At 66.5% G+C, this 55626-nt stretch carries 54 protein-coding genes (2 of these 54 running past the window's edge); 33 read left to right on the top strand and 21 right to left on the bottom strand.

Features of this window, described 5'->3' with window-relative positions; genetic code table 11:
- The 3 genes from PS060_RS05200 to PS060_RS05190 form a co-directional block, all read right to left on the bottom strand.
- A protein-coding gene (locus PS060_RS05200; protein ID WP_273985979.1) for a hypothetical protein crosses the window boundary here: on the bottom strand, positions 1-688 show its 5' portion. Its footprint begins 227 nt before the window's first position; only the first 688 of its 915 coding nucleotides appear in the window; the start codon lies at positions 686-688; its stop codon lies beyond the left edge, outside the window.
- Complete coding sequence (locus PS060_RS05195) at positions 685-1719, bottom strand: diacylglycerol/lipid kinase family protein (protein WP_273985978.1); 1035 nt, start codon at positions 1717-1719, stop codon at positions 685-687. Before PS060_RS05195 ends, PS060_RS05200 begins: the two co-directional genes overlap by 4 nt.
- 193 nt (positions 1720-1912) lie before the next feature.
- A complete protein-coding gene (locus PS060_RS05190; RefSeq protein ID WP_273985976.1) occupies positions 1913-2353 on the bottom strand; it encodes an Lrp/AsnC family transcriptional regulator in 441 nt (146 codons plus the stop codon).
- A gap of 139 nt (positions 2354-2492) precedes the next feature.
- On the opposite strand from PS060_RS05190, the gene ald reads away from it, so the two are divergent.
- The 4 genes from ald to prfH all read left to right on the top strand — a co-directional run bounded on the left by ald (position 2493) and on the right by prfH (position 6059).
- Entirely contained in the window at positions 2493-3587 is a 1095-nt protein-coding gene (ald, locus tag PS060_RS05185) for an alanine dehydrogenase (protein WP_273985974.1), read from the top strand.
- 275 nt (positions 3588-3862) lie between these two features.
- Positions 3863-4339: a hypothetical protein gene (locus tag PS060_RS05180; protein ID WP_273985972.1), complete on the top strand. Its 477-nt coding sequence runs from the start codon at positions 3863-3865 to the stop codon at positions 4337-4339.
- Complete coding sequence (locus PS060_RS05175) at positions 4336-5439, top strand: RNA ligase RtcB family protein (protein WP_273985970.1); 1104 nt, start codon at positions 4336-4338, stop codon at positions 5437-5439. The genes PS060_RS05180 and PS060_RS05175 overlap by 4 nt, the downstream gene beginning before the upstream one ends.
- Positions 5436-6059: a peptide chain release factor H gene (gene prfH / locus PS060_RS05170; RefSeq protein ID WP_273985967.1), complete on the top strand. Its 624-nt coding sequence runs from the start codon at positions 5436-5438 to the stop codon at positions 6057-6059. Before PS060_RS05175 ends, prfH begins: the two co-directional genes overlap by 4 nt.
- 19 nt (positions 6060-6078) lie before the next feature.
- Here prfH and rtcA read toward each other — a convergent pair whose 3' ends face one another.
- Both rtcA and PS060_RS05160 read right to left on the bottom strand, forming a co-directional pair.
- Complete coding sequence (rtcA, locus tag PS060_RS05165) at positions 6079-7095, bottom strand: RNA 3'-terminal phosphate cyclase (RefSeq protein WP_273985964.1); 1017 nt, start codon at positions 7093-7095, stop codon at positions 6079-6081.
- A 43-nt stretch (positions 7096-7138) separates the two neighbouring features.
- Complete coding sequence (locus PS060_RS05160) at positions 7139-8365, bottom strand: RtcB family protein (protein WP_273985962.1); 1227 nt, start codon at positions 8363-8365, stop codon at positions 7139-7141.
- A gap of 258 nt (positions 8366-8623) precedes the next feature.
- On the opposite strand from PS060_RS05160, the gene rtcR reads away from it, so the two are divergent.
- Entirely contained in the window at positions 8624-10228 is a 1605-nt protein-coding gene (gene rtcR / locus PS060_RS05155; RefSeq protein WP_273985961.1) for an RNA repair transcriptional activator RtcR, read from the top strand.
- 66 nt (positions 10229-10294) lie between these two features.
- Here rtcR and PS060_RS05150 read toward each other — a convergent pair whose 3' ends face one another.
- The 4 genes from PS060_RS05150 to PS060_RS05135 are packed head-to-tail and all read right to left on the bottom strand — an operon-like array spanning position 10295 to position 15388.
- Entirely contained in the window at positions 10295-11200 is a 906-nt protein-coding gene (locus tag PS060_RS05150) for an MliC family protein (protein WP_273985960.1), read from the bottom strand.
- Between the two features lie 27 nt (positions 11201-11227).
- Positions 11228-12040 (bottom strand): hypothetical protein, encoded by an 813-nt coding sequence (locus PS060_RS05145; protein WP_273985958.1) that lies wholly within the window; start codon positions 12038-12040, stop codon positions 11228-11230.
- 42 nt (positions 12041-12082) lie between these two features.
- Entirely contained in the window at positions 12083-12826 is a 744-nt protein-coding gene (locus tag PS060_RS05140) for a LamG-like jellyroll fold domain-containing protein (RefSeq protein ID WP_273985957.1), read from the bottom strand.
- 12 nt (positions 12827-12838) lie between these two features.
- Positions 12839-15388 carry an MAC/perforin domain-containing protein gene (locus PS060_RS05135; RefSeq protein ID WP_273986850.1) on the bottom strand — a complete coding sequence of 850 codons (2550 nt, stop codon included), beginning with the start codon at positions 15386-15388 and terminating at the stop codon, positions 12839-12841.
- A 99-nt stretch (positions 15389-15487) separates the two neighbouring features.
- On the opposite strand from PS060_RS05135, the gene PS060_RS05130 reads away from it, so the two are divergent.
- The 4 genes from PS060_RS05130 to PS060_RS05115 all read left to right on the top strand — a co-directional run bounded on the left by PS060_RS05130 (position 15488) and on the right by PS060_RS05115 (position 19707).
- On the top strand, positions 15488-16135 hold the full coding sequence (locus PS060_RS05130) for a response regulator (protein ID WP_273985955.1): 648 nt from the start codon (positions 15488-15490) through the stop codon (positions 16133-16135).
- Positions 16136-16153: 18 nt separating this feature from the next.
- Positions 16154-18013: a sensor histidine kinase gene (locus tag PS060_RS05125; protein WP_273985954.1), complete on the top strand. Its 1860-nt coding sequence runs from the start codon at positions 16154-16156 to the stop codon at positions 18011-18013.
- A 114-nt stretch (positions 18014-18127) separates the two neighbouring features.
- A complete protein-coding gene (locus PS060_RS05120; RefSeq protein ID WP_273985953.1) occupies positions 18128-18853 on the top strand; it encodes a M50 family metallopeptidase in 726 nt (241 codons plus the stop codon).
- 68 nt (positions 18854-18921) lie between these two features.
- The gene (locus tag PS060_RS05115; protein ID WP_273985951.1) at positions 18922-19707 is read left to right on the top strand and encodes a DUF1353 domain-containing protein; all 786 of its coding nucleotides are present in this window, start codon (positions 18922-18924) and stop codon (positions 19705-19707) included.
- On the opposite strand, the gene PS060_RS05110 is transcribed toward PS060_RS05115, so the two are convergent.
- Positions 19704-20102, bottom strand: coding sequence for a hypothetical protein (locus PS060_RS05110; RefSeq protein WP_273985950.1), 399 nt, complete (start codon positions 20100-20102; stop codon positions 19704-19706). The genes PS060_RS05115 and PS060_RS05110 overlap by 4 nt on opposite strands.
- A gap of 2 nt (positions 20103-20104) precedes the next feature.
- Positions 20105-22378 carry an NADP-dependent malic enzyme gene (locus tag PS060_RS05105; protein WP_273985949.1) on the bottom strand — a complete coding sequence of 758 codons (2274 nt, stop codon included), beginning with the start codon at positions 22376-22378 and terminating at the stop codon, positions 20105-20107.
- A 153-nt stretch (positions 22379-22531) separates the two neighbouring features.
- On the opposite strand from PS060_RS05105, the gene mutS reads away from it, so the two are divergent.
- A complete protein-coding gene (mutS, locus tag PS060_RS05100; protein WP_443112404.1) occupies positions 22532-25177 on the top strand; it encodes a DNA mismatch repair protein MutS in 2646 nt (881 codons plus the stop codon).
- A 41-nt stretch (positions 25178-25218) separates the two neighbouring features.
- On the top strand, positions 25219-25653 hold the full coding sequence (locus tag PS060_RS05095; RefSeq protein WP_273985947.1) for a hypothetical protein: 435 nt from the start codon (positions 25219-25221) through the stop codon (positions 25651-25653).
- Between the two features lie 9 nt (positions 25654-25662).
- Here PS060_RS05095 and PS060_RS05090 read toward each other — a convergent pair whose 3' ends face one another.
- From PS060_RS05090 to gluQRS, 4 genes are all read right to left on the bottom strand, one after another.
- Positions 25663-26532 (bottom strand): 3-hydroxyacyl-CoA dehydrogenase NAD-binding domain-containing protein, encoded by an 870-nt coding sequence (locus tag PS060_RS05090; RefSeq protein ID WP_273985945.1) that lies wholly within the window; start codon positions 26530-26532, stop codon positions 25663-25665.
- Positions 26533-26608: 76 nt separating this feature from the next.
- Positions 26609-27184: a cob(I)yrinic acid a,c-diamide adenosyltransferase gene (locus PS060_RS05085; protein WP_273985943.1), complete on the bottom strand. Its 576-nt coding sequence runs from the start codon at positions 27182-27184 to the stop codon at positions 26609-26611.
- A gap of 10 nt (positions 27185-27194) precedes the next feature.
- Positions 27195-27434 carry a hypothetical protein gene (locus tag PS060_RS05080; protein WP_273985942.1) on the bottom strand — a complete coding sequence of 80 codons (240 nt, stop codon included), beginning with the start codon at positions 27432-27434 and terminating at the stop codon, positions 27195-27197.
- Positions 27435-27458: 24 nt separating this feature from the next.
- Entirely contained in the window at positions 27459-28289 is an 831-nt protein-coding gene (gene gluQRS / locus PS060_RS05075) for a tRNA glutamyl-Q(34) synthetase GluQRS (RefSeq protein ID WP_273985941.1), read from the bottom strand.
- 141 nt (positions 28290-28430) lie between these two features.
- Between gluQRS and PS060_RS05070 the strand changes: the two genes are divergently transcribed.
- The 6 genes from PS060_RS05070 to PS060_RS05045 all read left to right on the top strand — a co-directional run bounded on the left by PS060_RS05070 (position 28431) and on the right by PS060_RS05045 (position 32707).
- Positions 28431-29039, top strand: coding sequence for an HNH endonuclease (locus PS060_RS05070; protein WP_273985940.1), 609 nt, complete (start codon positions 28431-28433; stop codon positions 29037-29039).
- 507 nt (positions 29040-29546) lie between these two features.
- Entirely contained in the window at positions 29547-30338 is a 792-nt protein-coding gene (locus tag PS060_RS05065) for a hypothetical protein (RefSeq protein WP_273985939.1), read from the top strand.
- Between the two features lie 98 nt (positions 30339-30436).
- Positions 30437-30661, top strand: coding sequence for a hypothetical protein (locus PS060_RS05060; RefSeq protein WP_273985938.1), 225 nt, complete (start codon positions 30437-30439; stop codon positions 30659-30661).
- Positions 30662-31006: 345 nt separating this feature from the next.
- On the top strand, positions 31007-31210 hold the full coding sequence (rpmI, locus tag PS060_RS05055; protein WP_026092007.1) for a 50S ribosomal protein L35: 204 nt from the start codon (positions 31007-31009) through the stop codon (positions 31208-31210).
- Positions 31211-31260: 50 nt separating this feature from the next.
- Complete coding sequence (gene rplT, locus PS060_RS05050) at positions 31261-31620, top strand: 50S ribosomal protein L20 (RefSeq protein ID WP_066531814.1); 360 nt, start codon at positions 31261-31263, stop codon at positions 31618-31620.
- 178 nt (positions 31621-31798) lie between these two features.
- Entirely contained in the window at positions 31799-32707 is a 909-nt protein-coding gene (locus PS060_RS05045; protein WP_273985936.1) for a helix-turn-helix domain-containing protein, read from the top strand.
- 5 nt (positions 32708-32712) lie between these two features.
- Here PS060_RS05045 and PS060_RS05040 read toward each other — a convergent pair whose 3' ends face one another.
- A complete protein-coding gene (locus PS060_RS05040; protein ID WP_273985935.1) occupies positions 32713-33594 on the bottom strand; it encodes an SH3 domain-containing protein in 882 nt (293 codons plus the stop codon).
- 118 nt (positions 33595-33712) lie between these two features.
- Here PS060_RS05040 and PS060_RS05035 point away from each other — a divergent pair, with 118 nt between their 5' ends.
- The 9 genes from PS060_RS05035 to PS060_RS04995 all read left to right on the top strand — a co-directional run bounded on the left by PS060_RS05035 (position 33713) and on the right by PS060_RS04995 (position 43931).
- Positions 33713-34630 carry a helix-turn-helix domain-containing protein gene (locus PS060_RS05035; RefSeq protein WP_273985933.1) on the top strand — a complete coding sequence of 306 codons (918 nt, stop codon included), beginning with the start codon at positions 33713-33715 and terminating at the stop codon, positions 34628-34630.
- An 81-nt stretch (positions 34631-34711) separates the two neighbouring features.
- Positions 34712-35812, top strand: coding sequence for a phenylalanine--tRNA ligase subunit alpha (pheS, locus tag PS060_RS05030; protein ID WP_273985931.1), 1101 nt, complete (start codon positions 34712-34714; stop codon positions 35810-35812).
- Complete coding sequence (gene pheT / locus PS060_RS05025; RefSeq protein ID WP_273985928.1) at positions 35809-38196, top strand: phenylalanine--tRNA ligase subunit beta; 2388 nt, start codon at positions 35809-35811, stop codon at positions 38194-38196. Before pheS ends, pheT begins: the two co-directional genes overlap by 4 nt.
- Entirely contained in the window at positions 38193-38945 is a 753-nt protein-coding gene (locus tag PS060_RS05020; RefSeq protein WP_273985926.1) for an SDR family NAD(P)-dependent oxidoreductase, read from the top strand. Before pheT ends, PS060_RS05020 begins: the two co-directional genes overlap by 4 nt.
- Positions 38942-40462 (top strand): peptide chain release factor 3, encoded by a 1521-nt coding sequence (locus PS060_RS05015; protein ID WP_273985924.1) that lies wholly within the window; start codon positions 38942-38944, stop codon positions 40460-40462. The genes PS060_RS05020 and PS060_RS05015 overlap by 4 nt, the downstream gene beginning before the upstream one ends.
- A 38-nt stretch (positions 40463-40500) precedes the next feature.
- Complete coding sequence (locus PS060_RS05010) at positions 40501-41370, top strand: alpha/beta fold hydrolase (RefSeq protein WP_273985923.1); 870 nt, start codon at positions 40501-40503, stop codon at positions 41368-41370.
- Between the two features lie 20 nt (positions 41371-41390).
- Positions 41391-41960 carry a pyridoxamine 5'-phosphate oxidase family protein gene (locus PS060_RS05005; RefSeq protein WP_273985922.1) on the top strand — a complete coding sequence of 190 codons (570 nt, stop codon included), beginning with the start codon at positions 41391-41393 and terminating at the stop codon, positions 41958-41960.
- Between the two features lie 182 nt (positions 41961-42142).
- Entirely contained in the window at positions 42143-42481 is a 339-nt protein-coding gene (locus tag PS060_RS05000; RefSeq protein WP_066531788.1) for a P-II family nitrogen regulator, read from the top strand.
- 13 nt (positions 42482-42494) lie between these two features.
- A complete protein-coding gene (locus tag PS060_RS04995; RefSeq protein ID WP_273985920.1) occupies positions 42495-43931 on the top strand; it encodes an ammonium transporter in 1437 nt (478 codons plus the stop codon).
- 275 nt (positions 43932-44206) lie between these two features.
- On the opposite strand, the gene PS060_RS04990 is transcribed toward PS060_RS04995, so the two are convergent.
- From PS060_RS04990 to PS060_RS04975, 4 genes are read right to left on the bottom strand one after another with little or no spacing between them, the layout of a single operon-like run.
- Positions 44207-45796, bottom strand: coding sequence for a GMC family oxidoreductase (locus tag PS060_RS04990; protein WP_273985919.1), 1590 nt, complete (start codon positions 45794-45796; stop codon positions 44207-44209).
- Positions 45797-45819: 23 nt separating this feature from the next.
- A complete protein-coding gene (locus tag PS060_RS04985; protein WP_273985918.1) occupies positions 45820-46779 on the bottom strand; it encodes a sterol desaturase family protein in 960 nt (319 codons plus the stop codon).
- Positions 46772-47185, bottom strand: a complete 414-nt coding sequence (locus PS060_RS04980) for a hypothetical protein (RefSeq protein ID WP_273985916.1) — start codon at positions 47183-47185, stop codon at positions 46772-46774. The genes PS060_RS04985 and PS060_RS04980 overlap by 8 nt, the downstream gene beginning before the upstream one ends.
- A 13-nt stretch (positions 47186-47198) precedes the next feature.
- Positions 47199-47630 (bottom strand): TIGR01244 family sulfur transferase, encoded by a 432-nt coding sequence (locus PS060_RS04975; protein ID WP_273986846.1) that lies wholly within the window; start codon positions 47628-47630, stop codon positions 47199-47201.
- 261 nt (positions 47631-47891) lie between these two features.
- Here PS060_RS04975 and PS060_RS04970 point away from each other — a divergent pair, with 261 nt between their 5' ends.
- From PS060_RS04970 to PS060_RS04940, 7 genes are all read left to right on the top strand, one after another.
- Positions 47892-48683 carry a cold-shock protein gene (locus PS060_RS04970; RefSeq protein WP_273985915.1) on the top strand — a complete coding sequence of 264 codons (792 nt, stop codon included), beginning with the start codon at positions 47892-47894 and terminating at the stop codon, positions 48681-48683.
- Between the two features lie 138 nt (positions 48684-48821).
- Positions 48822-50021 carry an aspartate aminotransferase family protein gene (locus PS060_RS04965; RefSeq protein ID WP_273985914.1) on the top strand — a complete coding sequence of 400 codons (1200 nt, stop codon included), beginning with the start codon at positions 48822-48824 and terminating at the stop codon, positions 50019-50021.
- Positions 50018-50953: an ornithine carbamoyltransferase gene (gene argF / locus PS060_RS04960; protein ID WP_273985913.1), complete on the top strand. Its 936-nt coding sequence runs from the start codon at positions 50018-50020 to the stop codon at positions 50951-50953. Before PS060_RS04965 ends, argF begins: the two co-directional genes overlap by 4 nt.
- Positions 50954-50996: 43 nt before the next feature.
- On the top strand, positions 50997-51896 hold the full coding sequence (gene hslO, locus PS060_RS04955) for an Hsp33 family molecular chaperone HslO (RefSeq protein ID WP_273985912.1): 900 nt from the start codon (positions 50997-50999) through the stop codon (positions 51894-51896).
- A 75-nt stretch (positions 51897-51971) separates the two neighbouring features.
- Positions 51972-52391, top strand: coding sequence for a DUF3617 domain-containing protein (locus tag PS060_RS04950; protein ID WP_273985911.1), 420 nt, complete (start codon positions 51972-51974; stop codon positions 52389-52391).
- A gap of 50 nt (positions 52392-52441) precedes the next feature.
- The gene (gene queC, locus PS060_RS04945) at positions 52442-53134 is read left to right on the top strand and encodes a 7-cyano-7-deazaguanine synthase QueC (RefSeq protein WP_273985910.1); all 693 of its coding nucleotides are present in this window, start codon (positions 52442-52444) and stop codon (positions 53132-53134) included.
- Positions 53135-53182: 48 nt separating this feature from the next.
- Positions 53183-54760: a spinster family MFS transporter gene (locus tag PS060_RS04940; RefSeq protein WP_273985909.1), complete on the top strand. Its 1578-nt coding sequence runs from the start codon at positions 53183-53185 to the stop codon at positions 54758-54760.
- A gap of 332 nt (positions 54761-55092) precedes the next feature.
- On the opposite strand, the gene PS060_RS04935 is transcribed toward PS060_RS04940, so the two are convergent.
- Positions 55093-55626: the final stretch of an OmpA family protein gene (locus PS060_RS04935; protein ID WP_273985908.1), read on the bottom strand. 618 nt of this gene lie beyond the right edge of the window; only the last 534 of its 1152 coding nucleotides appear in the window; the start codon falls outside the window, past its right edge — the gene reads right to left on this strand; the stop codon is at positions 55093-55095.

Raw genomic sequence — 55626 nt, 5'->3', positions numbered from 1 at the left:
GCAGGGTCTGATCGCGCTCGGCCGAGGAGAGGCGCGGGTTGAGGGTTGCGTCCGCAAGGCCGGGATCAATCCCTGCCGCGTCCAGTGCCAGCGGCAGCAGCCCCGCAAAGTGATCGGCGTTGACGCTGAGAATGTCATTCTCCCGTCCCGCTTTCTCAACCCGGAATTCGGCGCTGTAGGTGGCGCGGAACAAGGCGCGCCAATAATCCTCCGCCGTGCCGCGCGCCGGGCCGAGGGCGGCGGCGAGGCGGGCAGCGGTGGTGGCAGCAGCAGCGATAGCCGCGATCACTTCGGCGCGCGCGGCCTCGTCTTCGGCCCAGATGAGGGCGGAGGGCTGGACGAAGCGCGCCCAGATGGTGGTGTCGGTCAGATCGCCGCTCGCCGCCTTGGCAAAGGTCGCCAGCCGCATGGTCGCGACCTTGGCGCGCAGGGTCACGCCCTCGTGATCGCGTTCGTGATAGCTGACTGTCGGCCAGATCGCGCTTTCATCGGTGCCGGGCAGCAGGATGTAGAAATCGAGCACCCCGTCCAGCGATCCGGTGCGCAGGTTCGAGCCATAGAACAACACCGCCCGCGCGCCCGCCGCTGCGGCAAGTGCACGCGCGAAGGCTTCCACGGCAGGCATGACGGGAACGGCAAGGCGCGCGGCGATCCGGTCGGCCAGCGCCCCGGTGGGCGCCCCGGTCATGGCGCGACGAAGGCGAGCTCCGGCCCCTGCTCGATCCGGTAATCGCCCGCAGGGAAGGCCTCGCCATCGAGGATGAACTGATCGTCGATGCTGAGGCTGAACTGGCTCGCCGCAAGCTGGTGGATGCCGCGTTGACGCAGCCCGCCCTTGATCTTGCCGAGCAGCACCAGCGGGATCAGCGCGGTGGTGCGGCGCGAAATCTGGTCGAGCGCGACCAGCTTCAGCCCGTTCTTGAGCGGGCCGAACGGCTTGATCCCGGCGGGCAGACGTTCGAGCGTCGAGGCGAACAGCAGCTGGCGCATCGCGGGGTCGCCGTGGCCGCTATGCGCCATCGGCGCGTCCGAGGAACCGAGGCCGATCGCCATCTTCGCGCCCTTGCGCCAGGGATTGCCGCGCGTGGCGAACAGCGATTGCAGCAGCGCCCACAGCCCGGTGACGGCCACCACCATGCTATCGAAGGCGCCCAGCTTGTGCGCGCTCTGCCCGGCCTGCGTCGCCTTGGTGAAGGCGCCTGCGCCGAGGATGAAGCCCGCCACGCGCTTGCCCGGCTCGGCTGCGGTCGCCACCGTCATCGGCCGGCGCCAGACGCGGCTGCCGTGATCGAGCGCGTCGATCGCGTCCTGCAGCGTCCAGTCATCCGGCACGCCGAGATCGACAGTCAGCGCATTGGTCTTGCCCTTGGGCAGCACTGCGATGGCCGGCCAATCGTCGCCGAAGATCGCCTGTCCGGTGGTCAGCACATCGCGCACGGTGCCATCGCCGCCATTGATGACGAGCAGGTCGATGCCCTTGTCGGCAAACTCGGCGAGCGCCTGCGGCAGCTGCCCGCGCTCTCGCGGCTGGGCGATGTGGACGTGCGGGCACACGCCGCAATCGAAATCCGCGCCAAGGTTGCGGTGGCTGCGGGGATTGTAGATCACGCCGACCGTGGGCGCCTGCCCCGCATCGCGCACACGCCGCGCGCGGCCACGCGCCTTCAGCGCCGGGTCCACCCGCGGGATTTGCGCAAATTCGTAGATCGGGGTGGCCATGGCAGTCCTATACGTGTCGGAAAACTAACTTTCTACCGCAATCTTGTCCCGCAATTGTAACAGGAAAGGTTCGCCAGATCGTGATTCCTGTCGGAAAAACAAGAGGCAGGCGATCAGCGGCAAGGCTGATCGGACAAGCGACTGTCATCCGGCTGTCACGCTTGTGGCGCGTTTGCGACGAATTGCGGCGCGCCTATTCGCCGCCTTCCAATGTACGGATCGTGAACTGGCTCACCAACCGCTGCACGCCGGGCAGGGCCGAGAGGATTTCGCGGTGGATGCGTTCGTAACTGTCATCGTCGCGCACCAGCACCTTGACGAGATAATCAGACTGGCCGCTCATCAGATAGGCCTCGGCCACCTGTTCGGTGCGGGCAAGGGCGGCCTCGAAGGCGAGCATGGTCGCCTGCCGCTGATCGGTCAGGGTCACCTGCACGAACACGGTCGAAGGGTTCCCCCGCGCCGCCCGCGACAGCCGCGCGCGGTAGCCGAGGATCGCGCCGGCCTCCTCCAGCGCCTTGACGCGGCGATGCGCCGCTGAAGGGCTGAGGCCGACCCGCTCGCCCAGTTGCTCCCCGGTGAGGCGCGAGTCTGCGGCGAGCAGTTCAAGAATTTTCCGGTCGATGCGGTCCATGCGGGAAATTCATGCGCTCTTGGCCGCTCTGTTGCAAGATTTTCGCATCAATGCCCCGGTGTGTGCCGAACATTGCGAAGAACGCGCAAGGGCGCTGTGGTAATTCTGCGCCCGAGAGAGAACCCCCAGGAGAGCACCCATGCGCGTCGGCGTCCCCACCGAGATCAAGAACAATGAATACCGCGTCGGCCTGACCCCGGCGGCGGTGGCCGAGCTGACCCGCGCGGGCCACGAGGTGGTGGTGCAAAGCGGCGCCGGGCTTGGGGTCGACTTTCCCGACAGCGCCTATCTCGCCGCTGGCGCAACGATCCTGCCCGATGCGGCGAGCGTGTTCGAAGCCGCACAGATGATCGTCAAGGTCAAGGAACCGCAGCCGAACGAAGTCGCGATGTTGCGGCCGCACCACGTGCTGTTCACCTACCTCCATCTCGCCGCCGACAAGCCGCAGGCCGAGGGGCTGATGGCGAGCGGGGCCACGGCAATCGCCTATGAAACCGTCACCGCCCCCGATGGTTCGCTGCCGCTGCTCAAGCCGATGTCCGAAGTGGCCGGGCGGATGAGCGTGCAGTGCGGCGCGCATTATCTCGAAAAGCATCAGGGTGGGCGCGGGGTGCTGCTCGGCGGCGTGCCGGGCGTGGAGCCGGGCAAGGTCGTGATCCTTGGCGGCGGGGTTGCGGGCGTCAATGCGGCGCAGATGGCGGTGGGCCTGCGCGCCGATGTGACGATCTTCGACATCTCCAACCGCCGCCTCGCCGAGCTTGATGCCCAGTTCGGCGCGAGCCTGCGCACCGCCTTTGCCTCGTCAGCTGCGATTGCCGAGGCCGTGGCGGGGGCCGATCTCGTGATCGGCGCGGTGCTGGTGCCCGGCGCGGCTGCGCCCAAGCTGGTCACCCGCGCGATGATCCAGACGATGCGCCCCGGCGCGGTGCTGGTCGACATCGCGATCGATCAGGGCGGCTGCTTTGAAACCAGCCACGCCACCACCCACGAAGACCCGGTGTTCGTGGTTGACGGCGTGATCCACTACTGTGTCGCCAATATGCCCGGCGCGGTCGCGCGCACCTCGACCATCGCGCTCGGCAATGCGACGCTGCCCTATGTGATGAAGCTCGCGAACATGGGTGCCGAGGCCGCGATGGCGGCGGATGCGCACCTCGCGGCAGGGCTGAACGTGGCGGGCGGCAAGATCACCCACGCGGCGGTCGCCGAGGCGCTCGACCTGCCGCTCGGCTGAAATGCTTGAGATCGGCGGCGTTTTCGCCTAAGGGCGCCGCCAGCCAATCTCGGCTTTTTGATTCTGAACACGAGGAGGAGACGACCATGCGTGCCGATAACGCCCGTCACAAACGTCACTTCCTATTTCCCTGTGTTCAGGAACAGATTGCATGGGCAATTCTTGCACGGGCGAGCCATCTCGCCTGATCTTCTGCCGCGTCGCTGACGCTGCCTTTCGTTACAATTCTGCCGTCGCTGCGCTGTGTCGCATCTTCCATCCGGGGGAGGTGCGCCATGCGTGACGATATGTTCAAGGTGATCGTCGAGCGACCTCGCTGGGGGTCGAACCACGCCGCATCGCCCAAGCTGCGCCTTGGCCCGCACCCTGACTGCCAGCAGATCGGGCTTAAGCGTCATGTCCGGATCGGGGCGCCCTACGACAAGAGCCTCAACGAGAACCTCGGCCCGCTGCGCCGCTATCTGCGCCGTCAGCGCGGGCGGGTGTGGAATGATGTGTTCCGCGACATCTGCGCGCATCTCGATACCGGCCACACGGTCAAGATGCACGTGCGCGAGCATATCGAGGATATCGTCATCACCCGCGTCTCGATCGGTCGCGGGGGCGAGTGGATGTTCAAGGGCGAGGTTCTCAGCGCGCACCGCAGCTGGTGGCGCTGGCGCACCCTGTTCGTCGACCCGCGCGACGGGATCCTCAAGGATATTGCCGTGCTCGATGCGTTGCTGGCAGCAGGCGTGGGGGTGCGGACATGAGCCCGATCACCCTCATCGCCCGCGACCCGCAGCGGTTCGATCCCGCAGCGCTCGACCAGCTGGCGCGCACGGCGGCCTATGACGGCATGGCGCGGGTCGTCGCCCTGCCCGATCTCCACGCCGGCACCGGCATTGCGGTCGGCGCGGCCTTCTGGTCGCCCGATCGGATCTGGCCGCATCTGGTGGGGAGCGACATCGGCTGCGGGATGGGCCTGTGGGAGACCACCGGCCTCTTGCGCAAGTTCCGACGCGATGCCGCAAGCCGCCGATTGACCGGGCTCGATGGTCCGTGGGACGGGGACGGCGCCGCGGCGCTGGCCGCGGCCGGGCTGCCGCCCGATCTCGCCAGCCCGGCGCTTGGCACGATTGGCGGCGGCAACCACTTCGCCGAGTTCCTGCGGGTGGAGAAGGTGGCCGATCCCGAACGCTTTGCGGCGCTGGGGCTGTCGAGTGACCGGGTGTGGCTTATGGTTCACAGCGGCTCACGCGGGCTGGGGCAGGCGGTGCTCGAGCGCCATCGTCAGCCTGATCCGGCGCGCGGTATTGCCGCCGCCAGCCCAGAGGCGCGCGCCTACCTTGCCGGTCACGATGCGGCGCTCGGCTGGGCGGTGGTCAACCGCACGGTGATCGCAGCGCGGTTCTTGCGCTGCCTCGGAATGGAGGGGCGCCAGGTGCTCGACATCAGCCACAACACCGTGACGCGGCATCAGGGCGGCTGGCTGCACCGCAAGGGCGCGGCCCCGGCGGATGGCGGCCCGGTGGTGATCCCCGGTTCGCGCGGGGATTTCAGCTATCTGGTCGATCCGCTGCCGGAGCGGGCCGATTTCGCGCTGCATTCGCTGGCGCACGGCGCGGGGCGCAAGTGGAGCCGCAAGGATGCCCACGCCCGCCTCTCGCGCCGCACCACGGTGGCCGGGTTGCAGATTACCGCGCTCGGCAGTGCGGTGATCTGCGAGGACCGCCGCCTGATCTTCGAGGAAGCGCCCGAGGCCTACAAGGACATCGGCGGGGTCATCGCCGACCTCGAAGACGCGCAGCTGATCCGGGTCATCGCCAAGCTGCGCCCGCTGCTCAGCTACAAGACGAGGGCCGGAGCATGAGCGGCACAGTGATCCTCCACATCACGGCGGGCAAGGGACCGCAGGAATGCGCCTGGGTGGCAGGCCGCCTCGCCCGCGCGTTCATCGCCGAGGCGCGCGAGCAGGGGCTGGAGGCGGAGGTGCTGGAGGGGGCAGACGCGCTGCCGCCTTCGGTGCTGCTGCAAGTGACAGGGCCGGGCGCACAGGCCTTTGCCGCCGCGCGGGTGGGCACCATCCAGTGGATCGGCACCAGCACGCTGCGCCCTTCGCACAAGCGCCGCAACTGGTTCGTCGGGGTAGCGCTCGCTCCGCAGCCCGATTCGGTGCCTGATCTCGCCGAGGCAGCGATCACCTACCAGACGATGCGCGCCCGCGGGCCGGGTGGACAGCACGTCAACACCACCGACAGCGCGGTGCGGGCGGTGCACATTCCCACCGGTCTCGTCGCCACCGCGCAGGAACAGCGCTCGCAGCACGCCAATCGCAAGCTGGCGCGGCTCAAGCTCGCGATCCTGCTGGCAGAGCGGCGCGGTGAGGCGGCGAGCGATGCCCGGCGCGCGCAATGGGAAGCACATCAGGCGCTCGAGCGCGGCAATGCGGTGCGGGTCTATGCGGGGGCGGATTTCCGCTTGAAGCGTTGATGAAGCCGGGGGCGGTGGCTCAGTCCATGCGGACCAGCCACCGCCCCTCGCCATCCTCGCCGAAGTGGAACGCGCGCCCGGTGAAGCGCGTGATCAACCCGGCAGCGGTGCGGGCGTGTTCGCTCAGCTTGACCGTGGTGAACGCCCCCGCCCCGGCGCAAGCGAAGGGCAGCAGCAATTGATCCTGCAGATAAGGCCCGGCGAACGCGCCTGAAGCGAGGTAGCCCGCCATCCGCTTGGCTGCGGTCTTGGCGAGGCGTTCTGCCGGAATCCCGATCTGACCAAAGGCAGACATCACCTCGGTCACGTTGTCGCATTGGGCCGTGATCAGCAGCGCGTTGCCCGGGCCGTGCTCGGCGGGCAGCTGGACAGGCGCGAAGGCATCCTCGGGCCAATCGGTCAGCACCTTGCGGGCGGCCTTGAGTTCGCGGTCGGCGATGTCGAAGGGAATGCCCGCGACCAGAGCCTCGACCTTGCCGGCCTTGAACGCGCCACGCTGCGTGCAATCGATCGGCACGAGCGGCGCGGGCGTGATGTCGAGCACGATCCGTCCCCCGCCGCGCGGGAAGAAGCCGTGGCGCTCCAGCGTCACCGACAGGCGCGGGCCCATGCGCTCGAGCACCGGCAGCAGGGTGTGCGCGAGGAATTCGAACGGCGGGGCCGAAGCCGCGTGCGTCCCGCCCTCGATCACGATGCGCGAGGGCACGTCGGCCAGCATCAGCGGGACGAGCACGGTCTGCACCACCAGCGCGGTGGAACCGGCGGTGCCGATGGCGAAGTGGTACTCGCCCGGCACAACGCTGCCGGGCCGAAAGGTCAGCTCGGTCGAGCCGACCGCCAGCCCCGAACACTCCGCCGACCCAATCGCCGCCGCTGCTTCGAGGGCGGTGACGTGCTGGCGCATCAGCCCCGGCTTCGCGCGCCCGCCGCGGATGTTTCGGATCGTGAAAGGCTCCCCCGTCAGCAGCGAGAGGGCCGCTGCATAGCGCAGCACCTGCCCCCCGCCCTCGCCTTCGGAACCGTCGATGGTGATCATGTGTCTTCTTCTGGATTGGGGCAGGTGATGCCCGCAAGGGGGATCACCCCTTCACGCACACCACCTGCTTCAAGGTATGGACGATCTCCACCAGATCGGCCTGCGCGGCCATCACGGCTTCGATCGGCTTGTAGGCCTTGGGCGTTTCATCAATCACGCCTTCGTCCTTGCGGCATTCGACCCCGGCGGTATCGGCGAGGTGTTCGTCGAGGGTCACGAGCTTCTTGGCCGCGGTTCGGCTCATCACCCGGCCTGCCCCGTGCGAGCAGCTGTCGAAGCTTTCAGGGTTGCCCAGCCCGCGCACGATGAAGCTCTTCGCGCCCATCGAACCCGGAATGATCCCCAGCGTCCCCTTGGCCGCGCGCACCGCCCCCTTGCGGGTGACGAGCACGTTTTCGCCGAAGTGATGCTCGCGCGTCACGTAGTTGTGGTGGCAGTTCACCGCCTCGCACTCCGCATCGAAGGGCTTGGCGATCTGGCTGCGCAGCGCGTCGATCACGTGCGCCATCATCACGTGCCGGTTGAGCTTGGCGAAGTCCTGCGCCCATTCGACCGCTTCGACATAGTCGTCGAAATGGTCGGTTCCTTCGGGGAAGTAGGCGAGGTCCTGGTCAGGCAGGTTGATGTGCCACTTGCGCATATCCTGCTTGGCCAGCTCGATGAAGAACGTGCCGATCGCGTTGCCCACACCCCGCGAGCCGGAATGGAGCATCACCCACACGCGCTGCTCCTCGTCGAGGCACAGTTCGATGAAGTGGTTCCCCGTCCCCAGCGTGCCGAGGTGCATGAGGTTGTTGGTGTTGCGCAGCCGCGGGTGCTTGGCGACGATCCGGCCGAACCGTTCGGCGAGCTTTGCCCAGGCGTCGACCACCACGCGGGGCGGTTCGCCCCACGCGCCCTTGTCACGCTTGCCGCGCCCCACGCTGCGCCCGTGCGGCACCGCCGCCTCGATCGCCGAGCGGATGCCCGCAAGGTTGTCCGGCAGATCGCTCGCGACGAGCGAGGTGCGCGCAGCCATCATCCCGCAGCCGATATCGACGCCGACCGCGGCCGGGATCACCGCGCCCTTGGTCGGGATCACCGAGCCCACGGTCGCGCCGATCCCGACGTGAACGTCGGGCATGGCGGCCACGTGCTTGAAGATGAACGGCATCTGCGCCGCCCGCGCGAGCTGCGCGCGCGCCTCGTCTTCCACGGGCACGCCGCGCGTCCACATCTTGATCGGCGCTCCGCCTTCGTGCTGGTGGAATTCGTAGGTGGTCTGCGTCATTGCCAAAATCCTCTAGCAGGCTTTGGGCGGCCGGCCCATTCCGGCCGCCCATGTCCTGCCGCATACCGGGTGTTCGACAGCCCGGCGCTTTTCCTACAGCATGGCGCGTGCCAAACTGCGGCAGAGGCGCAGGTCGCCCAATCAACCATCTGGTAAATCATCATAAAATAGCCAAACGCCCGCGCAGGGCTAGCGACGCCAATCAACGATTATCGATAGCCTTGTATCGCACACGATAAAATTTTATCGTCACGCTCCATGAAGCCCACCACCCTCATCGGCTTTCTCGGCTCAACCCTCGATGCCGGGCCGTTCAGCCCCGCGCGCTGGAGCAAGTGGCGGCCGAGCGTCAGCATCTGTATGCAGGAAGACCTGCGCATCGACCGCTTCGTGCTGATCCACGGCACGCAGCATAATCGCCTTGCCCAGCTGGTCGCCGAGGACATCGCCAGCGTTTCGCCCGAAACCGAAGTCACCCCCTTGGCGATGGACTTCGCCGATCCGTGGGACTTCGAGGAAGTCTACGGCAAGCTGCTCGATTTCGCGCGGGCCTTTCCCTTCGATCCCGAAGCGCAGGACTATCTCGTCCACATCACCACCGGCACCCATGTGGCGCAGATCTGCCTCTTCCTGCTGACCGAGGCCCGCTATCTGCCCGGCCGCCTGCTCCAGACCCAGCCTGCGCGCGGGGCGCCGCAGCCGGTCGGCACCTGGGCGGCGATCGACCTTGATCTGTCGCGCTACGATTCCATCGCCACCCGCTTTGCCGAGGCGAGTGCCGAGAGCACGCATTTCCTCAAGAGCGGAATCGACACCCGCAACCCGGCCTTCAACCGCATGATCGACGAGATCGAACAGGTCGCTGGCCGCAGCCGCGCGCCGATCCTGCTGATGGGGCCAACCGGCGCGGGCAAGAGCCAACTGGCGCGCAAGGTCTATGAACTCAAGAAACTGCGCCATCAGATCAGCGGGCCGTTCGTCGAGGTCAATTGCGCGACCCTGAAGGGCGACAGCGCGATGTCGGCGCTGTTCGGGCACCGCAAGGGCGCCTTTACCGGCGCGGTCGCGGATCGCCCCGGCCTGCTCAAGACCGCGCACAAGGGGGTGCTGTTCCTCGACGAGATCGGCGAGCTCGGCCTCGACGAACAGGCGATGATCCTGCGCGCAATCGAGGAGGGCCGGTTTCTTCCTGTCGGTGCGGACAGCGAAACCAACAGCGCGTTCCAGCTGATCGCCGGCACCAACCGCGATCTGGTGGAGGAGGTTGCCGCCGGACGCTTTCGGGAGGATCTGTTCGCGCGGTTGAACCTGTGGACGTTCACGCTTCCGGGCCTCGCCGAGCGGCGCGAGGATATCGCGCCCAATCTCGACTTCGAACTTGATCGCTTTGCGCAAGTCGAAGGCACCCGCGTGACCTTCAACAGCGAAGCGCGCGCCCGCTACCTCGCCTTCGCCACCGGGCCGGCGGCGCGCTGGCCCGGCAATTTCCGCGACCTTGCCGCCAGCGTCACCCGGATGGCGACGCTCAGCCCCAGCGGCCGGATCGATGTCGAGGCTGTGAGGATGGAAACGGAGCGGCTCGCAAGATTGTGGTCCGGCGCGCGCGCGAATGCTGGCGCTGGCCCGGCGCTGGCGGCGCTGATGGGGGACGAAGCGCTGGCAGCCATCGATCCCTTCGATCGGGTGCAGCTCGAATACGTGGTCACCACGTGCCGCCAGAGCCCGAACCTGTCCGAAGCCGGCCGCCACCTCTTCGCCGCCTCCCGCCAGCAACGCACCTCGACCAATGACGGTGACAGGCTGCGCAAATATCTGGCCAAGTTCGGGCTCGATTGGGCGGCAGTCACACAGGGCGAAAGGTAATGGCGCACCCGGCAGGTCTCGCCCTGTCGCCCACCTGCCCGCGATCCCTTCGGACGATAACGCTGACTACTGTGCAGAACAGCGTGTGGTCTGTTCGCTCTCGCCTGCGGTGTCTGCGGTATCCGCCATGACCAGAACGCCGCCATCCCCCTTGGTCAGCCAAGTCATCCTGACGCCCGCGCTCTCGCCCTCATAGCGTGCACCCGAGCCTGCAATCGCCTGCGACAAAAGCAAGACCTTCCCGCCCATGACGATGCGGGCGACGGGCGTGTCCGTGTCATTGTCGAGGTAGCTGGCGGTGAGCTTTGTCCCGTCCTCGCAGGCATAGGCAACCGTCGTGCTGGCAGCGGCTGGCGGCGCCGCCTGCCTGGCAGCACCGGAGCACGCCGGGAGGAAGGCGCCAAGCGCGCGACCCGCACCGGCCAGATCGACGCGCAGTTTTGCCGCATCACTGCCCTCGCCGATCTGGATATAGGCCCATTGCCCCGCTTTCATCGCGGTAAACATCGGGTCATCGGCGCGCTGGACGATCACAAAGCCGTCATACTGGCCGTTGGCGACATAGCTGGCCGGATAGCTGAGGGTGGCGGCGGATCTGTCGGTCTCGAACTGGAACGTGGCCCGATTGTCCTGCATCCCCTTGGGCGGCGCGAGATAGAGCCGGGTTTCAACCTTGCCACCGGACGCGCAGGCGGACGACCAGATCGCATCGTCGGTTTCGGGCACGCTAAGGGCGAAGTGCGGCTCGAACACATCGTCGCGCACGCCCGATCCGGTCCACTTGTAGTCCGCGCTCACCTGTTCGAACCCGTTGGCGCTCCATTCGAAGGCGAGGCTGGTGCCGGGTTCGGCATCGCCTGCCACCGGCGTGCCGGCTGCATCGGGCGCGGCGTCGTCGGGCGGCTCGCCTGCGGAACAGGCCGTCAGCAGCAGCGCGGCGATCAGCGCGGGGGATGCGGATGGGGATCGCATGGCCTGTCTCCTCGGCAGGGGCGGGGTTCAGATGACCAGCGGCGAGTCCACCGCCTCGTAGATGTTCTGGCGCACCGGACGCGGCGGCAGCGGGCGCTGGCGGGGATCGGCCGGGAGCAGCGGCGGCACGACATCATATTGCCGGAACTGCGGCGGCGGGGGCGGCAGGCTGAAGGGCGGCGGCGCGGGCACGTTGAGGCCGTTGTTGCTGTAGATCTGGGTCTGCTGGCGCGGTGCGGGTGGGAGCTGCGAATAGACCACCCCCGGGTTCTGCACCACCGCCGCATTGGTCGGGGCTGATCGCACCTGCGCCCATTGCGCCACGCGCGGGCGCAGACCCGGATTGGGCCCGATCCGCGCCTCGCGCGAGGCGGTTTTCAACTGGTTGAGCGCCTGCGTCTGCTGCGCGCTCAAGCGGCCGACACGGGCATCGGCAACCCGCTTGGCCGTCAGCGCATCCTCGTGCGCCTGCTTGACCGGCGTGTGGGCGATGTTGGCGGCATCCATGCGCTGCTTGGCGGCCGGGGTTCCGGTGGCGCGGTATTCCTGCAAGGCGGCATCATAGCGCGCCTTGGAAGCGAGCCGCGCCTTGCGCGCTGCCGCTTCGGTCTTGGCGGCGGCGGCGGCATCGGCCTTGGCCTGCTTCAGCACCGGCTTGCCGCGCGCGACCGTGGCCTTGGCCACGCTCACCTGCGACTTGAGAAAGGCGGTCTGCTGCTTGCGTTCCTGCTTGGGCACCTTGGCGGTGGGGGCAGGCCTGCGGCCCTTGTCAGCCTCGGCCGCAGTCGGAACGATCAGGGCGGCTGCGACCAGCATCAGCAGCGGGGTCGATTTTTTCATGATGGCATCTCCTGTCATGGACTGTTTGGCCAATCTGCGGGGTCAGTTGCCGATGTCGGCATCGTCGATCGGGTCTTCGCGGAAGGATGCGGCCTCGGCATCTTCGGGGTCGCCGACGAAGATGAAGCCCCCGGTTTCGGGATTGGCAAAGGCGCTCACCCCAACCAGCGCGTCGATATCGGGATGGGCGTCGGGCCCGCTCTCGGCGATCTGCCGCCAGCTGTACTGGATCAGCACATCCGGATCGATCGGCTCGTCCCAGATCCGCACCTGACCGATCCCGCCGATAAAGGGCGAATACTTGCCCATCGCGCCGATGGTGAAGCTGTTGGCGGGGAGCATCGCAAAGCCGAAGTCGAGTTCGCCCAGCGTCTCGCCGTCGACCATCACGCTGATCGTGTCGCCCATGGTGATCAGCGCGATGTGGTGCAGGCCCGCGTCGGAGAAATCGAACGGGACTTCGGCATAATTGGCCCCGGCATAGACCCCGATGGCCTGCCGGTCGCCGGTGATCACTGCGGCAAAGCGCGCGCCCTGCGGGCCGACATAGGCGATCAGCGCGGGATCATAGCCGGGGTCTTGCGGCCAGCGGGCGGCCATCCACAGCTCGATCGTGCCCGCGCCATTGATGTCGAGCGCCGGCATGGGCGGCAGCATCAGAGCACCCTCGCCCGAGAATTCGGCCATCACCGGCGCGAATTGCGGCTCCTGCGCGGCGGCGACCTGGGGCACGCCAGCAAGGCCGAGCGCGGCGGGTAACAGGACGTATTTGTTGAGGAAATGCATGATGCCGGCTCCTTACTGGATTTCCTTGAAGGACACGCTGACGCGCAGTTCGGGGCCATAGGTGACGCCGGGCGCATTGGTGATCGTGGTGCCCTCGATATCGCTGCGCGGACGATCCGCGCGCCAGTCACGCAAGGTGACGAAGGCCGGTGTGGTGCCGAACATGGGCTGGCCGGGGATGATCGGCTTGCCCAAGACGTAAATCGGATCGTCGAGATCGGTGAAGCTGTTGTCGTCCTCGAAAAGCCCGCTCGCCGACATCAGGAAGCTCGCCGCCCCATCGCCCTTGCGCGATCCGGTGACGAAGACGGTGCGGTTGATCGGGTGTTCTGCCCCGCCATTGCACGAAATCTTCGTCGGGTTGCTTTCCTGGGCGGTGAACAGATTGACCGTCTGACCCGGCTCCTGCCCGATCACCTGCACGTTGATATCGCCGTAGAGGTAGGCGTCGGCCTTCCCCTCATCGCCGTTGTTGACGCATTGCAGGCCGTGGAAGGTCAGCTGATAGACCGCCGGGCCAAGCGTGCGTTCGTCGGCGCGGGGCTGGCTTTGCAGGTAGCGGGTGATCTCCGCGTCAAGGCTGGCGCGCGCCTGCAACAGCCCGGCGCGCTGGGCGGTGCTCCATTCCTCGCCGAAGAAGATCGGGCTGATCAGTTCCGACAGCGGGCGCAGGTCATAGCGCACCGGCACGGCATTGCGTTCGTCCACGTTCCAGCCGAGCGAGGTCATGCTGCCCGATCCGCCCGAGGCCGACCAGCTCTCGGTCGAGAACATGCTCGATCCCCCGCGCGAATCCCCGCTGGCCATGGTGAGGCCGCCCTTGGCCTTGATGCTGGCTGCCGGGCCGCCGTCGAACCCGCCTTCCTGCTTGAAGCCGTTGGATTCCTTGGCCCATTGCTTGAATTCGGAGGTGGTGACGCTGCGCTGGGCCTTGCCGATCCCGCCGTAATGGATCGCATTGGCATAGTGCGTGCCATATTTGCCGATAATCGCCTGCGCGCTGGTGCGGCCCTGTGCCAGTTGCAGGATGTCGTATTTGAAATCGGCGCTCAGCAGCATGTTGGGCTTGTCGAGCAGCAGCGCATAGACTTCCGAACGCGCGAGCCCGAAGGCCTTGGTGGTGCCGTCGGTGCGGTCTGCGCCCTTGCTTTCCTCGCGGCTGTATTCCCACGCGCTGTTGACGCCCTTGAACGATCCGCTCGCCCCGAAATTGAGCGACATCGACTTTTCGAACGAGGAGGTGTTGGTGATCACCGCTTCAAGCTGGTTGCCCTCGGTGCGGCGAATCTCTTCGGCGCGCAGGCCGAGCGGGATGGTCTTGGACTGGAAGTTGCTCTCGATCGAGAAATCGGTGCTTTCCGGCTCCTTGAAGATCTGCAACGCGCGGCCGCGGTTGGCGTTGAACAGATCCATCTTCTCCGACCGGAAGCTGAAGAACATATCCTTGTAACGCGGCACGAGGTTGCCCGCGGTGAAGGTGTCGATTTCGTCGTCGGTTTCCGGGCGGGTGCGGGTGCGTGAAAGCTTGATCCCCGAAGGCCCCTTGGAGATCGCATATTCGCGCGACCTGCCCCCGCCGGTCAGCGCGAGGCGGATGGTCTTGCGGTCGATGACGGTGAAGGCCGCCGAATAGCCATCGCCCTGATACTGGCTGTCGGCGACCTTCATCAGCGTGACCGACCCGGCCGGATTGGCATCGAAGTGGATGGTGATCGCGCTGTCGGTGGAGGTGATCCACAAGGCCTCGCGCATGGTCCAGGTGACCGCATCGGCGATCCCGTCACCGCTGCTCTGGGCGAGCTTGGTGTCGGCGACCCAGGGGCCATCGAAGCTGAGAGCAGCGGCGGCGGGGCCGGAGGTTCCAGCAGCGCCGCGGGTGAAGGCGGGCTGCGCGGCGGCGGTGATGACATCGCGCGGCGTGGTGCGCGGGGGTGTGGTGGTGGTGGCGGTCTGCGCGCCGGGCTGGGCCGGATCGGCGAAGGGGTTGAAGTCGTCATCGACAGGCGCAGCCGTGCTGGCCGGGGCAGCGGGCCGGGTGAAGGCGGGCTGCTGCGGCGGGGCCTGATAGACCGGCGGCGGGGTCGGGGTCGGCATCTGCTGCGGCTGGGCGGGCTGGCGCGCCGCCGTGCGCGGCGTCACCGAGGCGCCGGTGATCGTCCCGATCACCTGCCTTTCGCCGCTGGCAAGGTCGATGCTGAGCGTGCGGGTGTGCAGATCGACCGCGAGCCGCATGTTGCGGCTGGGATCGTAGAGATAGACCGACCATTCATCCCGCCCGCGTTCCTCGAAGCGGAAGGCGGCATTGCCTGCCGGGTCATATTCGACCCATACCTTGGCCGCCGCCTTCTGGATCACGCGGCCCTGGTTGAATTCGACGCGGGCGACATTGGTGCCGTTGACGCCTGCCTCCTGAGCGGCAACCGGCGCGGCGGCGGGGGCGATCAGCGCGGCGCTTAACGTCATGCAGTTCAGCAGCAGCCAGGCCTTGCGCGTCATCACCAGTCCCCCCGTCACACCGGCCACTCCGGCCAGACGCTGGCGATTATGGGTGCCGGGCCGCATCACCGGCAATCACCTGATCGGGTGATGGGGCGCGCCGCGCAAAGGGCGTAGTGACTTGGGCACGAGAGTGGTATTTCCGCTCTCGGGTGGGAGCAGCGCATGATCAAAGTCGCCATCATTGAAGACGATCCGATGATGCGCGACCTGCTGGTCGCCTCGGTCGAGGGGTGCGGCGACATGATGGTGACCGGCACCGCGCAAAACGTCGCCGAGGCGGGGGGCATGATCGAGGCGGGCGGCTATGACGTGCTGCTGTGCGACCTCGGCCTGCCCGATGGTGACGGCGCGCGGCTGATCCGGCAGGAGGCGCTGACGGGGCGCGATACCGACATTCTGGTGATCACCATCTTCGCCAACCAGAACAAGGTGCTCGACGCGATCCGGGCGGGCGCGCGCGGCTATCTGCTCAAGGATGAGCGGATCGAGGATTGCATGGAGGCGATCCGCAACATCCGCCGCGGCGGATCGCCGATCAGCCCGATCATCGCGCGGCAATTGCTGGGGCAGATCGCCCCTGACCCGACCGACACCCGCCCGCCCCCGGCCTCGCCGCTGTCGGAACGCGAATATGAAGTGCTCAACCTGCTGTCGCGCGGGTTTTCGAATGCCGAATGTGCCGAAATCCTCACGGTATCGGCCAACACGATTGGCACCCATGTCAAAAACATCTACCGCAAGCTGGAAGTCAACAGCCGGGCGGAGGCCTTGTATGAGGCGTCAATACAGGGTTTCCTGGGGCGCCAATAGAGCGCGAATGCTTCGCTGATGGCCCGCATCGCGCTGATATTACTGGCCCTGCTCATGTGGCCCGGCGCGCTTCTCGCCCAGTCAGCCTCCAGCTTTACCACCGCCACCACCGCCGATGGCCCGGTGATCGAGTTCACCTCGGGCGAATTCGCGCTGGCAGAGGGGATCGCCCCGCCCGCCACCGGCTGGCAGCCAAAGCCCAATCCCCACATCATCCGCATCCGCGAGACCGACTGGCAGACCGGGGAATTCCACATCATGTCCGGGCGCTTCCGCTTCGATCGCAGCGCGCTGGGGGCCGAGCCACTGGCGCTCTACACCGTCAGCACCCGCAACCAGTTCGCCGTGATCGTCAACGGGCGCGAGGTCGGGCGCAATTTCGCCCAGCATTCCGATCAGGTGCTGGCGTGGTATCGCCCCTATCTCGTCGCGCTGCCCGCCGGATCGCTGGTCCCTGGCACCAACACCATCGAGATCCGCGCCAGTTCGCAGGATTCGGTCGGGATCGGGCGGGTCATCATCGGGCCGGACAGCGCGGTGCGCGCCAATTACCAAACCCAGTATTTCTGGCAGATCACCGCCCCGCTCGCCGCCAGTTTCGCGATGCTGATCATGGGGATCCTGGCCTTCCTGTTCTGGCTGGGGCGGCGGCAGGAGATCGAGCTGGCGTGGCTTTCGGCCTCCACGATCCTGTGGTTCCTGCGCAATTACCAGTATTTCGCCGAGGTCACGCCGTTCCAGATCGCGGTCTTCAACGCGCTGACGGTCTATGCCACCTACTTTGCCAGCGTGGCGACGGCGGCGTTCTATTTCCACTTCATCAAGCTGCCGAACACCAACCGGATCATCGCCGCGCTGTTCGCGCTGGGGGTGCCGCTGTCGGTGGCGCACACCCAGTTCGGCGCGTCCAACCTGGTGTTCTATATCCCCACCACGATCCTGATCTTCGCCGTGGCGGGCCTGTCGCTGCGGGACTTCGGGCGGCACCGCAATATCGAACATGGCGCGATCAGCGTCGCGATGCTGATTGCGCCGTTCTTCAGCCTGTATGATGTGACGCTCGCCAATGGCCACCGGGGATGGGACGGCAACGGGTTCTACCTCGCGGTGTTCGGCGGGTTCACCTATTCGGTCGCTTTCCTGATCTCGTTCGGCAAGCGCGCGCTTGACGCCTTTGGCGATCTGGCGGCGGCCAATGCGAACCTCGAACGCCGCATCGCCGAAACCCGCGCCGAACTCGCCGCCTCGGAAGCCGCGCGGCAAGAGCTGGTGGTGGGGCAGGCACTGGCGGGCGAGCGCGAGCGGCTGATGCAGGAGATGCACGACGGCATCGGCTCCAATCTCATCACCGCGCTGGCGGTGGCGCGGCAGCAGAACCAGCCATCGAGCACGATCAAGACGCTGAACCGGGCGCTGTCCGATCTCAAGATCACGGTCGATTCGCTCGAACCGGTCGAAGGCGATCTGGTCGCGCTGATCGGCAACCTGCGCCACCGGATGCAAGGCGACCTGCGCGATGCGGGCGTGATGTGTCGGTGGGAGGTCGACACCTGCGGCCCGCTCGAATGGCTGGATGCCGCCAATGCGCTGCACGTGCTGCGCATCTTTCAGGAAGCGATCGGCAATGTGCTGACCCATGCCAGCGCGACCGAGATGCGGATCGGCTGCCGCGAAGAGACGCGCGGCGGCGTTGCCGGCATTGCCGCCTATGTTGCTGACAACGGACGGGGGTTCGACACGGCGCAGGAACGGCCCGGCAAGGGACTCGCCAACATCCGTGCCCGCGCTGCCGCCCTCCACGGTGTCCTTGACGCTGCAAGTGACAACCCGCAAGGAACCACAATCACGCTCTGGCTACCCTATCAGCGAAAGCTTTGACATGGCCGGTTTCTAGGGGGCTGAACTTATGCGGCTTTCCGCCGTTCACCAATTCAGTGTCTTGTTCAAGATAGGTTACATGACGCGGCATTTCCGGCTCCGGTTCTGGCGGCGGTGAAAGGCCTCGGCGACCGGATTGTCCATGCGCTCTGGTATCTCGCCAGCGCGGTGCTGTGGGTCACAGCGTCGAAGTATGATGCCTTCGGCGACAACTGGCTGATTGCGTTCGTGGCGATTGCCGGCCTGCAATTCGTGATCGTCGTGATCCACGAACTGGGCCACGCCTGGGCCGCGTGGCGGTGCGGGGCGCGGGTTTGGTCGATCTGCGCGGTGCCTTTCGTGTGGGACACCTCGCGCCGCGCGCTGCGGTTCGAGCCGGAACTGCCGGCGCGCGATATTGCCGGCTATGTCAGCTACACCTTCGAGGGCGGCGACAGGGGGTCGACCCGCAAGGACATGGTGATTGCCGCTGCCGGGCCGCTCGCCAATCTTGTCTCGGCGGCGGTGGTGGCGGGACTGGCGGGGTTGCTTGCGGTGGTCTCGCTGCCCTCTGGCAAGCCCGCAGACCCCGGCCCCTCGCCCGTCACCACGATCGACCCCGGCGCACCGCCGCCTGCGCAAGCACCGGCGATCCGCCTGCCTTCGGAGGCCGATGTTGGGGACATCTTTGCCAAGGTTCGCGCCCGCCGCCGCAAAGAGGCTCTGGCCGATTGGGGCGAGGCGCTGAGCGAATTGTTCATTGCGCTGTCGGTGATCCTCGGCCTGCTCAATCTCGCCCCCCACCGCGGCAGCGACGGGGCGGCGATCCTTGCCGGGTGGCGGGCGCTGAGGCGGCGCTAAGCGACCGGATTTGCGACCTTTCCAAGTCGCCGGTCTGGCGTATCATGCGCGGCAAGCCGGGGGGCACCATGATTCGCAGAGACATTCTTCGTACGGCCGCCATTGCCCCGGTGCTGGTCAGCGCGAAGGGGGCATTGGCGATGCAGGCAAGCGGATTTTCGGGGCACCCGGTTGTCAGGCTGCTGCCCTTTGCGCCGTGCATCGAGCTGGTCGAGCGGCTCGACTTTCGCGATTCGAACGATCTCTTGTGGACCGCTCCTATCGGCGCGCGGTCGGATGGTGCCTCGATCCCGCGCTCCTTGTGGACCTTCGCCGGCGGGCCGCTTTCGGGCAATTACCGTGACGCTGCGATCATCCATGATCGCTATTGCGACACGATGGAGCGATCGTGGCGGGCGACCCATTGGGTGTTCCGCGAAGCGATGCGCGCGCGCGGCCTGTCGTGGCTTGAAGTGGTCACCAAATATGGCGCGGTCTATCTGTTCGGCCCGCGTTGGGATGCCACCCACCGCTGGACGGGGATACGACGGCTCAACCGTCGCCCGCGCAGCGAGCCGCTGCCGCCGACCTGTGCCAGCCCGGACATGGACGAGCCGGCAGCCTTCGTCGATGCCGGCCGGGAGATGTGGGAACGCGCGATCATCGCCGATCTCGAACGCGAGGCCGAAGCGCAAGGGGCGGAAAACTTCGACATTGCGCAATATGTGCCGCCCACGATTTACGATACCGACAGCGCCCGGCGTCAGGGCCAGTTGCTCAAGCAGAACGCGGCCGAACCGGGCGGCATTGAACAGGCGCTGCGCCCCAACACCCTGACGGTGCGCGAGCTTGAGGCGCTGGCCGGGTCGGGTTAGGCGCGCGCCGTGCCATCACGGTGGGCCCGCCACCACGGCATCAGCGCAAAGGCCGCCTGACCTGCCAGCCCCAACAGCACGTGTGGCTGGCGCAGGCCTGCGAGCCACTGCGCGGGCGTCTCGCCCGTTAGCGCCGCGGCGAGCGCGCACTCCGCTGCCATCAGCAAGCCGAAGGCGAGGCCACCCATCGCCAGCGCCGCGCTTTGGCAGGTGATCGCGAAACGCTGCATCAGCCAGCCGCTCGCGATCCAACTGGCAGCCAGCATGACCGGCAGTTCGATCAGCGTGGCAGGCACCAACCCGACCAGCGGCGCAAGCCACAGCACCCGGATGGTGCCGAGCACGAATCCCAGCGCGAAGACCACCGCCCAATAGGCGGCGCCTGCGCCGAGCACCCTCACCCCACGATGCCCGCACCCGCCAGCACCGCCAGCGTCAGCACGTCGGGCGCGCTCGCGGTCATGGGCACGATCTGCACCGGCTTTTCCATCCCGATCAGCATCGGCCCGATCGTGGCATTGCTGCCCAGTTCGCGCAGCAGCTTGGCCGAGAGGTTGGCCGATTGCAGCCCCGGCATCACCAGCACATTGGCCGGGCCTGACAGGCGGCTGAAGGGATAGAGCGCCATCACCTTGGGGTTGAGCGCCGCATCGGGGGCCATTTCGCCCTCGTACTCGAAGCCCGGATCCTCGCTGTCGAGAATCGCGACCGCCTCGCGGATCGAATTGAGCCACTGGCCCGAGGGATTGCCGAAGGTCGAATAGCTGAGGAAGGCGACGCGCGGTTCATGTCCCATGCGCCGGGCGACGGCGGCGGTTTCCCGCGCGATATGGGCCAGCATCGGCGCATCGGGCCGTTCGTTGATCGTGGTGTCGGCAAGGAAGGTGGTGTGGTTCTTGCCGATCATCATGTGGATGCCGAAAGGCACAGCGCCTTCCTTGTGATCGAGCACCAGATTCACCTCGCGCACGGTCTGCGCAAAGGTACGGGTCATGCCGGTGATCATCCCGTCGCCATGCCCCAGTGCCACCAGCAGCGAGGCAAAGACGTTGCGATCCTGATTGACCATGCGCCGCACATCGCGCTCGGTATAGCCGCGCCGCTGGAGCCGCTTGTAAAGATAGGCGACCATCGCGGGCACGTGTTCACTGTCGGCCGAGTTCTGGATCTCGAAGCTGCCCGGATCGCCGACCGAAAGCTGGTGCAGCTTGTCGAGCACGGCCTTGGTGCGGCCTACCAGAATCGGCGTGCCATAGCCGAAATCGCGGAACTGGATCGCGGCGCGCAGCACCACTTCTTCCTCGGCTTCGGCAAAGACCATGCGCTTGGGGTTGCTGCGGGCGATTTCGTACACGCCCGAGAGCACCGAGGTGGTCGGGTTGAGGCGGCTGCGCAGCGCGACGCGGTAGGCGTCGAAATCCTCGATTTTTGCCCGCGCGACTCCTGAGTCCATCGCCGCCTTCGCTACGGCGGAGGAGACGACCTCGATCAGCCGCGGGTCGAAGGGGGCGGGGATGATGTAGTCGGTGCCGAACTTGTGGTTCTTGCCATAGGCAGAGGCGACTTCCTCGGGCACCTGCTGACGCGCCAGCTCGGCAATCGCCTGCGCGGCGGCGACCTTCATTTCCTCGTTGATGGTGGTCGCCTGCACATCGAGCGCGCCGCGGAAGATGAAGGGGAAACCGAGGACGTTGTTGACCTGATTGGGGAAGTCCGAGCGGCCCGTGGCGATGATCGCGTCGGGGCGCACGGCCTTGGCCTCGTCGGGCATGATTTCGGGCACGGGGTTGGCCATGGCGAAGATGATCGGCTTGTCGGCCATCTTCTTGACCCACTCCGGCTTCAGCGCGCCCGCTGCCGACAGGCCGAGGAAGATGTCGGCCCCGGCGAGCGCTTCTTCGAGGCTGGTGGCGGTGGTGGCGACGGCGTGGGCGCTCTTCCACTGGTCCATCCCCTCGCGGCCCGGCGTGATCGGGCCGGAACGGTCGCACATAATGACGTTTTCGTGCCGCACGCCCATCGCCTTGATGAGCGCCGTGCAGGCAATCGCCGCCGCACCCGCGCCGTTCACGACGACCTTCACGTCCTTGAAGTCGCGTCCAGTGATGTGACAGGCGTTGAGCAGGCCTGCTGCGGTGATGATCGCGGTGCCGTGCTGGTCATCGTGCATCACCGGAATCTTCATGCGCTCGCGCAGCGCGGCTTCGATGATGAAGCACTCGGGCGCCTTGATGTCTTCCAGATTGATGCCGCCGAAGGTCGGCTCCATCAGCGCGACGGCGTTGATGAAGGCTTCCGGGTCTTCGGTGGCGAGTTCGATGTCGATGGAATCGACGTCGGCGAAGCGCTTGAACAGCACTGCCTTGCCTTCCATCACCGGCTTGGAGGCGAGCGCGCCCAGATTGCCGAGCCCGAGGATCGCGGTGCCGTTGGAGATCACCGCGACAAGGTTCGCCTTGGCGGTGTAGCGCGCGGCGAGCGACGGGTCGCCCGCGATGGCCTCGACCGGCACGGCCACGCCGGGCGAATAGGCCAGCGACAGGTCGCGCTGCGAGGTCATCGGCTTGGTGGCGACGATCTCGAGCTTACCGGGGCGGATCGTTTCGTGGTAGAACAGCGCCTCGCGCGCGGTGAAGCCGCCCTTGCTGGGCGTGGCGTTGTCGTCTGCCATGGTCGCGTGTCCCCTCGATCCGTCCGTTACGGTAACCGAGGCTGACTTAGCGCCGCGTGCGCCGATGCGATAGGCGATTTATCGCACCAGGTCGGGGGAAAGCTGCAACTGCCGACATTCCCGAATCGCAGGCGAAGGCGCTAGGCGAGGGGGATGGCCGCGCTTCCCGATTCCAAGCCCACCCCGATGATGGCGCAATATCTGCGCCTGCGGGAAGAGGCAGGCGATGCGCTGCTGTTCTATCGGATGGGCGATTTCTTCGAGCTGTTCTTCGAGGATGCCAAGCGCGCGGCGGCGATCCTCGACATCGCGCTCACCACGCGGGGCGAGCACGGTGGCGCGCCGATCCCAATGTGCGGGGTGCCGGTGCATTCGGCGGAGAGCTATCTGGCGCGGCTGATCAAGGCGGGCTGCCGCGTGGCGATTGCCGAGCAGGTCGAGACGCCCGAAGAAGCCAAGGCCCGCGCCAAGCGCGAGGGCACGCCGTCGTCCAAGGCGCTGGTCGGCCGCGCGATCGTGCGGCTGGTGACGGCGGGCACGCTCACTGAGGAAGCGCTGCTCGAACCGCGCCGCGCCAATGTGCTGGCGGCTCTGGCCGAGCTGCGCGGCACGGTGGGGATCGCGGCGGTCGACGTCTCGACCGGCGCGATGGTGCTGGAGGAATGTCCGGCGGATCAGCTCGGCGCGGTGCTGGCGCGGCTCTCGCCCAGCGAAGTCGTGGTGCCCGAGGATTGGCCGCACGGCCCGGACGAGGCGATCTTCCGCCCCCGCACCACCTTCGCCAGCGATGCCGGGGCCGAGCGGCTGAAGGCGGTGCACGGGGTGGCGACGCTCGATGCCTTCGGTGCCTTCACCCGCGCGATGCTGGGCGCGGCGGGCGGGCTGATTGCCTATCTCGACCATGTCGGGCGCGGGAGCCTGCCGTTGCTGCTGCCCCCGGTGGTGCGCGAAAGCCAGGGCACGATGGCGATGGATGCCGCGACCCGGGCGAGCCTCGAGATCCTCGAAGCCAGCACCGGCGGACGCACGGGCAGCCTGATTGCGGCGGTCGATCGCTGTGTCACCGGAGCAGGTTCGCGGCTGCTGGCGGAGGATTTGTCCGCGCCGCTGCTTGATATGGCGGCCATCGAGGCGCGGCTCGCGCTGGTGCAGTTCTGGCGCGACCGCCCGATTGAACGCGCGCAGGTTCGCGACATTCTGCGCAGCGTGCCCGATCTCGGCCGTGCGCTGGGCCGGGTGGTGGCGGGGCGGGGGAGCCCGCGCGATCTCGGTCAGTTGCGCGACGGGCTGAGCGAGGCCGCGCGGCTGCATCACTGGCTGAGCGGTGCGCCCGATGCACCGGCCCTGCTGGCGGAGGTTACCGCGCGGCTCTCAGGCCACGGCGCGCTGACCGATCTGCTCGCCCGCGCGCTGGTGACCTCACCCCCGACCGAACGCAGCAATGGCGGCTTCATCGCTGACGGCTATGACGCCGCGCTCGACGAATTGCGCGCGACCTCGGGCGATGCGCGCCGCGCGATTGCGGCGATGGAGGCGCGGTATCGCGAGGAAACCGGGATCGCGAGCCTCAAGATCCGCCATAACGGGGTTTTGGGCTATTTTATCGAGGTTTCCGCGCGCCATGCCGACGCGTTGATGGCCCCGGACAGCGGCTTTACCCACCGCCAGACGATGGCCGGTGCGGTGCGGTTCAACTCGCTGAAATTGCATGAGGAAGCGGCCCGGATCGCCGAGGCGGGGGGCCATGCACTGGCGGCGGAAGAGACCCATTTCGAGGAACTGGTGGCCGCGGTCATTGCGGCCCGCGAACCCATCGCCGCCACCGCCGCCGCGCTCGCCCGACTGGATGTCGGCGCAGCCAATGCCGAGCGGGCGGCGGAGGGTGACTGGTGCCGTCCGGGTATCGCCGAGGATGCAGGGCTCGCCATCACCGCAGGCCGCCATCCGGTGGTCGAAGCGGCCCTGGCCAAGACCGGCGAGCGCTTCGTCGCCAATGATTGCCAGCTTTCGGACATCAACCGCCTGTGGCTGATCGGCGGCCCGAACATGGGCGGCAAATCGACCTTCCTGCGCCAGAACGCGCTGATCGTGCTGCTCGCGCAGGCCGGGTGCTTTGTCCCCGCGAGCGCGGCGCGCATCGGGCTCGTCGACCGGTTGTTCAGCCGCGTGGGCGCTGCCGACAACCTTGCGCGGGGCCGCTCGACCTTCATGGTCGAGATGGTCGAGACCGCCGCCATTCTGGCGCAGGCGACTAGCCGCAGCTTCGTGATCCTCGACGAGGTCGGGCGCGGGACATCGACCTATGATGGCCTCGCGCTCGCCTGGGCGGTGGCCGAGGCGGTGCATTCGCAGATCGGCTGCCGTTGCCTGTTCGCGACCCACTACCACGAGCTCGCCCGCCTCGCCGAAACCTGCGAAGCGCTCAGCCTCCACCATGTCCGCGCGCGCGAATGGCAGGGCGATCTGGTGCTGCTGCACGAACTGGCAGACGGCCCCGCCGACCGGTCTTATGGCCTGGCGGTCGCGCGGCTCGCCGGCGTGCCCGCCAATGTCGTCGCCCGCGCCAAGGCGGTGCTCGCCAAGCTGGAAGCCCAGCGCGAGGCGACGGGGGGGATCGCAGCGGGGCTGGGCGATCTGCCGCTCTTCGCCAACTTGCGCGCGGCCGAGCCGGAGCCCGCCACCCCCGAACAGCAACTCGCCGATGCCCTGCGCGCCGCCGATCTTGATGCGCTGACGCCGCGAGACGCGCTCGACCTGCTGTATCAATGGAAGCGCGATCTGCCGCGCAGCCGAGGGTGATTTCAACCAAGGCTTAACCGTGATGCGGCTATGGCGGCGCCATGTACAAGGCCGTCTTCCAGAACAGCAAGGCTGCGCTCGCCTTCGCCGCGATGATCCTTTTCAGCGCCTTTTCGATGGTGGGCACATCCGAGGATGCCGGCCTCGTCACCCGCGCGGCCGATACCTTCGGGGCCGAGCGCGATGCCATCGCCAGCGAGGCGCAGGCCTATGCCGAAAGCCGCAGCCAGGGGGATCAGCCCTCGCAGAAGAAGTCGCCGTGGGACGCAGAACCCAACGTCTTCGGTGATTACACCCCGGCCGATGAAGCCGCAGCCAAGCAGGCTGCGGCCAAGGTTGTCGCCCCCAAGGGGCCGCCGCCGCCGGGCTATGATCTGATGACCGCTCCGCTCTCGTCCGACGCGGTGGTGCTCGAATCGGGTCAGACCGGCGTGCCGGTCATCACCGAGAGGGACATGACGATCGAGCCCGAGTAGCGCGCCCGATCAGCGCGTCGGCACCGGCGCGTCGCCCGAATAGTCGTAGAACCCGCGCCCGGTCTTGCGGCCCAGCCATCCGGCTTCGACATACTTCACCAGCAGCGGCGCGGGGCGGTACTTGCTGTCGCGGGTGGTGGTGTAGAGCACGTTGATGATGTCGAGGCAGGTGTCGAGCCCGACGAAATCCGCCAGTTGCAGCGGCCCCATCGGGTGATTGAGGCCGAGACGGCAGCCCTTGTCGATATCCTCGATCCCCGCGGTCGACTGGCCGAGCACGAACACCGCCTCGTTGATCATCGGCAGCAGGATGCGGTTGACGACGAAGCCGGGCTCGTCCTGGCTCAGCACCACTTCCTTGCCCAGCCCCTTGGCGAAGGCGGTGACGCGGTCGGTGGTGTCCTTGGCGGTGGCGAGGCCCGGAATGACCTCGATCAGCCCCATCACCGGCACCGGGTTGAAGAAGTGAAGCCCGATGAACCGCGCCGGATCGGGCGAGTGGTTGGCCATCCGGGTGATCGGGATCGACGAGGTGTTCGAGGCCATGATCGCCGCCGAATTCAGCACCTTGCCTGCCTTTTCGAAGATCGTGTTCTTGATCTCCTCGCGCTCGGTCGCCGCTTCGATGATCAGATCGGCCTCGCTGAAGGGGGCGTAGTCGCACACCGGCGTGATGCGGGCGAGCAGGATTTCGGCGTCGGCCGCCTCGATCTTGCCGCGGCCCATCAGCTTGACCAGCGCGGCCTCGATATTGGCCTTGCCCGCCTCGGCGCGCGCCAGGTCGACGTCGGTGAGCATGACGTTCATGCCATGGGCGGCGACAGTCTGAGCGATGCCGGTGCCCATCTGACCGGCGCCGATGACGGCGATTTTGCGCATGGGGTATGTCCTTCGCAAGTGCAGCAAGACCGCCGCCCTAGCGAGGAAGAGCGCGCCTGACTAGCGCACTAATTGTCTAGCGGTTCGCGCCCGGCACCCACTTCACGTCCGCGCGGCCATCGGCATTGGCCACGCGGGCGAGCACGAACAGCAGGTCGGACAGGCGGTTGATATAGGCGAGCGCGGCCGGATTGACCGGCACCTCCGCCGCCAGTGCGACCATCGCCCGTTCTGCCGCGCGGGTGGTGGCGCGGGCGATGTGGACGCGCGCCGCCGCCTCGCTCCCGCCCGGAAGCACAAAGCTGGTGAGCGGTTCGAGCCGTTCGTTGAGCGCATCGATCTGCGCTTCGATCCACAGCGGCTGGCTCGCCACAATCCGCAGCACCATCTCCGAGGGCGTGAAGTCGCCGCCTTCCGCCGGGGTGGCAAGGTCGGCGCCGAGATCGAACAGGTCGTTCTGGACGCGCGTCAGCAGCGCCTTTTCGCCCGCCCCTTCGAGCGCGCAGATCGCGAGCCCGATGGCGCTGTTCGCCTCGTCCACCAGCCCCATCGCGGCAATGCGGGCCGAATGCTTGGGGCAGCGCGAGCCATCGACAAGTCCCGTCGTCCCGTCATCCCCGGTGCGGGTGTAGATCCGGTTCAATTTGACCATGGTGCGGCTGTCAGTTGCTGCCCGCTGCCAGCAGGCCGAGCACCATGATCACCGCAATCGCCATCGCCTGATATTTCACGCGGGCGAACATCGCCTTGTTCTGGGCCAGCTGCATCTCGGTCGCGGTGGTGCTTTCACCGGTTTCAAGATCGATCTTGGTCGTCTTGAGGAAGGCGACGATGCCCTTGATCAGCGAAAACGCCACCAGACCCATCAGGACCAGCAGCAGGAGGACAAGGAAGATTTTCATGGAGCCTAAATGGACGCACCTGCCTCAGGTTCCAAGTGCCAAATGTTGCAGGCGCAGTTGCTCGGCAAGCAACCTGCCGTCCTCGCCGGCCGCGCGCCGCTCCGCCAGCGCCGGTGAGCCGCGCTGCTTGGCCAGTTTCTCGCCGCTTGCATCGAGCAGCAGCCGGTGGTGGTGCCAGCGGGGCACGGGCAGGCCGAGCAAGGCCTGCAAGGTGCGATGCACATGGCTCGCCGCGAACAGATCGGCCCCGCGCGTCACCAGCGTCACGCCGTCCGCCGCATCGTCGAGCGTGACGGCGAGGTGATAGCTGGCGGGCAAGTCCTTGCGCACCAGCACCACATCGCCAAGCCCCGCCCAATTGACCGGCTGCGGCCCCGCCAGCGCATCCTCCCACACCAGCGGGCCGGTCTCGGCCGAGGCCCGCTCCGCATCCAGCCGCCATGCCGCCGGACGGTCGGGATCGGGCGGGCGGTGCTTGCAGGTGCCGGGGTAGATCAGGCCATCCGAGCCCTCGGCCGCCCCTGCCGCGACAATCTCCGAGCGGGTGCAGGTGCAGGGATAGATGAGCCCGCGCGCCCGCAGCCCCTCGGCGGCGGCGGCATAGCTGGCAAGCCGGGTGGATTGGGCGGGCACCTCCTCCCACTCCAGCCCCAGCCATTCCAGGTCGCGCCGGAATTCGTCGGCGAGTTCGGGGCGCGAGCGCGGCCCGTCAATATCCTCGATCCTAAGCAGGAACCGCCCTCCGCCTGCCCGGGCCAGATCATGCGCCACGATCGCGCTCAGCGCATGGCCCAGATGCAGCCGCCCGTTGGGGCTGGGCGCGAAACGGGTCACGAGCGGGGCGGGGTGATCCATCGCTGCCCCATGCCACACGACAGATTGTTACGCTATCCACAGCCTCTCCACAGCCTGTGCCTGTGGATATGCCCCCTGTAACGGGTTTGACTCTTTCGCCTGTCAGTTCACGATGCAGCCAATCAGGGAGGAACGCTACCAGTGTTCAATGCCGAACTGATCGAGAAAGTGGCCCGGTTCCGCGGGGTCGATGAAGACCCGACGCGCAACCTGTCGGCCTGTCCGGCGCTGGTGCTCAACGCCGATTACACCCCGCTGTCCTATTACCCGCTCAGCCTGTGGCCGTGGCAGACCGCGATCAAGGCGGTGTTCCTCGACCGGGTGGACATCGTCGCGAGCTATGACCGCAGCGTGCACTCGCCCAGCTTCGACATGAAGATCCCGAGCGTCATCGCGCTCCGGCAATATGTGAAGCAGAGCGAGTTTCCCGCCTTCACCCGCTTCAATGTGTTCCTGCGCGACCGCTTCCAGTGCCAGTATTGCGGCAGCCACGAACACCTGACCTTCGATCACGTCACCCCGCGCCGCCTTGGGGGCCGGACGACGTGGGAGAACATCATCACCGCCTGCGCGCCATGCAACATGAAGAAGGGCGGGCGCACCCCCAAACAGGCGGGCATGAGCCTCCACCAGCCCCCGATCCGCCCGACCAGCTGGCAGCTGCAACAGGCCGGCCGCCTGTTCCCGCCCGGCTACCTCCACGAAACCTGGCGCGACTGGCTGTACTGGGACGTCGAGCTGGAGGCATAAGGCGCGCAATAAGCGTTACAAAGGTGACACCGTGTCAACTTACCAACAGGGCATTTTCCCTGCTTAAAACAGTGCTTTAATGCCTCTCCGCGCGCGGATGGACATAAGAATCCGCGAAAGAAAACGCGCTTGGTGGTCGTGCGACCTCCCTTCCGACAATGGCAAAGAGCGGACGGCAGCGTAACGCGGTCCGGCGGTGTAGGAAATGTCCGGTTCGGCATGGCCGGGCGCCGAAAGCTGCCATTCCGCAACCGACCCCAAATTGGTCATCTCCACCCCCGTCGCCCCGTGCTTGACACGGGGCTTGGCTTTTTTGTTGCGCTTTCAGAGTAGAAGTAGAGCCTATCCCCGTCTCAAGCACGGGGCGACGTTGACTGCGGGGCAGTATCCCACCCATTGTCGGCCAAGCGCGGGGCGGAGAGCGTTCGACCACCTTAAGTGGATGACAAATCAGAAATATCTGTTATGACTTTGGTGCTATCGGACTGGATGTAATCAGGGGGCGCAATGGCTTACGAAGGTGGTGGCGGTAGCCGGTTCAAAGCGGCAGCTGGCATAGTGATGGCTGTTTTAGTCGCAGGCGTGGTCGGCGCGATTGTGAAAGGGGGTACGCGCGAAGCAATTAGCTACGCAAATTCCACGCCATCGGCGATTGATGACAAGCTTCAGTCGTTTTTTGACGAGAACCCCTCACAAGCCGCGATGTATGCGGCCATGAAGGAAAAATACCCTCAAAAATATGATGAATTCATCGCAGGGCTCAGCACGGTCGTGCGCAACAAGGGTGACGTGCGTCAGTATGGCTTCGATTCCATGCGGAAGTTCACCCTGTCTCTGAAAAAGGATTTCGGCGGAGCCCCTTCTGGCGATATCCAAAGGGTGCTCGATAAGCATGTAGAGCTGATGGAAGTCATGTCGAGGTCATCGGAGTTCTACTGCGGGCAGTTTGCATTTGAAGGGCTTTCCTCAAGCGCGCAGCTGTCACCCGACGTACTGAAAGTGATCTCGGAGGCCAGCGCGCTCCAGATCAATGCGGCTGCGGCAGGGCGCGCTTCGCCCGTCGTTCGGGAAGAGCCGACAGCTGCGGACTGGGATGCCCTGTCGCAGAATATGCTCAATCTCGGCACCACGCTGGAGGAGATGCAGCATGTGAACGAGGGGACCGTGTCTGCCCTATCGCAGTCCCGTAAGTGCGCAGTCGGCAAGAATCTCTACGAGGGTATCGCAAACCTACCGACAGAAAGCGCTGCGCGCGTCGGCGCGTTCCTCCTGATTCCTGATGCGGCAGGTGGAGCATGACAAGTCTATATTTCGCTAACCTCTTGGGCGAAATATTTGGGGGAATGATAGGAATATTCGTCGTTGCTGCACTCGTGGAGTGGGCTGTGTGCCAGAGGGTGTTTGACGACCCGATCAAAGGGAAGCTGACGTCCGTTTTGGTCGCCTATCTCCTTGGGTCAATCGGCGCGGGTTACGGGCAGGCGAACGGAGGCCCATACGAATGGGACGCGTTTTTCGATTATGCAGTTCCGGCGGTAATTGTCGGCTGTTTCGCCTTTGTCTCAGGTAAACGCATCAAGAAGAAAATGGGCGCAGATGGAGCACGAGAAGTGTTCGAGTAGTCTCGCGCGCCTCATCCTCAACGAAAAGGACGCCCGAGGCATTTGGGAACCGCTGCCTTGCCCTCGCGAAGCGAAGCGACGGTCCAGACAAAGGCTCGCGACTGAAGAACCTATCGTATGCAGAATTCAGGCAGGCCGCCGTTGGCCTTCCCACCCACTCCCCGCCATTCGCCTGCGCCCCGTCGGTTCCCGAAACCCGCCGTTCCGGCCCGCAAGCCCCAAGCCGCTTGCCTTTCGCGCACCTTCCGCCTAAGCGCGCGCACTTCACTGACACGAATCAATCAGCCAGCCTGGCGACAAGGGCTGCCATGGCCGGTTCCGACGTGTCTCGAACAGGAGATGAAAATGCCCAAGCTGAAGACCAAGAGCGGTGTGAAGAAGCGCTTCAAGATCACCGCCACCGGCAAGGTCAAGCACGGCGTCGCTGGCAAGCGTCACCGTCTGATCAGCCACAACGCCAAGTATATCCGCACCAACCGCGGCACCTCGGTCCTGTCGGCCAATGATACGCCGACGATCAAGAAGTGGGCGCCCTACGGGCTGGATTGATGCGAGCCGGGCTTCGGCCCTGCGCATCCTCAAGATAAGGATATACTGATATGGCACGCGTCAAACGGGGTGTTACCACCCGCGCCAAGCACAAGCGGATTCTGGACCAGGCCAAGGGCTATCGTGGTCGCCGCAAGAACACCATCCGCATCGCCCGTCAGGCGGTCGAGAAGGCCGGGCAATATGCCTACCGCGACCGCAAGGTGAAGAAGCGGACCTTCCGCGCTCTGTGGATCCAGCGCATCAATGCGGCTGTCCGCATGGAAGGCCTGACCTATTCGCAGTTCATGCACGGCATCAAGCTCGCCGGCATCGAACTCGACCGCAAGGCGATGGCCGATCTCGCCATGAACGAAGGCGGCGCCTTCAAGGCCGTGATCGCTCAGGCCAAGGCGGCTTTGCCCGCGTAAAGCGGGCGGGGGCTGCGCTTCCGGCGTAAGCTTTCCGGCAGCCGCAATGGCTGGCCGATTATCGAGGGGCGGGTGCCTGCGGGCGCCCGCCCCTTGTTGTTGGCGATTTGTAGAATTCCGTCACCACCCTTGTATAACTGCGCCATCTGCGGCTATCTGAAGGTGTGGGGAGGGAGTGATGCACAGTGCCATGCGCGAGCCTGCCGCGCCGTCAGCCTACCGGCTCAAGGCCGATTTCCGCGAACCGCCTGCGCAGTTCGAAGGCTGCTTCACGACCTTCTATCACATGACCCTGACGCTCGATCCGGCGGCGCCCCCGCTGGTCGACTATCTCCAGCCCGAATGGGCCAATCTGCGGTTTTTCTGCGGCGGCCTGCCCGAAGCGGCCATCGGCAGCACCAGCGTGCGCGGTGCATCTTTCGTCGGCACCGGGGCCAGCACCCTGCCGTGCCGCTTCTCCATGCCTTCGGTGCGGATGTGGGGGGTGGGGATCCTCCCGCTCGGCTGGGCGCGGTTGTTCGATTCCGATGCGAGTTCGTGCATCAACATGATCTGCGACGGCGCCACCCATCCCGCCTTCCGCCACTTTGCCGGGCTGACCGAGGTGCTGTGTCATCCCGAGGCCGATCCCGACGAGCAGTATCAGGCGATCGTCACCGCGATGGAGCGCCGGATGCGCCCGACCCGCGACGATAGCCGCATCCGCCGCATCCACCACGAGCTGGTGAACGGCGAACACGCCGCCGTCCATGACCTCGCCGATGCCTGCGCCATGAGCATCCGCACGCTTGAACGGATGTGTATGCGCTATTTCGGGTTTTCGCCCAAGCTGCTGATGCGCCGCCAGCGCTTCATGCGTTCGCTGACCACCTTCATGCTCACGCGCGGTAGCCGCTGGACCGAGGCGATGGACGCGCATTACCACGATCAGGCGCAGTTCACCCGCGAGTTCCGCGAGTTCATGACCATGAACCCGTCCGAATATGCCGCGCTCGATCACCCGATCCTGACCTCGTTCATGGAGGCGCGGGCGCGGGTGTGGGGGAGTGCGGCGCAGACGCTCGATCCGCCTGCGCCGCCGCGCTGATCGCGCTATTTGAGGTCTTCGACCGAGACCCAGCCGGTGGTGCCGAAATTGTCCCTCACCTCGATGAACAGCCCCTCGCGGTTGCCGGTGGCATCAAGCTCGGTTCCGGCCCGCAAGGATCGCACAGCGGCGGCATCGGCGCTGGCCGCGGCGCGCATCACGGTGTCGACCGCGACCACCGCATCGGGCGCTGCCGGAGCGGCGGCGGCGACTTCGGGCGCAGAGGCCATCAGCTCGCGCTGGGCGACCAGCTGGTTGAAGGCGAGGACGAAGGCCTCGGTCAGCATCTGGCCGTCCTTGCTGCCCAGATAGCCCGAGGCATTGGCGGCGGTGCCTGCCCAGCCTGCCGACGGCCCGCCAAAGGTGAGGCTCGATTTCTTGACCACGCCTTGTCCTGCCGCGACCGTCATGCCGTTGGCCGGGCTGACCACGCGCAGGCCTGCGGCAACGGTCTTCTTCTTGCCGCCGAGCCCGCCGAACATCCCGAGCACCGCGCCGCCGCCCGGCACCCCGCGCAGCAGGGACGATGCCGCGCCCGATCGCACCAGCGCTTCGGTCGCGGCGCCCTTGGCCAGCTCCATGCCCTTGTCGACCTCCTCCGCGCTGCCCGCGATGGCGGTCACCAGAAACCGCGCCGGGGCGGCATCATTGGGATTGTCGATGGTGAAGCAGCCGCTTTCCGTCACCAGCGCATTGAGCAGCGCGCGGGGCGATCCGAGACCCCATTCGGTCCAGCCTGCCTGATCGCCCTCGACCAGCGCGATCGAGCCGATCGGCGCATCGCAGCGCACCAGCTCGGGCGGCGGCTCCTTGTCCTTGGCCGCCAGCGGCGCTGTCTGCATCGCCAGCGCTGCGGCGAGTACGGCAAATCCTGCATTCCTCATCATGCATCATCTCCCCCCGACCCCTTGAACCGGGGATTGTAAGCTGCTGTCAGTCGGGCACGTTGTAAGGACACGACGCGCCGACTATGGCGGTCACACGGTGGTCAGGGGGTGGTCACATATGCACATGCCGGCGACACAATTGGTGCATCTGCGCTTCGCCCTGCCGAGCCCCGCACTGCGCCCCTATGTCACGACCTATTACCGCACCGACGTGATCTGTGCGCCGCGCGCGCGCTGGCTGGAGGACTGGCTGCACCCCGAATGGGCAAACCTGCGCTTTCTCGCCAGGGGTGCGGCGCAGTCGGTGGTCGGGGCGGGTGAGCCTGAGGCCTGCCCCGGCTTCACGGTGACCGGCCCGACCAGCCGCGCCGTGCGCTTCCGGATCGGGACGGGCTATAGCTGGGGGATCGGTCTGTTGCCGCTGGGTTGGGCACGGCTGCTGCGCGGGGTGCCGGCCAGCGACTATGCCGATCGCTCGGTCGATGGCGCTGCCGACCCGGTGTTCGCCCCGCTCGGGCCGCTCGCCGCAGCGCTGGCGGCCAGCGACGGTGACTGGGACAGTCAACTGACCCTGATCGAGACCCACATGGCGCAGGCTTTCGCGGATGCGCCGCCGATCGATGAGGCGCCGATCCTCGCGCTCAATGCCGCGCTGGTCGATCCCGACGTCCTCTCCGTGGTCGATCTCGCCACCCGTCTGGGGATGACGGTGCGCTCGGTCGAACGGTTGTCGGCGCGCGCCTTCGGCTTTCCGCCCAAGCTGCTGCTGCGCCGCCAGCGGTTCCTGAGGAGCCTTTCGCGCTTCATGCTCGATCCCTCGCGCACCTGGCTGGGTTCGCTCGATTGCCACTATCACGACCAGTCGCATTTCGTGCGCGACTTCCGGCGGTTCATGGGGATGTGCCCCTCGGCCTATGCCAAGGCCGACAAGCCGCTGCTGACCGCCGCGGCGCAGGCGCGCATGGCCGTCGCGGGCACGGCGGTGCAGGGTCTCCACTCGCCGGTCGGTCACACCGCGCCGCCGCAGGCCGCCTGACCTGACTGGCGCTTTGCAATCCGGGTGATTTGCCGCTAGCGGGCGGGGCCACATTTTCCTTTGCGCAGAACGCCCGAAACCATGACCGATATCACATCCCAGACCGAGGCCGCGCTGGCCGCGATTGCGGCGGCGACCACCCTCGATGCGCTTGAGGCCGAGCGGCTCGAAACGCTCGGCAAAAAGGGCTGGGTGAGCCTTGCCCTGAAGACGCTCGGCGGCATGAGCCCCGAGGAGCGCACCGCCGCTGCCCCCGCGATCCAGTCGGCACGCGCGGCCATTGCCGAGGCGCTTGATGCCAAGAAGGCCGCGCTGGAGGCTGCCGCGCTGGAAGAGCAGCTGGCGCGCGAAACGGTCGACCTGACGCTGCCCGCCGTGGCCGCGCCCAAGGGTTCGGTGCACCCCGTCTCGCAGGTCATGGACGAACTCGCCGAAATCTTCGCCGACCTCGGCTTCGCCGTGGCGACTGGCCCCGAGATCGAGGACGACTGGCACAACTTCACCGCGCTCAACATGGACGAAACCCACCCCGCGCGGGCGATGCATGATACGTTCTACTTCCCGGACAAGACCGCCGAGGGGAAGGATGTGCTGCTGCGCACTCACACCTCCCCCGTCCAGATCCGCTCGATGCTCGATCAGGGCGCGCCGATCCGCATTATCGCCCCGGGCCGGGTCTACCGTTCGGACAGCGACGCCACCCACACGCCGATGTTCCATCAGGTCGAAGGGCTGGTGATCGACAAGGATATTCACCTCGGCCACCTCAAGTGGACGCTGGAGACCTTCTTCAAGGCCTTCTTCGAGCGCGAGGACATTACCCTGCGCCTGCGCCCCAGCTACTTCCCCTTCACCGAACCGAGCGTCGAGGTCGATGTCGGCTACTCTACCGAAGGCGGCCGCCGCGTGGTCGGCGGGCACGGCGATGCGCCGGGCCATGCGTGGATGGAGCTGGGAGGCAGCGGCATGGTCAACGCCCGCGTGCTGGAGTTTGCCGGGCTTGATCCCAAGGAGTGGCAGGGCTTCGCCTTCGGCCTCGGGATCGACCGGATCGCGATGCTCAAATACGGGATGAACGACCTGCGCGCCTTCTTCGACGGCGATCCGCGCTGGCTGGCGCATTACGGCTTCTCGCCCTTCGACCAGCCGACCCTCTCCGCTGGTGTGGGAGCACGCGCATGAAGTTCTCGCTGACCTGGCTCAAGGATTACCTTGAAACCGACGCCACCGTTGCGGACATCTGCGACGCGCTCAACGCCATCGGGCTTGAAGTCGAAGGCGTGGAAGACCCGGCAGAAAAGCTCGCGGGCTTCCGCATCGCTCACGTGCTCACCGCCGCGCGGCACCCCGATGCCGACAAGCTACAGGTGCTCACCGTCGACACCGGAGACGGCCAGCCGCTGCAGGTCGTGTGCGGCGCGCCCAATGCGCGCGCGGGGATGAAGGGCGTGCTGGGCCTGCCCGGCGCGGTCGTCCCCGCCAATGGCATGGTTTTGCGCAAGAGCGCGATCCGCGGCGTCGAGAGCAACGGCATGATGTGCTCGACCCGCGAACTGGAGCTGGGCGAGGATCACGACGGCATCATCGAACTGCCCGACGATGCGCCGGTCGGCACCGATTTCGCCGCCTATCACGGCAGCGATCCGGTGATCGAGGTCGCCGTGACCCCTAACCGCCCGGATTGCATGGGCGTTTACGGCATCGCCCGCGATCTCGCGGCCAAGGGGCTGGGGACGCTGAAGCCGATCGCCATGCCTGCCTTCGCGGCGAGCAGCGCGTGCCCGGTCGAAATCCGCACCGACGATGCCGAGGGCTGCCCCGCCTTCTATGGCCGCGTGGTGAAGGGCGTGACCAACGGCCCCTCGCCCGACTGGCTGCAGGCGCGGCTGAAGAGCGCAGGGCAACGTCCGATCTCGCTGCTGGTCGACCTCACCAACTACCTGATGCTTGGGCATGGGCGTCCGGCGCACGCCTACGACTTGGCCAAGCTTTCGGGCGCGGTGGTCGCGCGGCGGGCGAAGGACGGCGAAGAGGTGCTGGCGCTCAACGAGAAGACCTATACGCTCGACAGCGAAATGGTCGTGATCGCGGATGACGCGGGCGTTCACGATATCGCCGGGATCATGGGTGGCGAGCATTCGGGCGTCACCGAGAGCACCACGGATGTGCTGCTCGAAATCGCCTATTTCGATCCTGCGCGCATCGGCGCGACCGGGCGCAAGCTCGGCCTGTCGTCGGACGCGCGCACGCGGTTCGAGCGTGGGGTCGACCCTGAGTTTCTGGATGCGGGCCTCGATCTGCTCACCGGCCTGATCGTCGAGCTGGCAGGCGGCACGCCGAGCGAGACAGTCCGTGCCGGTTCGCCGCCGTCTGACGCGAAGGTTGTCGCTTTCGACCCCGGCCAGACGCTCCGCCTCGGCGGGGTGGATGTGCCCGAGGGCGAGCAGAAGCGCATTCTCGAAAGCTTGGGCTTCGCGGTTTCGGCCGACTGGCAGGTGACCTGCCCGCTGCGCCGGCACGATATCGAAGGCCCGGCCGATCTGGTCGAGGAAGTCGTGCGCATCCACGGCCTCGACAAGGTCGCAAGCGTCGCGCTCCCCCGGGTTGAGGGCGTCGCCCGCCCCACCGCAACGCCGCAGCAGAAGCTGGAGCGCGGTCTGCGCCGTGCAGCCGCCGCGAGCGGGCTGAACGAGGCGGTGACGTGGAGTTTCCTGCCCACCTGGGCGGCGGAGCATTTCGGCTCCGACCAGCCGCTCTGGGTGCTCGCCAATCCGATCAGCGAGGACATGAAGGCGATGCGCCCCTCGCTGCTCCCCGGCCTGCTGATGGCGTCCAAGCGCAATGCCGATCGCGGCGCTGCCTCCTCACGCCTGTTCGAGATCGGGCGGCGCTATTTCCGGGGCGCGAACGGCCTCAGCGACGAGAAGCCGACGCTGGGCATCGTGCTCGCGGGCGAGAAGACCGCGCGCGGCTGGCAAAGCGGCAAGGCCAAGCCCTTCGACGCCTATGACGCCAAGGCGCTCGCGCTTGCATTGCTCGAAGCGGCGGGCGCGCCGGTCGCCAATCTGATGGTGATGGGCGAGGCGGGGCCGCAGTTCCACCCGGGCCAGTCGGCCACCCTGCGGCTCGGCCCCAAGGTGGTGCTGGCGCGCTTCGGGATGGTGCATCCTGCGACCCTCAAGGCCTTCGATGCCGATGGGCCGATTGCGGCGGTCGAGCTGTTCCTCGACGCGATCCCGGCCAAGAAGGGTGCAGCCTTTGCTCGCCCCGGCTTCACGCCCCCGGCGCTGCAAGCCGTGACCCGCGACTTTGCCTTCCTCGTCCCGGCGACACTGGCTGCGGGCGATCTGGTGCGGGCGGTGCAGGGCGCTGACAAGGCCTTCATCACCGGCGTGCGCGTGTTCGACGTCTTCGCAGGACAAGGCGTGCCCGAGGGCCACAAGTCCATCGCGGTCGAAGTCACCCTCCAGCCGGGCGAGGCGAGCTTCAAGGATGCCGACCTCAAGGCCATCGCCGAAAAGGTCGTCGCGGCCGCTGCCAAGCTGGGCGGGGAGCTGCGCGGATGAGCAAGACCGCTTTCGTCACCGGCGCCACCGCCGGAATCGGCCTCGCCACGGTGCGCCGTCTTGTGAAGGACGGCTGGCGCTGCGTCGCCACCGGGCGGCGGCAGGAGCGGCTCGACGCGTTGGTCGCCGAACTCGGCGCGGACAAGGTGCTGCCCTTGTGCTTCGATGTGCGCGACACCGCCGCGCTGGACGCCGCGCTCGCGGGCCTGCCCGAGGACTTCCGCGCCATCGATCTGCTGGTCAACAACGCGGGCCTCGCGCAGGGGCTGTCGGCGGCGCAGAACGCCAGCCTTGATGACTGGCAGACCATGATCGACACCAACATCACCGCGATGGTGGTGCTGACCCGCAAGCTCCTGCCGCAGCTGATCGAGCGCAAGGGCGCGATCATCGCCATCGGCTCGGTGGCGGGGAGCTACATCTATCCGGGCGGCAACGTCTATGCCGGCTCCAAGGCCTTCGTGAACCACTTCACGCTCGCCCTGCGCGCCGACTTGCACGGCACCGGGGTGCGCGTCACCAGCATCGAGCCGGGGATGGTCGAGACCGAATTCACCCTCGTGCGCACCGGCAGCCAGGACGCCAGCGACAAGCTCTACGCGGGCGTCAACCCGATGACCGGCGAGGACATCGCCGACACCATCGGCTGGATCGCCAGCCTGCCGCCGCATCTCAACATCAACCGCATCGAGCTGATGCCGGTCAACCAGGACTTCGCGGGCTTCCGCGTTGCACGCGACACCCAGTGACCTCCAACCGCCGCACCTTCGCGATCATCTCGCACCCCGACGCGGGGAAGACCACGCTTACCGAGAAGCTGCTGTTGCAGGGCGGCGCGATCCACCTTGCGGGCGAGGTCAAGGCGCGCGGCGCGGCGCGGCGGGCGCGGTCGGACTGGATGAAGATCGAGCAGCAGCGCGGGATCTCGGTCACGTCATCGGTGATGACCTTCCAGAAGGACGGAATCGTCTTCAACCTGCTCGACACGCCGGGTCACGAGGACTTCTCCGAGGACACCTACCGCACGCTGACGGCGGTGGACTCGGCGGTGATGGTGATCGACGCGGCCAAGGGGATCGAGCCGCAGACCCGCAAGCTGTTCGAGGTGTGCCGTCTGCGCTCGGTGCCGATCCTCACCTTCGTCAACAAGGTCGACCGCGAGGGCCGCGATCCCTTCGAGACGCTGGACGAGGTCGCCGACATGCTGGCGCTCGATGTCTCGCCGCAGATGTGGCCCATCGGCATGGGCGGCGAGTTCGAGGGGCTGCTTGATTTCGCCACCGAAACCATCAGCCGCCCCGAAGGGCCGAGCCGCGAGTTCCTCGGCACCCGTGACACCGCCGCCATCCCCCAGCGCTTCCTCGACGAGATCGAATTGGCGCGCGGCGGCTATCCCGAATTCGACCTCGAGGCCTTCCGCCATGGCGACCTTACCCCGGTCTATTTCGGATCGGCGCTCAAGAACTTCGGCGTCACCGAGCTGATCGACGCCATCGCCCGGTTTGCCCCTCCGCCCCGGCCCCAGCCTGCGGGTGAGGAGCAGATCAGCCCCGAACGCGACGAGGTCACCGGCTTCATCTTCAAGGTGCAGGCCAACATGGACCCCAACCACCGCGACCGCATCGCCTTCATGCGGCAGGTCTCGGGCACCTTCAAACGCGGCATGAAGCTGACCCCGAGCGGCCTCGGCAAGCCGATCGCCGTCCACTCACCGATCCTGTTCTTCGCGCAGGACCGCGAGCTCGCCGACACGGCCGAGGCTGGCGACATCATCGGCATCCCCAACCACGGGACGCTGCGGGTCGGCGACACCCTGTCCGAGCGCAACCAAGTGCGCTTCACGGGCCTCCCCAACTTCGCGCCGGAAATCCTGCGCCGTGTGCAGCTGAAGGATCCCACCAAGACCAAGCAGCTCAGGAAGGCGCTCGACGACCTTTCCGAAGAGGGCGTGATCCAGGTCTTCTACCCCGAGATCGGCTCAGCCCATATCGTCGGCGTGGTTGGGCAGCTTCAGCTCGAAGTGCTGATCTCCCGGCTCGAGGCCGAATACAAGGTCGAGGCCGTGCTCGAACCCTCGCCCTTCGCCACCGCGCGCTGGATCAAGGGGGATACGAAGGCGCTCGACGATTTCGCCAGCTTCAACCGCGCCAACCTTGCCAAGGACCGCGACGGGGACATGGTGTTCATGGCCAAGAGCCCGTGGGACGTGACCTATCAGGTCGAGAAGAACCCCGAGCTTACCTTCTCGGCAACCAAGGAACGCTAGTCTTGCGGGCGGAGCGGCTTCGCGGCATGGCATCACCCATGCACGACACCGGCCCAACCTCGCAAAGCTTCATCTCGCAGCGCCTCAAGCTCAATTACCTCGACTGGGGTGGCCGGGGTAAGCCGCCGCTGGTGCTGGTGCACGGGGGCCGCGATCATGCGCGCTCGTGGGACTGGACCGCCGAGGCGCTGCGCGAGGATTACCATGTCATCGCCATGGACCACCGCGGGCATGGCGATTCCGACTGGGTTTCGGACGGGGTCTATTCTGCCGCCGACATGGTCTATGATCTGGCGCAGTTGATCCACCAGCTGGGCGTCGGTCCGGTGCGCATGGTGGCGCATTCGATGGGCGGGAATGTCGCGCTGCGCTATGCCGGTGCCTTCCCCGACATGGTGACCAAGTTGGTCGCGATCGAAGGCCTCGGCCCTTCGCCCGAATACCGCGCCAAGCAGCGCAGCCAGCCCTATCCCGAACGCCTCGCCGAATGGATCGAGAAGAAGCGCAAGGCCGCCGGGCGCACGCCGCGCAAATATGAAAGCATCGAAGCCGCCTTCGCCCGCATGATCGAGGAGAACGCCTACCTCACCGAGGAGCAGGCGCGCCATCTGACCGTCCACGGGGTCAACCGCAACGAGGACGGCACCTATAGCTGGAAGTTCGACCCCCACCTCAACGTCTGGCCGGTCGAGGACATCGGCGATGAATTCGTCGAGGCGCTGTGGGGGGCGATCACCTGCCCGACGCTGCTGCTCTACGGGGCCGATAGCTGGGCCTCGAACCCGGAGAAGGACGGGCGCATCGCGCACTTCAAGACCGCGCGCGTGATCGAGTTCGAGAAAGCGGGGCACTGGCTCCACCACGACCAGTTCGACCGCTTCATCGCCACCTTGCGCGATTTCCTCTGACGGCTTGAAAGGAGCGTCCGATGGCCGATTTCACCGAGGCGCTGACTGAAAAGCACATCGCCATGATCGCCGCCCAGCCGGTGTTCTTCGTGGCGACGGCGGCGGCGGAAGGGCGGATCAACCTCAGCCCCAAGGGCTATGACGCCTTCCGCGTGCTCTCGCCCACCCGGGTCGCCTATCTCGACCTTGGCGGATCGGGGAACGAGACTCACGCGCATCTCGCGGCAGCCCAAGCCGACGCAGGCCGGATCACGGTGATGTTCTGCAACTTCCAGCAGCCCGCGCTGATCCTGCGCATCTATGGTCGCGGGCAGGCGGTGCTGCCGCAGGACGCGGAGTGGGAGGCGCTCGCGGCGCATTTCACCCTGATGCCCGGCACCCGCCAGATCTTCGACATTGCCGTGGAGAGCGTGCAGTCCTCCTGCGGCTGGGGCGTGCCCTTCATGGCGCTGGAGGGCGAGCGCGAGACGCTCAAGAAGGCGCACCGCCAGTCCGATCCCGCGCAATGGGAGGCCAAGATGGCGACCCGCACCAGCAGCATCGACGGTCTGCCGACCCGCGCGACGGATCGCTACATCGCGGGCGAGTGACCCGCGCTTGCGCGAAAATCTTGCCCAAGTGTTAATCACCTGATTAAAAATTAGGCAGGTATTATCCCGCAGGTGCGAAGAAACGCGCTGATTCCATTGCGTCAGGCCTGTTACACAATCTTGGCACGCTTGTTGCTGTGACTCCCTCAGCCGGAACCGATCCGGTGCAACAGGGGCCACAGATGAAGTTCATCATCGCCATCATCAAACCGTTCAAGCTCGACACCGTGCGTGAAGCTTTGAGCGGTATCGGCATCGCCGGGATGACCGTGACCGAGGTCAAGGGCTTCGGACGCCAGAAGGGTCAGACCGAAATCTACCGCGGTGCAGAATACTCCACCAACATGCTTCCCAAGGTGAAGCTCGAGATCGCTGCCAGCGACGAAATCGCCGCGCAGGTGGTCGAAACCATCCAGCAGACCGCCAACACGGGCGCCATCGGCGACGGCAAGATCTTCGTGCTCGATCTCGCATCCGCCACCCGCATCCGCACCGGCGAGTCCGGCGAAACCGCGCTGTAAGGGGACCCAATCGATGAAGCGCATTCTCTCCACTTTTGCGACGGTCGCGACCGGGGCGGCATTCCTTGCTGCGCCGGCTTTCGCCGCGCCCGCGGCTGATGCCGCCGCCGCCGCCGCGCCTGCCGTGTTCACGCCCACCGCCGAGATGGTCAACAAGGGCGATGTCGCCTGGATGATGGTCTCGACCGCGCTGGTGCTGATGATGAGCGTTCCCGCCCTCGCGCTGTTCTACGGCGGCCTGGTGCGCGCCAAGAATATGCTGAGCGTGCTGATGCAGGTGCTGACCATCGTCTGCGTCGCGGCACTGGTGTGGTTCGGCTGGGGCTATTCGATGGCCTTCACCTCGACCGGCACGCCCTTCCCGTCGCTGTTCGGCGGGCTCGACAAGGCCTTCCTCAAGGGGGTCAGCGTCACCTCGCTCGCGGCGACCTTCTCGAACGGGGTCTACCTGCCCGAGCTCGTCTTCGTGATGTTCCAGATGACCTTCGCCTGCATCACGCCCGCGCTGATCGTCGGCGCTTTCGCGGAGCGCGTGAAGTTCACCCCGCTGATCATCTTCGTGGTCGCGTGGATGACGCTCGCCTATTTCCCGATCGCGCACATGGTGTGGTACTGGGCCGGCCCGGACTTCCTGCACACCGCGCCGACCGACACCGGTCTGCTGTGGGGCTGGGGCGCGCTCGACTTCGCTGGCGGCACCGTGGTGCACATCAATGCAGGCATCGCTGGCCTCATCGGCTGCATCGTGATCGGCCCGCGCATCGGCTACAAGAAGGAGCCCATGCCCCCGCACAGCCTGGTGATGACCATGATCGGCGCCAGCCTGCTGTGGATCGGCTGGTTCGGGTTCAACGCCGGCTCGGCGCTCGAATCCAACGCCTTCGCCGCGCTCGCCTTCATCAACACCTTCGTCGCCACTGCGGCAGCGGGTGCAGCCTGGGCGATCATCGAACAGATCACCCACAAGAAGCCGTCGCTGCTCGGCGGGGTCTCGGGTGTGGTGGCCGGCCTCGTGGCGATCACCCCGGCGGCAGGCTTTGCCCACCCCGGCACCGCGATCATCCTCGGCGCTGTGGCTTCGGTGGTCTGCTACTTCTTCGTCACCACGGTGAAGAACAAGCTCAACTACGACGACAGCCTTGATGTCTTCGGCATCCACGCCGTGGGCGGCATCGTCGGTGCGATCGGGACCGGCATCGTCGCCGACCCGGCGCTCGGCGGCCAGGGCTGGATCGACTACACCGCGCCGGTGGCGGTGGCTGGCGAATACGACCTCGTCGGCCAGGTGATCACCCAGTGCTGGGCGGTCGGCACCACGATCCTGTGGACCGGCGTCGTCTCGGCCGCGCTGTTCCTGATCCTCAAGGTCACCGTGGGCCTGCGCCCCGACGCCGAAGCCGAAACCAACGGCCTCGACATCTCCGAACACGGCGAGCGGGCTTACAACTAAGCCCCTTGCCACCAAGCTTGGCGGGGGGAGGCCTCTCTCTCCCTCTCCCCTCCCCCCGCCTCACCTTGTTCCTCCTGCGAACGAACAAACTGAATAAGGCCGGAGTGGCGATAAGCCCTCCGGCCCTTTTTTGTTTGATGCTTGTTTTGCGACCCCGCCTCCGCGGGGTCGTCCTCGGCGCGTTTCGTGCTCCGCACGAGCGCCTGCGGGCGCGCGGTCGCGCTTGCGGCCCGTCCGTTGGCGGGCCGGAACTGCGCTTTATGGCTCGCTGGGTCTCAGGACTTCTCAGCCTGCATCACGAAGTCGGCACACCTTTCGCCGATCATGATGCTCGGCGCGTTGGTGTTGCCGCTGACGAGCTTGGGCATGATGCTCGCATCGGCCACCCACAGGCCTTCGAGGCCGTTCAGCTTCAGCGTCGGATCGACCACGGCATCCCCGTCGCTCCCCATGCGGCAGGTGCCGACCGGGTGATAGACCGTGTCGGCCCGGCTGCGGATCAGAGCGTCGAGCGCGGCGTCATCATGCAGGTTGACCGGGTGGCGATCCTTTGGCCCGAAGGCCTGCAAGGGCGGCGCCTCGGCGATGCGGTGCGACAGGCGCACGCCTGCGCGCAAAACCGCCATGTCGCGCTCGTCGGCGAGGAAATTGGGATCGATCACCGGCGCTGCCGCCGCGTCCGCGCTGCCGAGGCGCACGGTTCCCCGGCTCTCGGGGCGAAGCACGCAGGCGTGGAGCGAGAAGCCGTGCCCCTTCACCTTCTCGCGCCCGTGATCTTCCAGCACCGCGGGGACGAAGTGCCACTGCACGTCCGGTGCGGGGCTATCGGGCATCACCGTCCAGAACCCGCCTGCCTCGGCATAGCAGGTGGTCATCACCCCGGTGCGCTTGCGACGGTGTTCGATCACGGCGGCGGCCATCCGCAGCGTGCCCTTGAGGGTGCTGCCGATCGGCACGTCGCTGGTCGTCTCCCAGCCGGAGACATAGTCGATATGGTCTTGCAGATTGCTGCCGACTCCTGCGCGGTCCACCACCACATCGATCCCATGAGCCTTGAGGTGATCGGCCGGGCCGATGCCTGACAGCATGAGGATCTGGGGCGAGTTGAACGCCCCTGCGGACAGGATGACACCGCGGCGGGCCATCAACGTCTCGCTCGCGCCGCCGCGCCGGATCTTCACGCCGGTAACGCGGCCACCCTCGATGACGAGCTTCTCGACCAGCGTGTCGGTGCGCACCGCGAAGTTCCCGGCATCGCGGATCGGCTCCACGTAAGCGCGCGCCGCCGACCAGCGTTCGCCCTTGTGCTGGGTGACCTGATAGAGCCCGAAGCCGTCCTGCCGCTCGCCATTGAAGTCGCTGTTGGTGCGCAGCTGGAGCGCGGCGGCGGCATCGACAAAGGCGTGAGAGGCAGGGTTGGCGTGCTTCTGATCCTCGACGAACAACGGCCCGCCCGCGCCGTGGAAATCATCACCCCCGCGCTCGTTCGCCTCGGCGCGGCGGAAGTAGGGGAGCACATCGTCATAGGCCCAGCCGGTGCAGCCCTCGGCCGCCCAGTTGTCGTAGTCCCAGCGGTTGCCGCGGATATAGACCATCGCATTGATCGCCGAGGAGCCGCCGAGCCCGCGCCCGCGCGGCTGGTAGCCGGTGCGGCCGTTCAGTCCCTTCTGCGGCACGGTCTCATAGCGGTAGTTCGACTTTTCGGGGATGAAGGGCATGAAGCCCGGCGTCTTGATGAAGACATTGTCGTTGCGGCCGCCCGCTTCGAGCAGGCACACCCGGCGGGTGCCGTCCACAGCCAGACGCCCGGCCACAGCGCTGCCCGCGCTGCCACCGCCGATGACGATGTAGTCGAAACTTTCCATGATCTCTCCCTTTGCGGGCGAGATTAGGCAGCTTCTGCGCTGCCTGCAATCGGGTTTCGATCCGCTACTGAAGTTGCGAGTGGCGCAACAGTGCCGACCCGCGCTTGCCACTTCGCCCGGATCATGTCCGAGGTCTCGCGGCTGCCGTCATGGCTCCAGCCGGGCTCGCGCAGGAGGTAGGACAGCTTGTGCTTCCACGGTGCACGCCAGATGTCGGTCAGCATCCCGATCCACTCGTGGAACACCGACCACAAGAGGTTGAAGCTGCCCAGTTGCTTGACGATCCCGTAGCGGATTGTCTCGTCGTCCACTTCCGGCGTGAAGGTGCCGAACATCTTGTCCCAGACGATGAACACGCCTGCGTAATTGGTGTCGAGATAACGCGGGTTGGTCGCGTGGTGGACACGGTGGTGCGAGGGTGTGTTCATCACCGCCTCGAACCAGCGCGGCATCCGCTTGATCGCCTCGGTGTGGATCCAGAACTGGTAGATGAGGTTGAACCCGCCGCAGATCGCGATCATCGCCGGGTGGAAGCCCAGCAGCACCAGCGGCACCGCGAAAAGGAAGCCGAAGGTGAACATCCCCGTCCACGTCTGCCTGAGGGCGGTGGAGAGGTTGTAGTGCTGGCTCGAATGGTGGTTCACATGTGACGCCCACATCCAGCGGATGCGGTGCCCGGCGCGGTGGACCCAGTAATATTTGAGATCGTCGAGCACGAAGCAAACGGGCCACGCCCACCACACCGCCCACCATTGGGGGCCGAAATCGAAGATGCGGTATTCGTAGGCGGCAAGTAACACCGTGAGCGCGAACCCGCCCAGCAGCGCGCCCGCCACAGTCGAGCCGAGCCCGAAGGCGAGGCTGACGAGCGTGTCCTTGGGCTCGTAGGCCTCGGGCGCGCGCAGCTTGGCCCAGATCATCTCGGCCAGCACCGCCAGCACGAACAGCGGCACGGCATATTGGGTGGGGTTGAAGTCAGGCATCCTGCGGCATCTTTACCCGATTGATCGCATCGGCCCAAGCCTGCGCATCGGGGATGTCGCAGAACACCGTGCCGAAGCGCGCTTCGCCGGGATCGACTTCGAGCGCGGCCTCGCCGCGATCCTGCCACAACCGCGCGCTGGCCGCGGGGCCGAGCACGCGTCCGGCAAAGCGGTTGCCATGGCGCTTGATCACCATGATCCGTCCTTGCGCATCGCGGGCGAGCGCTGCCTTGCCGTCATGGGCGGTCGCAACCGGAGCGAAGCCATCCTCGACCTCGCCCGCCGCGCGGCGCACGGCGGCGTCGCTGTCCAGCGCAGGGTTGCCGCCAAGCTTCATCCACCACGCCAGCCCCGCCAGCGCGAGGATCGCGACGAGCGAGCCGGCGGTCTGAATCAGAAGTTCCACCGCAGCAGAGGCCTCAGCGCTGGCTGAGCATATCGATCAGGCTGCGAATCGGGCTGACGTCATAGCCTGCCTGCGCTGCGGTGCGGGCGATGGTGTCGGGGTTTTCACCCTGCTTGGCGCTCGCCAGCGCCCACAGCAGGGTCGAGCGGGTGCCCGAACGGCAATAGGCGAGAATCGGCCCCTCGGCCTGTTCCATCGCCGCGATCATCGCGTCGACCTGTGGTTCGGAGAAACCCGAATGACCGATCGGAATCGCCACATAGTTGAGGCCGGCGGCAGCCGCGGCAGCGGCAATATCCTCACCCTGCGGTGCGGAAGGCTCCTCGCCGTCGGGGCGGTTGTTGACGATTGTCGCCACGCCCAATGCTGCGGCGGCGGGGATATCCTCCAGCGCAAGTTGCGGGCTCACCATCACATTTTCGTTGAGGCGGCGGAAATCGCTCATCGGTCTGTCCTGCTTTTCTGCGGTGTCGTTGGCTGATGTCATGCCCAAAGCTTGTGGCAGGCACAAGCTTGCCCATGCCGCTACGGCGAAGGGGCGCAGGCCGCCCGGTAATTTCGTTCGCAAAGCAAGCTTTTGTGCGCTATACCTGACCCGACGTGCGCACCGGACATCAAGCTCGGCGCGTCTGTGTCCGGTGCGGCTTACTGTCCACGGCATCGGCGCAATGGAGAGCGGGCAGTGTGGCAAGGTACGTACTGATCTATGGGTTACGATAGGGGACGCCGGCGCGGACGCGATAAGCGCGACGGTTTCGGCGAAGATGGCTTCGATCCGTTTGGCGGCGGGAATGACGGTTTTCCGCCCCCCCGCGACTTTGGAAGCGACCGTTTCGGTGGGGGTGACCGTTTCGGCGGCGGCGGAGATCGCTACGGCGGCGGTGGCGGTGGTGACCGCTACGGCGGCGGCGGTGGCGGACCGCGCGGCGGTGGCGGCGGCTTCGGCGGCGGCCCGCGTGGCCCGGGCGGCGGCGGCGGTGGCGGCGGCGGCGGTTTCAGCCGTATGCCGGCCCAGATCGTCGGCACCGGCAAGGGCACCGTGAAGTTCTTCAACAGCCAGAAGGGTTTCGGCTTCATCCAGCAGGATGGCGGCGGGGAAGATGTGTTCGTGCACATCTCCGCGGTCGAGCGTGCCGGCCTCGAAGGCCTCGCCGAAGGGCAGGAGCTCCAGTACAACCTCGTGGATCGCGGCGGCAAGGTGTCGGCGCAGGATCTGCAGGTCGTGGGTGACGTGATCGCCGTGGCGGCAAAGCCTGCCGCACCGCAGCGCGAGCTGACCGGTGAGCGCGCCAAGGGCACGGTCAAGTTCTTCAACGCGATGAAGGGCTTCGGCTTCCTCGTGCGCGATGATGGCCAGCCGGACGCCTTTGTCCACATCAGCGCGGTCGAGCGTTCGGGCCTCTCTGCCATCAATGAAGGCGAGCGCTACGAATTCGATCTCGAAGTCGATCGACGCGGGAAGTACTCCGCCGTCAATCTGGCACCGATCGAAGGCTGACCCAGCCGCAAGCCGCTCCCCGCGGTTTGACCGGGGGGAAGCGGAAGATTAAACGGTAAAGCAGGTGGCGGCTCTGGTTCAGGGCCGCCATTTGCGTTTCATTTTCCCCAAAACGCTTTGCATTCAGGAAACAGCATCATGTCGATTACTCCGCTCATGCCCGTCTATCCGCGTTGCGGTGTCCGGCCGGTGCGCGGCGAGCACTGCCACCTGATCGACGAGGACGGCACCCGCTACCTCGATTTCGCCAGCGGCATCGCGGTCAACCTGCTCGGCCATTCGCACGAAGGGCTGATCTCCGCGATCCAGCAGCAGGCGGCGACGCTGATGCACGTCTCCAACCTCTACGGCAGCCCGCAGGGCGAACGCCTCGCGCAGATGCTGGTCGACAGCACCTTTGGCGACACGGTGTTCTTCACCAATTCTGGCGCCGAGGCGGTCGAATGCGCGATCAAGGCCGCGCGCGCCTATCACCAGAACGCGGGCGACGAAGGCGATGCCGGGCGGTTCGAGATCATCACCTTCCACAACGCCTTCCACGGGCGGACGATGGCGACCATCTCCGCCTCGAACCAGACCAAGATGCACCACGGCTTTTCGCCGCTGCTCGAAGGGTTCAAATATGCGCCGTTCGACGATCTGGAAGCCGCCAAGGCGCTGATCGGGCCGAAGACGGCGGGGATTCTGGTCGAACCGATCCAGGGCGAGGGCGGCATCCGTCCCGCCTCGCAGGAATTCATGGCAGGCCTGCGCGCGCTGTGTGACGAGCATGGCCTGATGCTGATTCTCGACGAAGTGCAGTGCGGCGTGGCGCGCACCGGCAAGCTCTATGCCTACGAGCACTACGGGATCGAGCCGGACATCATGGCGACCGCCAAGGGCATTGGTGGTGGCTTCCCCTTGGGCGCCTGCATCGCCACCGAAAAGGCCGCACGCGGCATGACTTTCGGCACCCACGGATCGACCTATGGCGGCAACCCGCTCGCCATGGCGGCGGGGACGGCGGTGATGGAGGCTGTCGCCAACGACGAGTTCCTCAACAGCGTCGCCGAAAAGGGCGAGCGCCTGCGCGCGCGGCTGGAGCAGTTCATCGGCAACTACCCCGAGCTGTTCGAGCTGGTGCGCGGCAAGGGGCTGATGCTCGGCCTCAAGATGAAGATGGAGAGCCGCCCGTTCTACGTCCACCTGCGCGACCATCACCAGCTGCTGACCGTGGCCGCGGGTGACAACACCATCCGTGTCATCCCGCCGCTGGTGATCGGCGATGCGGAAATGGACGAGTTCATGGACAAGCTGTCGGCCGGCGCGGCCAGCTTCAAGGTGCCTGAACCGGCATGACCTACCGGCATTTCCTCAACCTCGGCGACGCCGGGGGCGATGCGATCGCGGCGATGATCAATGATGCCATTGATCGCAAGGCTGCGCGTGCCGATCTGCCCAAGGGTGCGAGCGATGCCGACGCGCCGCTCGCGGGCAAGGTGCTGGCGCTGGTGTTCGAGAAGAACTCGACCCGCACCCGCGTCAGCTTCGACATCGCCATGCGGCAGCTGGGCGGTTCTGTGCTGATCCTCGATTCGGGCTCAAGCCAGCTCGGGCGAGGGGAGAGCATTGCCGACACCGCGCGGGTGCTCAGCCGGATGGTCGATGGCATCATGCTGCGCACCGACGATCACGCCAAGATCGAGGAAATGGCGGCCCATGCCAGCGTGCCGGTGATCAATGGCCTCACCGATATGTCGCACCCCTGCCAGATCGTCGCCGATCTGCTCACCGTGATCGAGCATGGCAAGGCGCTGCCGGGGCTTGAGGTCGCGTGGTTCGGGGACGGCAACAATGTGCTGCACTCGATCCTTGAGGCTGCGGGGCTGATGAAGTTCAACGTCCGCGTGGCAACGCCTGCGGGCTACGAGCCCGATCCGGCCTTCGTCGAACTCGCCCGCGCGGGCGGGGCGACAGTCACGCTGACGCAAGATGCTGTTGCCGCCGCCCGCGGGGCCGATGTGATCGTCACCGACACCTGGATCTCGATGGGTCAGGCCCATGCCGAGGAAAAGCTCGCCGCTATGGCGCCCTATCAGGTCAATGCCGACCTGATGGCGCTGGCCAAGCCTGATGCGGTGTTCCTCCACTGCCTGCCCGCCCATGTCGGCGAGGAAGTGACCGCGGACGTGTTCGAGAGCGCGCAATCCGTGGTGTTCGACGAGGCCGAAAACCGCATCCACGCGCAGAAATCGGTGCTGCTGTGGGCCTTCGGGATGCTCGGGCACTAACAGGGGGTTTCGCCGCGCGCCATGCGTCCCCATATGGCGGCGCATGACTGACACGACCGCCACCGCCGAGACCTTCTCCGACACCCTGCTGGGTTTCACCCTGCCCGGCCGCAATGCGCGCGGGCGCATCGTGCGGATGGAGGGGGTGCTCGAAGAGGTGCTCTCGGCGCATGATTACCCCGCGCCGATCACCCATCTGCTCAGCGAGGCGCTGGTGCTGGGCGCACTGATGGGTGGGCTGCTCAAGGGCGAACACGCGCAGATGACCCTGCAGGCGCAGACCCAGGGCGGGATCGTCAAGCTGCTGGTGTGCGATTACCGGGCGGGTGCGGTGCGCGGCTATGCCGATTTCGACGGCGAGCGTCTCGCCACGCTCGGCGCGAACCCGAGCCTTACGGCGCTGTTCGGCGAGGGCTATCTTGCGATCACCTTCGAGACCGAGGGCCGCCAGCGCTATCAGGGGATCGTCCCGCTCGAAGGCGACAGCCTGTCGCAGGCCTGCGAGAGCTATTTCAGCCAGTCCGAACAGATCCCGACCCTGATCCGCGTGGCCAGCCGCGCAGGGCGCGGCGGCCGCATGGCGGCGGGGCTGCTGGTGCAGCACCTGCCCGATGGCGAGGAAGGGCGCGAGCGGCTGCACGTCCGGCTCGACCATCCCGATTGGGAGCACGTCGCCGTGATCGCTGGCACGATCAGCCACGACGAATTGCTCGACCCTGCGCTCTCGATGGAGGCGATCGCCTGGCGGCTGTTCCATGAGGAAGAGGAAGTGCGCGTCCAGCCGGGCGCGGGCCTTTCGCGCGGGTGCCGGTGTTCGGCGGCGCATTACGAGACGATCATCGCCCGCTTCCCGCCCGACGAACAGGCCGCGATGCGCAGCGAGGACGGCATCATCGCGGTCGACTGCGCATTCTGCTCGAAGACCTTCGCTCTGGCGATCTGACCGTTCGTCGAAAAGGCTCCACAAAGGGCCAATATATGCAATTCCCCGCAGGCAGATTGTGGCATGAGGACAGGCATGACTGATCGAACCGACAGCAGGAAACGCGCGCTGGCCCTGGGAGCGATCCTGAGCGGGGCAGCGCTGTGGTTCGCCGTGCCGGTGCTGGCACAGGGGAACGGGCTCGCCATGCTCGGCACGCTGACCAAGGGCGAATGGACCATCAAGCAGCGCGGCAGCGCGCCCGATCGGAAGGTCTGCCTCAAATCAGGGGCGGAGCTGATCCAGCTGATGCACCGTGAAAGCGGGTGCAGCCAGTTTGTCGTCGAGGATGGCGCGGCGCGGGTTACGGTGCAGTACACCTGTCCCGGCAATGGCTATGGCCGCACCAGTATCCGCCGCGAGACGGGCACGCTCGTGCAGCTTGAAAGCCAGGGCATTCACAGCGGAATGCCGTTCCAGATGACCGCCGAGGCGCGCCGCACCGGAGCGTGCTGAGGGATCGGACGCCGGATTGCGTTTGACCGCGCCCGTGGTAGGGCCGCGCCATGAGTGATCTGGAACAGACCAAGCCGCTCGCCGTCGTGCTGCTGTCCGGCGGGCTGGATTCGATGGTGACGGCTGCACTCGCGCAGGAAGCGGGGTTTGCGGTTCATGGCCTGACGGTCGACTATGGTCAGCGGCACCGTCTGGAGCTGGAGTCCGCCCATCGCATCGCCGCGAAGTTGGGGCTGGTGCGGCACACGCAGATCGCGCTCGATCTGCGCGCCTTTGGCGGCTCGGCTTTGACCGACGCGATCGACGTGCCCAAGGGCGGTGTCGGCGAGGATATCCCGGTCACCTATGTCCCGGCGCGCAATCTGGTGTTTCTGGCGCTGACCACTGCCTGTGCCGAGGCGGCGGGTGCGCGCGATGTGTTCATCGGGGTCAATGCGCTCGACTATTCGGGCTACCCCGATTGCCGCCCGGAATTCATCGCCAGCTTTGCCGAGACGGCGCGGCTCGGCACCAAGGCGGGGGTGGAGGGTGCGCCGTTCACGATCCATGCGCCGCTGCAACACATGACCAAGGCCGACATTGCCCGCGAATGTGCCCGGCTCGGCCTTGACCCGGCGTGGAGCTGGTCGTGTTACGACCCGACGCCGGAGGGGCTCGCCTGCGGGCTGTGCGATTCCTGCCGCCTGCGGAAAAAGGGTTTTGCCGAGGCCGGGATTGTCGATAGCACAGGCTATAACGTCTGACCGGTCGGTGGCTGGTCTCGGGTACGCATACGGGATAGGGGATCGGTTTTGAGCGAGGATACCACGGCGGCGCCTGACCGCAGCGAAGCGCCTGCGTCCGCTTACAGCTGGTATGTGCTGGGCGTGCTGGTTGTGGTCTACATCCTCAACTTCATCGACCGGCAGATTCTCGCGATCCTCGCGGTGGACATCAAGCGCGATCTCGGACTGACCGACGGCGATCTGGGCTTTCTCGGGGGCGCGGCTTTCGCGGTGTTCTACGCGCTGTTCGGTGTGCCGCTCGGGCGGCTGGCGGATCGCTGGCACCGGGTGCGACTGCTGACCATCGGCTTGTTGCTGTGGTCGACGATGACCGCTCTGTCGGGCTTCGCGCGGAATTTCGCGACGCTGTCGCTGGCGCGTATGGGGGTGGGTGTTGGTGAGGCGACCGCCAGCCCGACCGCCTATTCGCTGATCTCGGACTATTTCCCCTCCCGGCAGCGCGCGACCGCGCTCGCGGTCTATTCATCCGGGCTCTACATCGGCGGCGGGGTGTCGCTGCTGATCGGCGCCAACATCTCGAAATGGTGGGATGCGGCCTATCCGGGCGGCGGGATCGGCGGGTTGGTGGGCTGGCAGGCGGCCTTCGTCGCCGTGGGCTTGCCGGGGGTGCTGATGGCCTTGTGGGTCGCATCGCTGCGCGAGCCCGTCCGCCAGCCCGATGCCGCGACGGGTGAGCGCCACCCCTTGCTCGACTTTTTCGTCGATCTGTCGATGCTGCTGCCGCCGTTCACCCTGGTTCACGCAGCCACGCGGGGGGCGAAGGCAGTCGTGGTCAATCTGGTCATGGCCGCGGCGATGACGGGGTTTGCGCTGGTGATGATCCAGCTCACCAAGAACCCGCAGCAATGGGGGGCGATCGCCTTTGGCTATTATGCCGTGTTCTCGTGGGCATCGACCTTGCGCCACCGCGATCCGGCGACATTCCAGCTGATCTGGGGCACGCCGGCGTTCATCTGCACCGCGCTGGGCTATGGGCTGGTGTCGCTGGGTGCCTATGCGCTGGCGTTCTGGTCGGCGCCCTATGCCGAGACCGTGCTGAAACTGCCCAAGAGCGAACTTGCCTTCGTACTTGGCGGTTGCGGGGCGGCTTCAGGCTTCCTCGGCGTGATTCTGGGCGGACGAATGTCCGATTGGCTGCGCACGCGCAATCCTTCGGGCCGGATCCTGGTCGTGATGTTCGGGATTCTTGCGCCCATCATTCCGATCTGGATCGGCTTCACCACCGACAGCGCCTTGCTGTTCTATGTGATGAATTTCCTCGCCGGGATGTTCGCGGCGACCGCGCTGGGTGCAGCGGCGGCGACGACGCAGGATCTTGTCCTGCCGCGAATGCGCGGGACGGCGACGGCGTCGTTCTTCCTCGCAACGACCTTGGTCGGGCTGGGGCTCGGGCCGTTCATGGTCGGGACGATCTCGGACCTGAGCGGGAGCCTGCGGATCGGGGTGCTGTCGCTGATCGGGGTGGCCCCGATCTCGCTGGTGCTACTGATCTACGCCTACCGCACACTGCCCAAGGCCGAAGCGACCATCGTGGAGCGGGCGCAGGCTGCATCCGGGCAATTGGCCGAATCGGTCTTCTCGTAAGCCGACTGACCTGATCTGAAGGCTGCCCGTTGCATCGTCACAGGGCGAGGGCATGCAGCAAGGCCTGCGCGATCCAGCCCGCACACGTGCCGCGGCCTTGGAGCTGCGCCCTTACTCCTTGCGGGCGCTGATTGGGCGTTCGCGCGTATCTCGGTTTGATGCGCGCTGGCAAGTTCGCTTGCTCAGCTGATCTGTCCGGCAAAGGCTAGCCGACATGACCGGGGGCTGGGCCACGCGACCGGAGCCTGATGGAATCAGCGAGATAGCTTGCGGGCAAAGAAAAAGGGGCCGGATCGCTCCGGCCCCTCTTCTTGTTCCGTCGGAACGGTGACTTACATGCCCGAACCCGGACCGTAGGTCACTTCCACGCGGCGGTTCTGCGCTTCGCGGACACCGTCGGCGGTCGGCACCTTCGGCTTGGTTTCGCCGAAAGCCTGGCCGGTGATGCGCGAGGCAGGAATGCCACGGCCGCTGAGGTAGGCGCTGACAGCCGCGTTACGACGCTCGGCGAGGCCGATGTTGTACTTCGGCGTACCGGCGCGGTCGGTGTGACCAGCCAGCATCACGCTCGCCGTGCCGCAGTTGGCATAGGCGCTGACGGCGCTGTTGAGGATGTTCGCAGCCGCCGGAGTGATGTCCGACTTATCGAAGTCGAAGAACACGATGTACGGGCCAGTGTTGCACGGCACCTTCGGCGGAGCCGGGGGCGGCGGCGGAGGCGGCGGAGGCGGCGGGGGCGGCGGGGGCGGCGGCGGGGGCACAGCCACCGGTGCAGCCACAGGCTCTTCACCACCGAAGTTGTAGGTGATGGTGCCGAGCAGCGAGTGGGTGCTCAGCTTGGTTTCGAGCGAACGACCCAGCGGATC

Source organism: Erythrobacter sp. BLCC-B19 (assembly GCF_028621955.1).
Classification (GTDB): domain Bacteria; phylum Pseudomonadota; class Alphaproteobacteria; order Sphingomonadales; family Sphingomonadaceae; genus Erythrobacter.
Note: the sequence above shows the minus strand (reverse complement) of the source record. Positions and strands in the feature narration are given on the sequence as shown.

What these genes read in the sequence shown, in the direction of transcription:
- PS060_RS05035 (WP_273985933.1), top strand. Translation starts at nt 33,713, where the DNA reads ATGCACATGCCGGCGACACAATTGGTGCATCTGCGCTTCGCCCTGCCG.
- rtcR (WP_273985961.1), top strand. Translation starts at nt 8,624, where the DNA reads ATGAAGCCCACCACCCTCATCGGCTTTCTCGGCTCAACCCTCGATGCC.
- PS060_RS05150 (WP_273985960.1), bottom strand. Translation starts at nt 11,200, where the DNA reads ATGCGATCCCCATCCGCATCCCCCGCGCTGATCGCCGCGCTGCTGCTG.
- PS060_RS05190 (WP_273985976.1), bottom strand. Translation starts at nt 2,353, where the DNA reads ATGGACCGCATCGACCGGAAAATTCTTGAACTGCTCGCCGCAGACTCG.
- PS060_RS04985 (WP_273985918.1), bottom strand. Translation starts at nt 46,779, where the DNA reads ATGCCTGACTTCAACCCCACCCAATATGCCGTGCCGCTGTTCGTGCTG.
- PS060_RS05140 (WP_273985957.1), bottom strand. Translation starts at nt 12,826, where the DNA reads ATGCATTTCCTCAACAAATACGTCCTGTTACCCGCCGCGCTCGGCCTT.
- PS060_RS04965 (WP_273985914.1), top strand. Translation starts at nt 48,822, where the DNA reads ATGTCGATTACTCCGCTCATGCCCGTCTATCCGCGTTGCGGTGTCCGG.
- rtcA (WP_273985964.1), bottom strand. Translation starts at nt 7,095, where the DNA reads ATGATCACCATCGACGGTTCCGAAGGCGAGGGCGGGGGGCAGGTGCTG.
- PS060_RS05105 (WP_273985949.1), bottom strand. Translation starts at nt 22,378, where the DNA reads ATGGCAGACGACAACGCCACGCCCAGCAAGGGCGGCTTCACCGCGCGC.
- PS060_RS05160 (WP_273985962.1), bottom strand. Translation starts at nt 8,365, where the DNA reads ATGACGCAGACCACCTACGAATTCCACCAGCACGAAGGCGGAGCGCCG.
- PS060_RS04990 (WP_273985919.1), bottom strand. Translation starts at nt 45,796, where the DNA reads ATGGAAAGTTTCGACTACATCGTCATCGGCGGTGGCAGCGCGGGCAGC.
- PS060_RS05175 (WP_273985970.1), top strand. Translation starts at nt 4,336, where the DNA reads ATGAGCCCGATCACCCTCATCGCCCGCGACCCGCAGCGGTTCGATCCC.
- rpmI (WP_026092007.1), top strand. Translation starts at nt 31,007, where the DNA reads ATGCCCAAGCTGAAGACCAAGAGCGGTGTGAAGAAGCGCTTCAAGATC.
- PS060_RS05090 (WP_273985945.1), bottom strand. Translation starts at nt 26,532, where the DNA reads ATGCGCAAAATCGCCGTCATCGGCGCCGGTCAGATGGGCACCGGCATC.
- queC (WP_273985910.1), top strand. Translation starts at nt 52,442, where the DNA reads ATGAGTGATCTGGAACAGACCAAGCCGCTCGCCGTCGTGCTGCTGTCC.
- PS060_RS04970 (WP_273985915.1), top strand. Translation starts at nt 47,892, where the DNA reads ATGGGTTACGATAGGGGACGCCGGCGCGGACGCGATAAGCGCGACGGT.
- PS060_RS05065 (WP_273985939.1), top strand. Translation starts at nt 29,547, where the DNA reads ATGGCTTACGAAGGTGGTGGCGGTAGCCGGTTCAAAGCGGCAGCTGGC.
- PS060_RS04995 (WP_273985920.1), top strand. Translation starts at nt 42,495, where the DNA reads ATGAAGCGCATTCTCTCCACTTTTGCGACGGTCGCGACCGGGGCGGCA.
- PS060_RS05145 (WP_273985958.1), bottom strand. Translation starts at nt 12,040, where the DNA reads ATGAAAAAATCGACCCCGCTGCTGATGCTGGTCGCAGCCGCCCTGATC.
- pheS (WP_273985931.1), top strand. Translation starts at nt 34,712, where the DNA reads ATGACCGATATCACATCCCAGACCGAGGCCGCGCTGGCCGCGATTGCG.
- prfH (WP_273985967.1), top strand. Translation starts at nt 5,436, where the DNA reads ATGAGCGGCACAGTGATCCTCCACATCACGGCGGGCAAGGGACCGCAG.
- PS060_RS04950 (WP_273985911.1), top strand. Translation starts at nt 51,972, where the DNA reads ATGACTGATCGAACCGACAGCAGGAAACGCGCGCTGGCCCTGGGAGCG.
- PS060_RS05125 (WP_273985954.1), top strand. Translation starts at nt 16,154, where the DNA reads ATGGCCCGCATCGCGCTGATATTACTGGCCCTGCTCATGTGGCCCGGC.
- PS060_RS05135 (WP_273986850.1), bottom strand. Translation starts at nt 15,388, where the DNA reads ATGCGGCCCGGCACCCATAATCGCCAGCGTCTGGCCGGAGTGGCCGGT.
- PS060_RS05010 (WP_273985923.1), top strand. Translation starts at nt 40,501, where the DNA reads ATGCACGACACCGGCCCAACCTCGCAAAGCTTCATCTCGCAGCGCCTC.
- PS060_RS05085 (WP_273985943.1), bottom strand. Translation starts at nt 27,184, where the DNA reads ATGGTCAAATTGAACCGGATCTACACCCGCACCGGGGATGACGGGACG.
- pheT (WP_273985928.1), top strand. Translation starts at nt 35,809, where the DNA reads ATGAAGTTCTCGCTGACCTGGCTCAAGGATTACCTTGAAACCGACGCC.
- PS060_RS05045 (WP_273985936.1), top strand. Translation starts at nt 31,799, where the DNA reads ATGCACAGTGCCATGCGCGAGCCTGCCGCGCCGTCAGCCTACCGGCTC.
- PS060_RS05095 (WP_273985947.1), top strand. Translation starts at nt 25,219, where the DNA reads ATGTACAAGGCCGTCTTCCAGAACAGCAAGGCTGCGCTCGCCTTCGCC.
- rplT (WP_066531814.1), top strand. Translation starts at nt 31,261, where the DNA reads ATGGCACGCGTCAAACGGGGTGTTACCACCCGCGCCAAGCACAAGCGG.
- PS060_RS05080 (WP_273985942.1), bottom strand. Translation starts at nt 27,434, where the DNA reads ATGAAAATCTTCCTTGTCCTCCTGCTGCTGGTCCTGATGGGTCTGGTG.
- hslO (WP_273985912.1), top strand. Translation starts at nt 50,997, where the DNA reads ATGACTGACACGACCGCCACCGCCGAGACCTTCTCCGACACCCTGCTG.
- argF (WP_273985913.1), top strand. Translation starts at nt 50,018, where the DNA reads ATGACCTACCGGCATTTCCTCAACCTCGGCGACGCCGGGGGCGATGCG.
- PS060_RS05195 (WP_273985978.1), bottom strand. Translation starts at nt 1,719, where the DNA reads ATGGCCACCCCGATCTACGAATTTGCGCAAATCCCGCGGGTGGACCCG.
- PS060_RS05000 (WP_066531788.1), top strand. Translation starts at nt 42,143, where the DNA reads ATGAAGTTCATCATCGCCATCATCAAACCGTTCAAGCTCGACACCGTG.
- mutS (WP_443112404.1), top strand. Translation starts at nt 22,532, where the DNA reads ATGGCCGCGCTTCCCGATTCCAAGCCCACCCCGATGATGGCGCAATAT.
- ald (WP_273985974.1), top strand. Translation starts at nt 2,493, where the DNA reads ATGCGCGTCGGCGTCCCCACCGAGATCAAGAACAATGAATACCGCGTC.
- PS060_RS05005 (WP_273985922.1), top strand. Translation starts at nt 41,391, where the DNA reads ATGGCCGATTTCACCGAGGCGCTGACTGAAAAGCACATCGCCATGATC.
- PS060_RS05115 (WP_273985951.1), top strand. Translation starts at nt 18,922, where the DNA reads ATGATTCGCAGAGACATTCTTCGTACGGCCGCCATTGCCCCGGTGCTG.
- PS060_RS04975 (WP_273986846.1), bottom strand. Translation starts at nt 47,630, where the DNA reads ATGAGCGATTTCCGCCGCCTCAACGAAAATGTGATGGTGAGCCCGCAA.
- PS060_RS05130 (WP_273985955.1), top strand. Translation starts at nt 15,488, where the DNA reads ATGATCAAAGTCGCCATCATTGAAGACGATCCGATGATGCGCGACCTG.
- PS060_RS05020 (WP_273985926.1), top strand. Translation starts at nt 38,193, where the DNA reads ATGAGCAAGACCGCTTTCGTCACCGGCGCCACCGCCGGAATCGGCCTC.
- PS060_RS05180 (WP_273985972.1), top strand. Translation starts at nt 3,863, where the DNA reads ATGCGTGACGATATGTTCAAGGTGATCGTCGAGCGACCTCGCTGGGGG.
- PS060_RS05040 (WP_273985935.1), bottom strand. Translation starts at nt 33,594, where the DNA reads ATGATGAGGAATGCAGGATTTGCCGTACTCGCCGCAGCGCTGGCGATG.
- gluQRS (WP_273985941.1), bottom strand. Translation starts at nt 28,289, where the DNA reads ATGGATCACCCCGCCCCGCTCGTGACCCGTTTCGCGCCCAGCCCCAAC.